General features: G+C 61.5%; 35 protein-coding genes and 2 pseudogenes. 20 read left to right on the top strand and 17 right to left on the bottom strand.

Annotated elements, in window-relative coordinates; genetic code table 11:
* The 3 genes and pseudogenes from QZ609_RS06275 to QZ609_RS06265 form a co-directional block, all read right to left on the bottom strand.
* A pseudogene (locus QZ609_RS06275) lies at nt 1-468 on the bottom strand (conjugal transfer protein TrbJ); the annotation flags it as partial.
* A gap of 56 nt (nt 469-524) precedes the next feature.
* On the bottom strand, nt 525-2972 hold the full coding sequence (locus tag QZ609_RS06270; protein WP_295492304.1) for a conjugal transfer protein: 2448 nt from the start codon (nt 2970-2972) through the stop codon (nt 525-527).
* Nucleotides 2966-3253, bottom strand: a complete 288-nt coding sequence (locus QZ609_RS06265) for a hypothetical protein (RefSeq protein ID WP_004635235.1) — start codon at nt 3251-3253, stop codon at nt 2966-2968. The genes QZ609_RS06270 and QZ609_RS06265 overlap by 7 nt, the downstream gene beginning before the upstream one ends.
* A 183-nt stretch (nt 3254-3436) precedes the next feature.
* Between QZ609_RS06265 and QZ609_RS26735 the strand changes: the two genes are divergently transcribed.
* Both QZ609_RS26735 and QZ609_RS06255 read left to right on the top strand, forming a co-directional pair.
* Nucleotides 3437-5296: a Tn3 family transposase gene (locus QZ609_RS26735; RefSeq protein ID WP_004635234.1), complete on the top strand. Its 1860-nt coding sequence runs from the start codon at nt 3437-3439 to the stop codon at nt 5294-5296.
* A 73-nt stretch (nt 5297-5369) separates the two neighbouring features.
* Nucleotides 5370-5924 (top strand): annotated as a pseudogene (locus tag QZ609_RS06255) (Tn3 family transposase); the annotation flags it as partial.
* Nucleotides 5925-6023: 99 nt separating this feature from the next.
* On the opposite strand, the gene QZ609_RS06250 reads toward QZ609_RS06255, so the two are convergent.
* The 8 genes from QZ609_RS06250 to QZ609_RS06215 form a co-directional block, all read right to left on the bottom strand.
* The gene (locus QZ609_RS06250; protein WP_295492302.1) at nt 6024-7079 is read right to left on the bottom strand and encodes a site-specific integrase; all 1056 of its coding nucleotides are present in this window, start codon (nt 7077-7079) and stop codon (nt 6024-6026) included.
* A 28-nt stretch (nt 7080-7107) separates the two neighbouring features.
* Nucleotides 7108-7446: a copper-binding protein gene (locus QZ609_RS06245; protein WP_004635229.1), complete on the bottom strand. Its 339-nt coding sequence runs from the start codon at nt 7444-7446 to the stop codon at nt 7108-7110.
* Nucleotides 7443-10610: an efflux RND transporter permease subunit gene (locus QZ609_RS06240; protein ID WP_004635226.1), complete on the bottom strand. Its 3168-nt coding sequence runs from the start codon at nt 10608-10610 to the stop codon at nt 7443-7445. Before QZ609_RS06240 ends, QZ609_RS06245 begins: the two co-directional genes overlap by 4 nt.
* Nucleotides 10607-12157 carry an efflux RND transporter periplasmic adaptor subunit gene (locus QZ609_RS06235; RefSeq protein WP_004635224.1) on the bottom strand — a complete coding sequence of 517 codons (1551 nt, stop codon included), beginning with the start codon at nt 12155-12157 and terminating at the stop codon, nt 10607-10609. The genes QZ609_RS06240 and QZ609_RS06235 overlap by 4 nt, the downstream gene beginning before the upstream one ends.
* Nucleotides 12154-13458 (bottom strand): TolC family protein, encoded by a 1305-nt coding sequence (locus QZ609_RS06230; RefSeq protein ID WP_004635223.1) that lies wholly within the window; start codon nt 13456-13458, stop codon nt 12154-12156. Before QZ609_RS06230 ends, QZ609_RS06235 begins: the two co-directional genes overlap by 4 nt.
* Nucleotides 13459-13529: 71 nt before the next feature.
* Nucleotides 13530-13949 carry a hypothetical protein gene (locus QZ609_RS06225; protein WP_009277756.1) on the bottom strand — a complete coding sequence of 140 codons (420 nt, stop codon included), beginning with the start codon at nt 13947-13949 and terminating at the stop codon, nt 13530-13532.
* Nucleotides 13950-14099: 150 nt separating this feature from the next.
* Entirely contained in the window at nt 14100-14300 is a 201-nt protein-coding gene (locus QZ609_RS06220) for a hypothetical protein (RefSeq protein ID WP_004635218.1), read from the bottom strand.
* 606 nt (nt 14301-14906) lie between these two features.
* Nucleotides 14907-15407 (bottom strand): hypothetical protein, encoded by a 501-nt coding sequence (locus QZ609_RS06215; protein WP_004635214.1) that lies wholly within the window; start codon nt 15405-15407, stop codon nt 14907-14909.
* A gap of 185 nt (nt 15408-15592) precedes the next feature.
* Between QZ609_RS06215 and QZ609_RS06210 the strand changes: the two genes are divergently transcribed.
* From QZ609_RS06210 to QZ609_RS06190, 5 genes are read left to right on the top strand one after another with little or no spacing between them, the layout of a single operon-like run.
* Nucleotides 15593-18046 carry a heavy metal translocating P-type ATPase gene (locus QZ609_RS06210; protein ID WP_004635213.1) on the top strand — a complete coding sequence of 818 codons (2454 nt, stop codon included), beginning with the start codon at nt 15593-15595 and terminating at the stop codon, nt 18044-18046.
* Nucleotides 18043-18261, top strand: coding sequence for a hypothetical protein (locus QZ609_RS06205; RefSeq protein WP_004635211.1), 219 nt, complete (start codon nt 18043-18045; stop codon nt 18259-18261). Before QZ609_RS06210 ends, QZ609_RS06205 begins: the two co-directional genes overlap by 4 nt.
* A 14-nt stretch (nt 18262-18275) precedes the next feature.
* Entirely contained in the window at nt 18276-18575 is a 300-nt protein-coding gene (locus QZ609_RS06200) for a YHS domain-containing protein (RefSeq protein ID WP_004635209.1), read from the top strand.
* A 44-nt stretch (nt 18576-18619) separates the two neighbouring features.
* Entirely contained in the window at nt 18620-18871 is a 252-nt protein-coding gene (locus QZ609_RS06195) for a DUF2933 domain-containing protein (RefSeq protein WP_004635207.1), read from the top strand.
* Between the two features lie 2 nt (nt 18872-18873).
* Nucleotides 18874-19536 carry an isoprenylcysteine carboxylmethyltransferase family protein gene (locus QZ609_RS06190; protein WP_004635205.1) on the top strand — a complete coding sequence of 221 codons (663 nt, stop codon included), beginning with the start codon at nt 18874-18876 and terminating at the stop codon, nt 19534-19536.
* A 415-nt stretch (nt 19537-19951) separates the two neighbouring features.
* Here the strand turns inward: QZ609_RS06190 and QZ609_RS06185 are convergent, their stop codons facing one another.
* Both QZ609_RS06185 and QZ609_RS06180 read right to left on the bottom strand, forming a co-directional pair.
* On the bottom strand, nt 19952-21835 hold the full coding sequence (locus QZ609_RS06185; protein WP_004635203.1) for a DUF3141 domain-containing protein: 1884 nt from the start codon (nt 21833-21835) through the stop codon (nt 19952-19954).
* Nucleotides 21836-22021: 186 nt separating this feature from the next.
* The gene (locus tag QZ609_RS06180) at nt 22022-22267 is read right to left on the bottom strand and encodes a hypothetical protein (RefSeq protein ID WP_004635201.1); all 246 of its coding nucleotides are present in this window, start codon (nt 22265-22267) and stop codon (nt 22022-22024) included.
* Nucleotides 22268-22757: 490 nt separating this feature from the next.
* Here QZ609_RS06180 and QZ609_RS06175 point away from each other — a divergent pair, with 490 nt between their 5' ends.
* The 6 genes from QZ609_RS06175 (at nt 22758) to QZ609_RS06150 (ending at nt 29917) form a co-directional block, all read left to right on the top strand.
* Complete coding sequence (locus tag QZ609_RS06175; RefSeq protein ID WP_004635200.1) at nt 22758-22982, top strand: hypothetical protein; 225 nt, start codon at nt 22758-22760, stop codon at nt 22980-22982.
* A gap of 9 nt (nt 22983-22991) precedes the next feature.
* A complete protein-coding gene (locus QZ609_RS06170; protein WP_021197388.1) occupies nt 22992-23795 on the top strand; it encodes an outer membrane lipoprotein-sorting protein in 804 nt (267 codons plus the stop codon).
* A complete protein-coding gene (locus tag QZ609_RS06165) occupies nt 23792-24496 on the top strand; it encodes an ABC transporter ATP-binding protein (protein WP_004635197.1) in 705 nt (234 codons plus the stop codon). Before QZ609_RS06170 ends, QZ609_RS06165 begins: the two co-directional genes overlap by 4 nt.
* 26 nt (nt 24497-24522) lie before the next feature.
* On the top strand, nt 24523-26985 hold the full coding sequence (locus QZ609_RS06160; RefSeq protein ID WP_295492290.1) for an ABC transporter permease: 2463 nt from the start codon (nt 24523-24525) through the stop codon (nt 26983-26985).
* Complete coding sequence (locus QZ609_RS06155) at nt 26978-28123, top strand: hypothetical protein (RefSeq protein WP_004635189.1); 1146 nt, start codon at nt 26978-26980, stop codon at nt 28121-28123. The genes QZ609_RS06160 and QZ609_RS06155 overlap by 8 nt, the downstream gene beginning before the upstream one ends.
* Before the next feature lie 96 nt (nt 28124-28219).
* Nucleotides 28220-29917 carry an AarF/ABC1/UbiB kinase family protein gene (locus QZ609_RS06150; protein WP_004635187.1) on the top strand — a complete coding sequence of 566 codons (1698 nt, stop codon included), beginning with the start codon at nt 28220-28222 and terminating at the stop codon, nt 29915-29917.
* 50 nt (nt 29918-29967) lie between these two features.
* On the opposite strand, the gene QZ609_RS06145 is transcribed toward QZ609_RS06150, so the two are convergent.
* Nucleotides 29968-31152 (bottom strand): methionine adenosyltransferase, encoded by a 1185-nt coding sequence (locus QZ609_RS06145; RefSeq protein WP_004635185.1) that lies wholly within the window; start codon nt 31150-31152, stop codon nt 29968-29970.
* A 254-nt stretch (nt 31153-31406) separates the two neighbouring features.
* Here QZ609_RS06145 and QZ609_RS06140 point away from each other — a divergent pair, with 254 nt between their 5' ends.
* The 4 genes from QZ609_RS06140 to QZ609_RS06125 are packed head-to-tail and all read left to right on the top strand — an operon-like array spanning nt 31407 to nt 33921.
* Complete coding sequence (locus tag QZ609_RS06140; RefSeq protein WP_004635183.1) at nt 31407-32030, top strand: LemA family protein; 624 nt, start codon at nt 31407-31409, stop codon at nt 32028-32030.
* Nucleotides 32027-32908: a YgcG family protein gene (locus QZ609_RS06135; RefSeq protein ID WP_004635180.1), complete on the top strand. Its 882-nt coding sequence runs from the start codon at nt 32027-32029 to the stop codon at nt 32906-32908. The genes QZ609_RS06140 and QZ609_RS06135 overlap by 4 nt, the downstream gene beginning before the upstream one ends.
* Nucleotides 32908-33408 (top strand): TPM domain-containing protein, encoded by a 501-nt coding sequence (locus QZ609_RS06130; RefSeq protein ID WP_004635178.1) that lies wholly within the window; start codon nt 32908-32910, stop codon nt 33406-33408. The genes QZ609_RS06135 and QZ609_RS06130 overlap by 1 nt, the downstream gene beginning before the upstream one ends.
* Nucleotides 33409-33459: 51 nt before the next feature.
* Complete coding sequence (locus tag QZ609_RS06125; RefSeq protein ID WP_004635176.1) at nt 33460-33921, top strand: hypothetical protein; 462 nt, start codon at nt 33460-33462, stop codon at nt 33919-33921.
* Nucleotides 33922-34077: 156 nt separating this feature from the next.
* Here the strand turns inward: QZ609_RS06125 and QZ609_RS06120 are convergent, their stop codons facing one another.
* Nucleotides 34078-34326 carry a hypothetical protein gene (locus tag QZ609_RS06120; protein ID WP_004635173.1) on the bottom strand — a complete coding sequence of 83 codons (249 nt, stop codon included), beginning with the start codon at nt 34324-34326 and terminating at the stop codon, nt 34078-34080.
* Between the two features lie 348 nt (nt 34327-34674).
* On the opposite strand from QZ609_RS06120, the gene ppk2 reads away from it, so the two are divergent.
* Nucleotides 34675-35535, top strand: a complete 861-nt coding sequence (gene ppk2 / locus QZ609_RS06115; protein ID WP_004635170.1) for a polyphosphate kinase 2 — start codon at nt 34675-34677, stop codon at nt 35533-35535.
* 76 nt (nt 35536-35611) lie between these two features.
* Nucleotides 35612-36217 carry a VTT domain-containing protein gene (locus QZ609_RS06110; RefSeq protein WP_009241693.1) on the top strand — a complete coding sequence of 202 codons (606 nt, stop codon included), beginning with the start codon at nt 35612-35614 and terminating at the stop codon, nt 36215-36217.
* A 112-nt stretch (nt 36218-36329) separates the two neighbouring features.
* On the opposite strand, the gene ftsH is transcribed toward QZ609_RS06110, so the two are convergent.
* Entirely contained in the window at nt 36330-38270 is a 1941-nt protein-coding gene (ftsH, locus tag QZ609_RS06105; protein WP_009241692.1) for an ATP-dependent zinc metalloprotease FtsH, read from the bottom strand.
* Nucleotides 38271-38648: 378 nt separating this feature from the next.
* Between ftsH and QZ609_RS06100 the strand changes: the two genes are divergently transcribed.
* Nucleotides 38649-40244 (top strand): oleate hydratase, encoded by a 1596-nt coding sequence (locus tag QZ609_RS06100; RefSeq protein WP_004635167.1) that lies wholly within the window; start codon nt 38649-38651, stop codon nt 40242-40244.
* 793 nt (nt 40245-41037) lie between these two features.
* On the opposite strand, the gene QZ609_RS06095 is transcribed toward QZ609_RS06100, so the two are convergent.
* Nucleotides 41038-41840, bottom strand: an 803-nt coding sequence (locus QZ609_RS06095; RefSeq protein ID WP_295492273.1) for a Tn3 family transposase, incomplete at its 5' end; no start/stop codon positions are given.

Below are 41840 nucleotides of genomic sequence, written 5' to 3'. Positions count from 1 at the left end.
CAAGGCTTGCGCCGTCTTATTCCCAGAGGTCAGGAGCGTGCGTTGGTCCTCGAACCATTGCGCGGGCGACTTGCCGGACACCACCACCAGGCCGTTCACCTTGTCCAAAAAGCTCGCGTCGCTGGAGACGGCCCCGTAAAGCTGCTGGAGCACTTGGCCGTAGTCCGAGTAGCGCTTAACGTCCGCCAGGATCGAGTCGATCTGAGCTTGGTTCTTGATGTCATCCAGTCCGACTGCTTGCTGGAGCTGGTTCAACATCATCTTGTACTGGTAGATGATGTTGGTGTTCTCATATACCTCGGTCTTTAGCGCTTGCGCCGCGCTGATCGTGTTCTTGAGGAAGTTCGCGGCGTCGAACACTGGCCAGCCGGAGGCATGGGCGGGGCTCGACAGCACGACGGCGGATGCGGCCACGACGAATGTGCCGCGCATCTTTCGCAAAGTTGCAGAGAATGTGGTCTTGAGCATGGGTGGCTCCTTCGATTGAGAGATGGCGCAACGCAGCGCCGTGGTACGACTTCGGCTTAGGCGGCCAGAAGTTCACGCACGTAGCGGTCCTCCCAGCCATCGCCCTGCATGTAGTGCTTGTCGAAAACCGCTTGCGCCTTGCCGTCGGAGCGCAGCCGGGCAACCATCTCAGGCTTGAAGTCCGTCTGGAGCATGCGCGACGTGGTCCGGGTGACCCACAGGTAGTCGCGGTTCGGCACGGCGTCGTTGATCATCTGCACCTGGTCGACGGTCAGGCCGAACGTGTCGCAGTAGAGGTTCTTGCTGGTATTGGCGAGGCTGTTTGGCAGGTAGATGAAATTCGCGATGGTTTCCTTCAGCACCTCGAAGTCAGCGATCCGGGAGATCTGACGCAGCGACTGTGTCGCCATCCATACGGCGCCGTTGAGCTTGCGGATGGTGGTCAGCCACGTTTCCAAGCGCCTGTAGAAGCGCTCGTATTTGAAGAAGAAGCCCGCCTCCTCGATTTCAATCAGCGTGAAGCGCTGACCGTCCATGCTCTTGCTGATCCGGAAGAAGGCATAGTCCAGGAACAGAACGGCTGCGCGCTCATAGTTAATCAGCAGCTCGCCCATCTCGATGGTCAAGTCGTCACTGATTTGGAAGGCGTCGTCGACGTTGTCGAAGAAATCACCGTACTGGCCGCCCTTCATCCAGAGTTGCAACCGCTCGCGTAGATCAGCGTGGATCAGCGTGGCGAAGAAGGACAGGGTCCATTGCTCGCGGCTATAGCCGGCCAGAATCTGAACCGCATCGAAGATGTCCTGCTTCTGTGTGGGGGTGAGCCTGAATCCGTCTTCGTCCTCGATGGCCAGGATCAGCCATTCCGTCACGTAGGCGTGGTTCTCCGCCTCCCCAAGGAGGGACAGCGGGTTGCAGCGTGTGGCGGTGGCGAACTTGCCGGTAACATCAATGAATTGGCCGCCACCGAGTTGCGTGGTGATGCGTGTCGACCGATCCTTATCAAAACGGATGCGCCGCGGGTTGTGCCGCCCCGCCTGTGACATGAGAAAATTCAGGAACACCGACTTACCCGCGCCAATCGGGCCGATCACGAAGAGGTGACCGTTGCCACCAGGCTCGTGCATGTCGACACGCTGGGCGGTCAGGTGGCGCGTCGGCAAGCAGGTGAGCGGTGGCATCTCCTTGCCAGCTTTGTCCGAGAGCCAGTCGTTGCGGGTCGGCCCGGGATTGATCGTGCAAATCGGGGCGACGTCCGATACGGCGGGTGTTTCGACGAATTGCAGGCGCCGCTGGTTGTCCCAACGGCCGGGCAGCGTGCAGTTCCATGCCGGCATGAGGTTCGTGCCTTCACGAATCGTGCCGAACCCCGCGTTGCTGATGGCGCCGACGACCAGACTGACCGCGTCCGAGCATTCCTCTTCGGTGTTGCCGTAGACGATGATGGAGATGTTGGCGAACCCATGCTGCTGACCATCCGCGGTCAGACGGCGAAGCGCCTGGCCCGCCTCGTCGGCGAGCTGTTCCCGGCCCTCGTCGTTCTCCTGCTCTTCCTTGGCAGCGAACTGCTTCAGAATTTTCCACAGGTTGAAGCTCGCCATCTTGTAGAAGCTGCGGATCTTCTCGATGTAGACGTTGGCCTTGGAGTTGTCCAAGAAGCGATAGAGTACGCAGACGTCCAGCTCAACATCGAGCTTCGTCAGAACATCCAGCGCTGCTTCCTGGAAGCCGAGCCACTCCTTAATGGCAACCACGGCCGCGTAGCGCATCCCATGCGCCGACTCAAAAAGTAGTTGCTCGGCACCCGGTGTCACGATCGACTCGGTGAGGTGGGTGTCCAGCAACGTCATCGGGAAGCGAATCCTGCGCGGCGGCACGGAAGGGTTCGCCGCTTGATGCAGAAGTGCCATGGACTCCTGCAGCATTTGCCGTTTGAGACCAATCTTGGTGTTGCCGCCGACAAATGCATCGAGCATGCCTTCGAAGCGCTTGGCATCGGCCTGCGTCTTGGCAAGATCGAAAGCGAACGCGTTGCGAGCAAGGAACGTGTCTTTCAGCGACTCGAACAACGCGGCGACCAGCCCCTTACCGCCAACCGTGACGTGGTAGCTGATCTTTTCGAAGATCTTGTCCAAGCCAGACGCAGGCGTGTAGCTGAGCGCGAGCGAATGCGTGTTCTGGTAGAACTTGCCCGATGACATGTTGGCCCGGTTGAGCTCGTCGATCTTGGCGTCCTGGGCACTGGCGAACTCGCCGGCGATGTAGTCGTGTGCGCGACGGTGCTTGATGCGCCACCACGCAGTGATACGGCCATCCAGACTCCGGCAGGCCTGATCGAGCTGATCCCGAGCGGACGTGATTTCGCTCTTGTTGGGATGGTCAGCATCAACGCCACCAAGCCCATAGGTGGCAAGCAAACTTCCATCCTTGCCGAGCACAAGCGTGGGCGTGATAAAGGTGAGCCAGGGAGCGATTTCCTGGATGGGTCGTTTCTTCTTCAGCATGGCAGATCACTGTCGAACCCGTAGGGCCGGCGAAAGCGTGCGCCGAGCTTGCCGTGCCAGGGGCCTGGCTCGTACAAGTCGCCATAGCGGTCATAGACCATGAGGATTTGGTTCCACCACGGGTCTTTGTTGGTCAGCCAGCGCAGCGCCATGTGGACCACCATGCCGAGCGCAAGGAATCCGCAGATGAACTGCCAACCGGCTCGGTAAGTGATGTAGACCAGCACTGCGGTGAGCGTGCCGTTGGCAATGGCGAAGCCACGCACAACACCACCGATCATGCGAGGCAGTGATAGGGAGCGGCTACCTGGACATTTGACGCGGTCCCCATCGAGAAACAGCGGGCCTACGGCCAACGTATCCAGGCCCGCCGTCCCGCCAAAATCCGCGAACTCAAAGCGTCGACGCGCACGCTCGAACTGGTGTTCTTCCTGCGTGTCACCTTGCTGGAGTTGACTGACGCCATGGTGTACCAAAGCGGGCGCCGTATCTCAGACCTGGTCCGGCAGGCGTACAACAAGACCACGACGAAGCAAGCCCGCTCGGCGATCGAATACCGGCAGCAACTGGTGGAGATCAAGGCCCTGGTGGACGATACCCGCCGCTCGGCCGAGGACCGACTGGCCGACATCGGCAAGCTGCTTAAGGGTCTGTCCAGTCGGCCGCCGGCAAGTCACGCCGCAAGCGTGCGCGAAACCCTTACCGAAGACCACCACCGACTCCGCAACCTCCTGACACCCTTGCGGGCGTTGGAATTCGCCAGTCACGGTAACGATCCTGCCATGCGCCAACTCGATCTCGTTGGCGGTTTGCACGATCGGGGCATGACGGAGTTGCCGCCAGACTGCAATGTGCCAGTGAGCGCCAGTTGGCGCGACCTGGTCGACGGTGAGGACCGCCAGCGCGCGCTGCGTGCCTTGGAGGCCTCTGCTGTAATGAGTTTGCGCAAGGGGCTGCGCCGCGGCACGGTGTGGATCAACCATAGCCTGTCGTTTCGAGAACGAGACCAGTTGCTGATTCCGCCGGCACAGTGGGAGGTCGACCGCGACCGGCATCTGTCTTCGCTCGGCCTGCCAAGCCAAGCGAGGCTCTATCTTGATCGCCTGACCGAGCATTTGAAGGCGGGTCTCGCTGCGCTGGACGAGGCCCGTGAGGCTGGCCACTTTACGATCGACGCGGACGGCATCCTGCATTTGTCGCCATTGGAAGCGCAGACCACGGATACCACGCCTCAACGCACCCGAGATCTGCTGTTCAAGGACATCGGCAGCGCACAGTTTGCCGACATGATTCTGGAGATGGATGCGCGCACCAATTTCAGTGAAGTGCTGTTGGCGCGCAAGGCGCGGGATGCCCACGAACTCGTCTCCCTTTATGCAGCCCTGATCGCGCACGGCACCGAACTGGATGCCAAGGGCGTCGCGGCGATGATCCCGCAGTTGGACCTCGCGCACGTCTCCACCGCGATGCGCTCCCTGGAAATGCCCGGCCGGCTGCGCCGCGCCAACGAACGTGTGGTGGAGTTCCAGCGCACGCACCCGATCACCGATCTATGGGGCACCGGCCAACTCGCCTCCAGCGACTCCATGAGCCTGGACACGTCCCCACATCTGTTCTACGCGCGCGCTGATCCCCGCCGACGCACGCACGCCGCTGGCGTCTATACGCACGTGCTGGATCAGCATGGGATCGTCTACAACCAGCCGATGGTGCTCAACGAGCGCCAAACTGGCGCGGCGATCGAAGGCGTCATGCGTCACAACGAAACCCGCGCTGACGGTGGGCTGCTGCGGCTCGCCGTCGACACCCATGGCTACACGAACGTGGGGATGGCGGTGGCCAAGCTACTTGGCTTTGACCTCTGTCCCTGGCTGCGCAACCTGTCGGAGCGCAAGCTGTACCGTGTGCTGTTCACACGCACCAGCGAGATCGTGCAGAAGCTGCAGGCCGCGCGCCAGAGCCTGCAGTTGCCATCGGCCCTGGCCAAGCTCGACCGATTCGACCTGATCATCCTGGATGACCTGTCGTACGCCCGCAAGGACCAAGCCGAGACCAGCGTGCTGTTCGAGCTGATCGCCGAACGGTATGAGCGGCGCAGCCTGATGATCACCGCCAACCAACCGTTCTCCGGCTGGAACGACGTGTTCCCAGACCCCTCGATGACGGTGGCCGCCATCGACCGCCTGGTGCATCACTCAACCATCTTTGAAATGAACGTCGAGAGCTACCGGCGCCGCACCGCCAGCGACAAACAGGCCGGGCGCCGCCGACAACCATCTAGCGACAACCATGACGAGGGAGGAGCGACAACCATGCCCGACTAACCACCGACAATTACCCCGGCCGACCGGCAATGATGATCGACGGTAAACCGGCAGTACTACTTGACGCTATCTACTCAAGGCGATCCGCGACGGCTGGGATGGCTTGCTACGCCTGGTGGCGTCCATTCACGCGGGGCGCGTGAGCGCGATCGTTGCGCTGCAACGCTTCGGCAGTGCTGCCCAGGGTGACCCGATCCACCGGGCAGCGGATCACCTGGGCAAGCTGCTGCGCACGCTGTTCCTATGCGACTTTTTCAGCAACATCGAGTTTCGTCGCGAGTTGCGCACGCTCCTCAATCGGGGTGAATCCGTGCACCATCTCCAGCGGGCGATTTATATGAGTAAGGTCCAACACGAGCGCGGTCGCCGCCAGGACGAGATGATCGCGATTTCCGGGGCGCTCTCGCTGCTGACCAATCTGGTGATTGCCTGGAATACCGAGCGGATGCAAACGACGGTGGATACGTGGCAGCGCAAGGGGCAACGGATCGACGATGACTGGCTGCGCCGCATGGGGCCGGCACACTTCGCCCATGTGAATTTCCGGGGCGTTTTGAGCTTCAAGATCCACCAATTTCAGGATGCCCTGTTGGAGGCGGCACCTCGCCGGCGTGCGAGCCAAGCATGAAGTCCTGCTTGGCACGGGTCGGCCGCAATCGCGTTTATTAGAGGTTCATGCAAGGTTACTGCGTCAAAGCAATGGCAGAGGTCCGCCAGACCGGACCTGTCAGACTGCAATGCCCGGCCGGGGTGCGACCGACAGCGCTGTTTCGATCCGATGCTGGGCAAATGGGTCGGCCGCGTCGATATAGCGCATGGCCGAGCGTACGTCCTTCCAGCCGACGTATTCCATCAGCATCTTGAGATCCCACTGGTTCGAGTTCGCCCAGGTTGCAAAGCCCCGTCGTAGTGAGTGGCTGCTGTAGCGGTCCGATTGCGGCAGTCCTGCGCGATGGAGCAGCGCGCGCAACAAAGGCACGATGCTGCTGGCCTGCAGTCCATCGGCTGCGATTCGGCTCCAGCGGTCAATCCTGCGGAACGCGGGGCCCTCGGTCAGGCCGGACGCCGCCAACCAGGCCTCGTAGGCGGCGACTGGGCACAAGCGCGACAACGCGGGCGCCTTGTGGGTCGTACCGACATGGTTGCGGTCCGTCTTGGTGCGCGGCAGGAAAATCGTCATGCCCCGGCCGGGCTCCACCGTGATGTGCTCGATCTGCAGCCGACTCAGTTCGTCCGACCGGAAGCCCCGCCAGAAGCCGATCAGCACCAGCGCCTTGTTGCGGGTATGCACCTGGAGTTGATGGGCGTTGCCCTCAGACGAGGCGGTCGCGATCTGCGCATCCAGCGAGGCAACCAGTTGCTCCAACTGGGCGAGCTGCAATGGCTTGGCGCGCCGCTCCTGCGCGGGGTGCAGTGCCTGGATGCCCTTGAGCACCTTGCGGACGTGCGGTGCTCGCGTGGGGTCGGGAAAGCCCTGCGAAACGTGCCACTGCGCGATCGCAGCCAACCGTTGGCGCAGCGTGTTGATGGAAAGCGTCTGTGCGTGCTCAGCCAGATAGCGTGCAACGCTGTCGGCGCTGGCCGGCAGGAAGCCACCCCACTCTTGCTCGAAATGACGGATGGCGGACTGATAGCTGCGCCGTGTGTGATCGCGGGTCGCTGCCTGCAGATACCTGCTCGGCCTGACCGGTATAGCAGGGTTGTTGCGCTCAGCATTGATGTCACGACAAGGCGCCCTCGTGAAGGGACTTTCTGGCTGATTCCGCAGCATGCAGCGGCGCACGACCGATGGGCCGTGCGCCGCCGAGGGTTTACTTGCTCCGCAAATCGACGACGGTCGGCTGACCGTCGACCATATCAAAGACGGCCCACACCGCTTGGCCCTCCTTGAAGTGCTGCAGTGATGCCTTGTCCTTGACGGCAAACGTCATCGTCATGGCGCCCATGCCGAGATTGTCGATGGCGCCGTGCTTAAGCGTGACCTTGCCGGTGTCGAGGTAGATCTTGCGGACCTCTGCTGCCACGGGCTTGGGCGCCTGCTTGGTTTGACCAGCAGGCTTCATGTCCATACCTTCCATCGGCGTGGCCGCAAAGGCGGCTGGAGTCGACGCCAGCGTCAGGGCGAATACAACAGCGGAAACGTAGTTCATCGTGAGACCTTGTCATGAGAGGGTGGTTGGGGAATGGATTGCCCGCTGCCACGCCTGCGCAGCAGCAGGTAGACAGCAGGAACGACAAACAGGGACAGCAACGGCGCGGTGATCATGCCGCCGACCATCGGCGCGGCAATGCGCTGCATGACTTCGGAGCCTGTGCCGTCCGACCACATGATCGGGAGCAGGCCAGCCAGGATGACGGCCACCGTCATGGCCTTGGGGCGTACACGCAGCACGGCGCCTTCCTGAATCGCTTCCAGTAGCGCTTGGGTAGAAGTTTGACCGTTTTCCTGCCGCTCGGTCCAAGCGTGTTTGAGATAGAGCAGCATGATCACGCCGAATTCGGCCGCCACCCCGGCGAGCGCAATGAAGCCGACGACTCCGGCCACCGACAGGTTATAGCCGAGCAGATACAGCAGCCAGAACCCGCCGATCAGTGCGAGCGGCAGCGTGCCCATGATGAGCAGCGCCTCGTCGATACGGCCGAACACGAGGTACAGCAGCACGAAGATGATCAGCAAGGTGAATGGTACGACCACCTGCAGCTTGGCACTCGCACGCTCCAGGTACTCGAACTGCCCTGACCAGCTCAGCGCGTAGCCCGCCGGCATCGGCACCGCCTTGGTCACTGCTGCCTGCATGTCCTTCACCGCCGAGCGCAGGTCGCGCCCCCGGATATCGACATAGATCCAACCCGAGAGCCGGGCATTCTCGCTGCGCAGCATCGGCGGGCCCTGCACGACGCGGATGTCCGCGACGTCGGACAACACAATCTGCTGGCCCCGGTCAGTGACAATCGGCAAACGCCGCAACTGCTCCACGGAATCCCGATAATCGCGCGGATAGCGGAGGTTGATCGGGAAGCGGGCCAGGCCGTCAACCACCTCACCGACATTATCGCCACCGATGGCGGATGACACGATGCTTTGCACGTCGTCGATGTTCAGGCCGTATCGGCCGGCGGCCTGTCGGTTGATGTCCACGTCGATGTATCGTCCGCCGGACAACCGCTCCGCTAGCGCAGAGGTGACACCCGGCACGGTTTTGACGGTCTCCTCGATCCGAGTGGTCAGTCGATCGATCTCCTTCAAGTCCGTGCCCGCCACCTTGATGCCGACCGGGCTCTTGATGCCGGTGGCGAGCATGTCGATGCGGTTGCGGATCGGTGGCACCCAGATGTTGGACAGCCCCGGCACCTTGACCACGCGGTCGAGTTCTTCCACCAGTTTGTCGGTCGTCATACCGGGGCGCCACTGGTCGTGCGGCTTGAACTGGATGGTGGTCTCGAACATCTCGATCGGCGCCGGGTCCGTTGCGCTGTCCGCGCGCCCAGCCTTGCCGTACACGCTGGCCACTTCGGGAACCGTCTTGATGAGGCGGTCGGTCTGCTGCAGGAGCTGAGCCGCCTTGCCGGCCGACAACCCAGGCAATGCTGACGGCATATACAGCAGATCGCCCTCATCCAGCGGCGGCATGAATTCGCCGCCTGTGCGCAGGATCGGCCAGGCCGTTGCCCCCAGCAGCACAATGGCGATAGCGACCGTCGCCTTGGGATACGCCAGCACCTTGGACAGCATTGGCTGGTAGAGGCGGATCAGCCAGCGGCTGAGCGGGTTCGATTGCTCGCTCGGGATACGCCCGCGGATCAGGTAGCCCATCAGCACAGGCACCAGCGTGACCGACAACCCAGCCGCTGCCGCCATCGAATACGTCTTGGTGAACGCCAGCGGCGAGAACAGGCGGCCCTCCTGCGCCTCCAGCGTGAACACGGGGATGAACGACAGCGTGATGATCAGCAGCGAGAAGAACAGCGCCGGCCCCACTTCTGCCGCCGATTCCCCGATCACGTTCCAGCGCTCGTGGCCTGTGAGTTCGCGGCCGGGGTTGTCCTCGAGCCAATGCTCCAGATGTTTGTGCGCGTTCTCGATCATCACCACGGCCGCGTCGACCATGGCGCCGACGGCGATGGCGATGCCACCCAGCGACATGATGTTGGCGTTGACGCCCTGGTATCGCATCACCAGGAAGGCCGCCAGGACGCCCAGCGGCAGCGAGACGATTGCCACCAGTGCCGAGCGCAGATGGAACAGGAACACCAGGCACACGACAGCGACGACGATGAATTCCTCGATCAGCTTGTGCGTCAGGTTGTCCACCGCGCGCTTGATCAAACCGGACCGGTCGTAGACAGGAACGATCTCCACGCCTTCGGGCAGACTGGTGCGCAGCGTGGCGAGCTTGGCCTTGACGGCTTCGATCGTCTCCAGGGCATTCTTGCCTGAACGCAGGATGACGACGCCACCTGCCACCTCGCCCTGACCGTTCAGTTCCGCGATGCCACGGCGCATCTCGGGCCCGAGTTGGACGGTGGCGACATCGCCCAAATGCACGGCGATGCCCGCATCGTTCGTCATCAGGGGAATCTGCCGGAAGTCGTCGAGCGTCTTCAGGTAGCCGCTGGCGCGGACCATGTACTCGGCTTCGCCCAGTTCCAGCACGGAGCCACCGGTCTCCTGGTTGGCACCCTTGAGCGCTGCCAGCACCTTGGCCTGTGTCAGGTTGAACGCACGCAGCCGGTCCGGCTGCAACACCACCTGGAACTGCTTGACCATGCCGCCGACGGAAGCGACCTCCGCGACGTTCGGCAGGGCCTTCAACTCGAAGCGCAGGAACCAGTCCTGCAACGCCCGCAGTTGGGCCAAGTCGTGCCGGCCGGTCTTATCGACCAGCGCGTATTCGTAGATCCAGCCCACGCCGGTGGCATCCGGGCCCAGCGCCGGTTTGGCCGCCGCAGGCAGGCGGGACTGCACCTGGTTCAAGTACTCCAGCACGCGCGAGCGTGCCCAATACAGGTCAGTCCCGTCCTCGAACAGCACATAGACGAACGAATCGCCGAAGAACGAGTAGCCGCGCACCGTCTTGGCGCCCGGCACCGACAGCATGGTGGTGGTCAGCGGATACGTGACCTGGTTTTCCACGATCTGCGGCGCTTGGCCAGGGAACGGCGTGCGGATGATGACCTGTACGTCCGACAGGTCGGGCAGCGCATCGAGCGGCGTGCTGCGCGCGGCCCACAGACCCCAGGCCGTCAGCATGACGGTCGCTAGCAGCACCAGGAAGCGGTTGCGGATGGACGCGAGAATCAGCCGTGCGATCATGGCTTGCCCCCCTGATCCGCGCCGGCCGGCTCGACCGAGGACAGGACTGCCATGCCATCGTCATGCAGTTGGAACCGGAAGCGCACACGGTCCCCAGGCTTGAAGCGCTTTGGCAGGCCGGAGGGCGGTGCGGCAAAATCCATTGTCATCGCGCTCCAGTGCGCGGACGGAATCGCGCCATGTGAGATCGTCAGGCCTTCGCTGGTGACAGCCTCAATGCGGCCGACGCCTTCATGCTCGATGGCGGCCGCTGCGGGCGCGGAGGCCGCAGGTGGCGATGCCATGCGTTGGGCGGTGCCGCGCAGGCTAGCTTCCGAATCAATCAGGAACTGCCCGGAAACCACCACCTTCTGTCCCGCGCTCAAACCGTCGGTCACTTCGGTCTGCCCATTGGCTTCGGCTCCGGTCTTGACTTCGATGGGGTTGAAGCCGCCATTGCCGGCGTCCACCATGACGATCGTGCGCGTACCGGTGCGAATCAACGCCTCCGTGGGGACCAGCAGCTTGTCCGGGCCGGCTTGCGCGCCAAACCGCACGTTGGCGAACATGCCGGGCAAGAGGCGGCGGTCCCGGTTCTGGAGTTCGACGCGCACCTTGACGGTTCGCGTATTGGCATTGACGTCGGGCAGGATGGCATCCACCTTGCCGGTCAGCGCGTGTCCAGCGATTGCCGTCGCCGTGGCCGTCACCGCCTGGCCCGGGCGGATGGCCGATGCTTGGCTCTCGGGAATCTCCGCCAAGACCCACACGGTGGACAAGTCGGCAATCTTGAAGAGCGTCATGCCGGGTGCGACAGCCATGCCGTCCCGGACCCCGACCTCGGTGATGACGCCATCGATGTCGCTGGAAATCGCCAGCCGTGGCTGTGGCTTGCCGGTGGATTCGACCAGCCGGATCTGCGCCTCCGTCATGCCGGCCTGGCGCATGCGCAGCAACGCTGCGCTGCGCAGGTCCCCCTGCAGGGCGTTGGCCGTACGCGAAACGGCCAGGTACTCCTCTTGTGCGGCGACCCATTCCGGCGCGTAGACGACGATCAGCGGTTGCCCGCGCTTGACCGGGTCTAACGTGGTTTTCGCGTACGCCCGTTCGACAAAGCCGGCGGCGCGCGCTTGAATGATCTCGATGCCGCGCTCGTTGATGGCGATATTGCCGGGCACTTCCAGCATGGCGTCCAGCCGGCCGGTCTTGACCTCAGCCGTGCGCACAGCAAGATTCTGTGCCACACGGCCATCAACCGTGACGGCGGCGCTCCCGCCGGCGCCATTCTCGTAGACGGGGGCAAGCGGCATGTCCATGAAAGGTGATTTGCCTGGTTTGTCGAAACGCTGGCCAGGTGCCATGGGGTCTTGCCAATAGAGAATCCGCTTGCCCGTCTTGGGATCGATGTCGCCCGCTTTGAGCGGGGCATCGGCGGCTTGGGCAGATGCTGCCGCCTGCGTGGGCGCGCTCCGCTGTCCCTGCCTCACGCCAAGGTAGTAGGTGGCGCCCATGCCAAGGCTCGCCAACACCAGACTGGCTGCAATGCGCGCAAAGATGGTTCGGTTCATGGTTGAACTCCAACGTTGGAGGTCGGCTGGTTTGCCGTGGGGAGCGGTTTGAGGAAGGCGAGCTCGGCCCAGAGTTGGGCCGTCGACGCTTCGAGCTTGAGACGTTCCAGCGCAAGGTCGAGTGCCTTGCGGCTTGCCTCGGCGACCGCGGCGAGCGAACCGCTTCCAGTCCGGTAGGACGTTAGCGCTGCCTCGGTTTGCGCGCGCGCTAGCGGGACGGTCGTGGTTTGATAGCGATCCAGGCGGCGTTGGTTCAGTCGCAACGTCTCGCGCTTGCCCAGAATCTGGCCCACCATGTTGCGCCGCAAGACTTCTGCTTGAGCGCGCGCGGCATTGGCTTGCGCCAGCTTGGCCGAGACCTCGCGGTCCTGGCGGTTCTTCTGATCCCAGGGAATCGGCAGGGAGACGTTCAACGACACCATGTTGGCGTAAGCCGGTCCGCGCTGGCTATACATCAGCTCCACCGTCACGTCGGGTGTCTTGGCCGCACGAGAGACACGTCCTTCAGCGTCCGCCATGGCGGCTTGCGCGCTGGCAGCGGCCACATCGGGCAGGGTATCGATGGCCGCGTCGTCCAGCGCGTCGAGCCACTGCGGGACGTCGAACCTGGGGGGCGCGGCGGGCGGGCGGCTGGATGCGTCGCCTACCCAGCGCCGCAGCATGGCCTTGGCAGACGCTTCCGTCGCCCGGGCCTCGTCGGTCCGGTCTTGCAACTGCTGCCGTTCAAGGCGTGCAGCTACGATGTCGGCGCGTGAGCCGCGATTGCCGCGATAGGCCGCCTCGGCTGCCTCGACCTGCAAGGCGACAGAGGCTGTTTGTTCCGCCAGCAGTTGAACGGTACGTGCGGCATACCAGCGGTCAAGCCAGGCTTGCGCTGTGCTGCGCTGGACGGCTGCCAGCGCGGCGACACGCTGTGTTTCGGCCGCGGAGGCCTCGGCGTTGAAACGTTCCGCACGGGCACGGCGCTTCTCGGTCCGCGTGAGCTCTTGCATCACGCTGACCGAGCGCATGGTCATGAAATCGGTGCCGATGGAGAACCGGTCGCTGCCATCGGCGGGAACATTGTTCACGCCGAATTTGAGGACAGGGTCGGGCAGTTGGGCTGCCGCCACGGCCATGTCGAGCGCCGACTGTACACCGGCGCGGGAGGTTTCCGCGTCGGCGGAGCGGGACGATGCCAAGCCGATCGCTTCCTGCAAGGAGAGCGCATCGGTCTGGCTATACGCCAGATGACTGCTTAAAAGCAGCAGGACGGCGAGCGCGAGCAAGCGCCCACCGCGTGGGGGAAAACGCAAAAGCATAAAGCCTCCGGAAAGCAACGACCACCTTGCCGGTTAGGCGGCAAGGCGTGAGAGATACGTCGCTTCGGAGGCTACGTGCGGAAACAGCAGTTCAGGATGGGAATCGGGGGTGGTGGTGCACGGGGCGCCACATCGGCGAGCAAGACCGATTGGCCGTCCGCCATGATGACTGGCTCGGCCGTGATCATCCGGATCAGGACGGGCAGGAAGATGGGAATCTGCGGCGATACGTGATTGGCCGACTTGGTGCCGCTCTGGCAGTGCTCAAGACAGAGGCCGTCATGCTGGTGCACATCCTGCTGCGCCTGCATGGCCATCTCGGGGCACGACTGCACCATGGCACCGGCGTCGGTCGCATCGGCCATGGTGGGCATGACCTCCGCTGAGCCGCGGCTTGCCGCACAGGCGTATGCTGCCGCTGCCAGTTGAACTGTCAGGAAAGCGATGACTAGGAATCCGGCGAACCACGGCCGGCGAAGCGATGCGCGCACGTTCTGCAGATGATGTGATTGGATCGAATGGTAACAGCGGCTACGCGCGATGTGCACGCGGACGCGGCTTATGATCGAACGGGTTGATCTGCCGCAAACGTGCCATCGCGCGATGGGCGTCCTGCCGATAATGCAGAACGCCCCACCGTGTTATTTCGGCGCTTGAATCATGTCTTGGCAGGGCTGCGGCATCGCAGGCATGCCAGCGCTTTTCTGCGCTTGCGCTGCGCGGATCTGCGCAAGTTTCGCGTTGCGAGCTTTCTCGATGACCTGCCAGTCTGGCCCGGCAATGGCCGTCAACGATGTCAAAACAGCCGCCAAGCCGACAGCGGAAAGAATGACCTTCTTCATGGTGATGCTCCAGTGATTTCACGCGGGGCCGGCATGAATGCCGGCTTAGCAATTTGCGTGGCGTATTCGCTTACGCCGCTATACGGATGCCGCACTGCAAAAAGGCGCGATCCGTAAAGCTAAATGGAGCGGGCTCGGGGTGGCCGTTCGAGCGGCACAGGAACTGCGGAAATATAGACAGGCTCCTGGGCGGGAACCAGGATGTGCATCCCCTTGGCGCCGAGCGGCATCGCTGGGCTGGAAAGCGCCCCGATCACAGCGCAGAAAGACACGCAAGGAGCGGTGTCCGTGCAGTCGGAACCACTCTGGGCATGGCCGTCACCGGTGATATGGCAGGGGTGTCCTTTCTCGGCTTGTACGACATCATGCGCTGTCGACAGCCCTGGCAGACCCACAGCGCCGTGCATCTGCATTGATGCCATGGGGAGCCCGCGCGCAGGCAACGCCACGGCAAGCAGCACGATCATCAGCATGCGCCAAAGGGGATTCATCGCGCGCGGATTTTTGTCAGATGTTGCGTAGGTTCAAGCTAACGGTCAGCAGGTATGCGTCACGCACGCCTGTTGACCAATTCTGGGCAGTATTCACCTTCCCACAATGGCAACGTCAAGGTTTCTTTGATGGTTCCTGCTGTTTGAGCATCTGGTCCATCATCATCTGCATCATGTCCATGCGGTTTTCCATCATGTTCATGCGCTGCTCCATGGGCATGCCCGAGCCGCCCATCATCGGCGCCGCACCGCCGGCCCCCATCCCTTGACCGCCCATCATGTCCATCATCATCGGGCCGCCCATACCGTGCATTGTCTGCATCGTGTCCTGCATGGCCTGCATGTGCTCGGCCATCAGACGTTGCCGTTCCTTCGGGTCCTTGGTCTGATGGATCTTGTCCATCTGGGCCTGCATCTTCTTCATCTGCTGACGGGCTTGCTCGAAGCGCTTTTCCGTATCCGCAGAGTTTGCCGTGGCAGGGGCAGTCTTCGCTGGGGTTGCCGCACTAGGCTGGCTCGCTGCGGCGGGGTGGTGCTCGTCAACGGCCCAGACCGATGCACTGGCGATCAGCAGCGCGCCTGCTACAAGAAAGCCAACATGCTTGTTGTTCGTCATGGTGCTGCCTCCTGAAATGATGGGATTTCATTTTGATATGCGATCGGTGGTCGCCAGTTGACGTATCACAACGAATTGCTCTCGCTTGACCCGTATCAACCTCCCGTTCCGGGCGTGGAACACACTGCAATCGTAGTTGTGCCCAGACCTAATCAAGTTAAACAATCAGCACATCCGAGGTTGGCATGCCAAGCGATTCCATCGGACACCATCGTGGCGATCAAGTGGTCGGTCGGCAGAGCGCGCTGCGCATCGCTCAACCGGTCGTCGATGCCGGTCGCGTGCGCGATCCGGTTTGCGGTATGGAGATTTCCCCTGCGCAGGCAGCAGCCAGCACGGAAGTCGGGCATCAGCGCTATTGGTTCTGTTCTCGGCACTGTGAGAAGACTTTTCTCGCTGATCCGGCGCGATATCTCTCGCATGACGCGCATGACGCGCATGACCACGACGGCGCGGCCCATGATCACGCGCCAACCGGAGTTGCTGCGGTGTCCGCAAGCACGAAGCAACTGGCCAAGGACCCCATCTGCGGAATGATGGTTGACAAGGCCACTGCCTTGTCCGCAGAGCGAGGAGGGCGAAAGTACTACTTCTGCAGCGAGAGCTGTCTGCACACGTTTGAGTCGCCGGAGTCCGAACTGAAGGCGATGAAGACGCGCGTCACCATTGCCTTGACCGGTGTGCTGGCGTTGGCGGTGTTACGCGCCGGGGCGTTTCTGGCCTTGGCTGCAGGTGCGACCCTGCTGACTTGGGCGCCCATTCCGGCGCTGCCTTGGTTCACATGGGGAATATGGCTGTTCCTGCTGGTGACCCCCGTACAGTTCATTGGAGGTTGGAGCTTCTACAAAGGCGCGTGGAACGCGGTCCGCACGCGCAACATCAACATGGATTTCCTGATCGCGCTGGGTACGTCGGTAGCGTACTTCTACAGCGTGGTCGTGTTGTTCTTCCCATCCTGGTTGCCGGTGAAGGTGGCCGAACGCGATGTCTACTTCGAGGTGTCCGCGGTCATCATCGCTTTTGTGCTGCTGGGCAAGTACATGGAGGAGATCATCAAAAAGAAGTCCTCCGCCGCAGTCCGTCGCCTGCTTGACCTCAAGCCCGCTGTGGCGCACGTGATTCGCGATGGCAAGGAAGTCGAGATTCCCGCCGAAAGCATCATGGTCTCGGAGCTGGTAGTGGTCCGCCCCGGCGAGAAGATTCCAACCGATGGCAAGGTGACGGACGGGCAAACCAGCGTGGACGAATCGATGCTGACCGGGGAGTCGATGCCAGTTGACAAGAAGCCTGGGGCAACGGTGATCGGCGGTACGCTGAACCGGTCAGGCGCCTTTACGTTCCAGGCGACCCGCATCGGTGCGGATACGGCGCTGGCGCAGATCATCAAGATGGTAGAAGACGCGCAGGCAAGCTCGGCACAGATTCAGCGGCTGGCCGACCAGGTGACCGGCTATTTTGTGCCGGCGGTCGTGGGCGTTGCACTGCTGGCTGTCATCGGATGGACGCTCGCGGGGCATTTCCCGCAGGGGCTGCTCGCCTTTATTGCCGTGCTTATCATCTCCTGCCCGTGCGCTCTGGGTGTAGCGACGCCTGCCGCCTTGATGGTCGGCGTGGGAAAAGGCGCGGACGCCGGCATCCTGATCCGCGGCGGCGAAGTGCTCGAACGCGCTGAGAAATTGACCACCGTTGTCTTTGACAAGACGGGCACGATTACGCGCGGCGAACCGACCGTGACCGATATCCTGCCGCTTGGGACACACCAGGAAGCCGAGCTGCTCAGTATTGCTGCAGCGGTCGAGTCCGGCTCGGAGCATCCGCTGGGCGAAGCGATCGTCCGTGCCGCACAGCATCGTGAGCTGGCGACGCGTAAGGCGAACAACATCCAGGCGCTGTCGGGGATGGGTATTCAGGGGGCCATCGACGGCCAGCAGGCCTGGCTAGGAAACCGGCGCATGCTCGCGCAGCAGGCCATCTCAGTCGATACGATTGAAGCGACGCTGGCCGGGCTGGAGGCTGATGGCAAGACAGCGATGCTGGCGGGGATCGGGCATGAACTGCTTGGCATCATCGCCGTGGCCGATACGGTCAAGCCAGAGGCGTCAGAGGCCATTGCCATGCTCAAGTCGCGCGGCATCAAGGTGGTTCTGCTCAGTGGGGATAACCAGCGCACCGCGCAAGCTATCGGGCGGCAGGTCGGCATCGAGCGCGTAATCGCAGAGGTCATGCCGGAAGACAAGGTCAAGACCATCCAGGGCTTGCAGAAGGACGGCGAGGTGGTTGCCATGGTCGGCGATGGGGTCAACGACGCGCCCGCGCTCGCTGCGGCGGATATCGGCGTCGCTATCGGCTCGGGCTCGGATGTGGCCAAGGAGACCGGCAGCATCATCCTGATCCGCAATGACGTACGCGACGTGGCGGCTTCCATCGAGTTGTCCCGCGCCACGATGCGCAAGATCAAGCAGAACCTGTTTTGGGCCTTCTTCTACAACACCATCGGCATTCCGGTGGCGGCTTTCGGCCTGCTCAATCCCATCCTGGCGGCGGCGGCGATGTCGCTGTCCTCGCTTAGCGTGGTGGCGAATTCGGCCATGCTCAAGCGCGTGCGGCTGACAAGTAAGGCGCAGGAGGTGCCGGCATGAAACCCGCTGTCTGGTTCTGTGCCGCCGTGGCGACGGCGCTGGCCGCCGCCATCCTCTATTGGTACGGAATCTCACTGTTCTCGGTGCTGGTTGCGCTGATTCTCCTGGCCTGTCCGGTCTGGGTGATCTGGATGAGTTTGCGTCTTTCACGGCAAACCAGACGAGAGGTTGAGGCGGCAGTGGAGCGGGAACTGAAATCGCGTAGGAAGTCGTAAGACGGAGGTGGAAAATGACCTGGCTTTCGCAAAACCTGATCTGGATCGTGCTGGGCGGATTGGTGGTGGTGTTCCTTTGGCGCAGCCAAGCGATGCGCTCCAGAGGCGGCGAGGGTGCCGGCATGATGCACGGCGCTCCAGATGCAAACAGTGACCCAGTGACCGGAAACCGGGTTGACCCGACCCACGCCATCACGGCCAATTTTGAAGGGAAGACGTTCTACTTCGAGTCTGAGCAATCTCGCGCGGTCTTTCAGCAGAATCCTTCACGTTTCGTCCACCAACACCATCGCCATCACGGCGGGTGCTGCTAGCCAGCCTTTTTTCAAGCCGATTGCCTGTGGACGAGGAGGCTCGCATGAATGATCAAATGAACCCTGAAGATGGGCCGCACGCGGCGCACAGGACAGTCTTCAGGTCCAGGTGGGTTTTGATAGGCTTCCTGCTTGTGATCGCCTATTTCCTGTTCACGGAACATCGGGCACACGTGATCCCGTTCCTGCCCTTCCTGTTGCTCGCTACTTGCCCGTTGATGCACCTGTTCATGCACCACGGCCACCAAGACGAAGGGGGCGAGCCGTCAACGCACGTACATCCAAAGGGAGAGTAACGATGCAGCACGACACACAATCCGGCTACGGGCTCTGGTCGTTGGTCATCATCAACTCGGCCATCTTCATCATCTTCGCTTTCAGCTTCACCAAGCCAAAGACCTCGCGTGACTGGCGGTCCTTCGGGGCCTTCTCGGCGTTTCTCGTGGCGCTGTTTACGGAGATGTACGGGTTCCCACTGACGATCTACTTGTTGCTGCCCTGGTTGAGCAAGCATTTTCCCGGTATCGATTTCCTCTCTCACGACGCGGGGCATTTGCTGGAGGTGATGTTCGGCTGGCGCGCTAATCCGCATTTCGGGCCGTTCCACATCCTAAGCAACCTGCTGATCTTCGGTGGTTTCATCATGCTCGCTTCCGCCTGGCGGGTGCTGTATCTGGCGCAGCAGCAGCACCGTCTGGCCACCGGTGGACTCTATACCCGCATGCGCCATCCGCAATATGTGGCGTTTGTCCTGATCATGCTCGGCTTCCTGCTGCAGTGGCCGACGTTGCTCACGCTGATCATGTTTCCAGTGCTGGTCTGGATGTATGTTCATCTCGCGCTGACTGAGGAGCGAGATGCGCTGGCCGAGTTCGGCCGGGCATACGAAGCGTATTGTGAGCGCACACCACGTTTCATCCCCCGTTGGAGCAGTGGTGCGTCGAAGGCGTCGTCTCATTGATCACGACATCCTCGGCAGGAGGCAACCCTTCGCAGCCGCTGTAACAGAGTCCGCCACTCTGATCCTCTTCTCCACGTAATGCACGTTGGCTTGGCTGGCGGCGCCCGAACCTTTCGTGGATTTCATGGGCACGCTTTTCCATGGCGTAGATTTCAAGCATCTGCCGGCCAACTGCTCACGTGATGGTCCCTTCTGTATCCCGCCATCATGTTTGTAGTACGGTTCTTTGCGGCGGGCGCCTTCTTTTAGTCGCCGCACAACGGCCAGTTAGGTCAAAGAGAAAGCGCTGCCCGCTGAGGCTCGCGTTGCTAGTGCGCTTGGCCGGCAAATTCGAGCGCCCGTTGATTGGGCCATTGCCCATGTCTGGATCATCACAACCGCCCATTGGATATGCAGCTAAGAGTCGCCGGAAACCTCACCGCACGTCAGTGTCGCAAGCGCTGCAAGCTTGGCGAACCGTTGCTTCTCCAACGTCGCAGTCACGATGGTCTGATGCCGGAATATAAGACTGCGCAAACGAGTAGGGCCAAGATGGCCCGTAAAGCCACTGGAATGCCGTCTCGGCCACCAAGTCGCGCACTGACCGACCTGTCTCAAGTGTGTGTGTCAGCGTGGCGCTAAGCGCTTCTTCCGAAGCGCGCCAGATATTGTCTTCCCCGGCTTTTCGCCTGGAGGCCCTCACGCCCGCAGCCATGGCGGCTACGAGCAACAGCCATGGTTGGAACCGCTCGGACCATGCATAGCGCGTCCAGCGCATCGGATGGCTCCATTTCAGCCATTCAGCGCTCCACGGCGTTGCCAGCGCGCGCACGGTTGGGCTCCAGAACTGGTCATACAGCCGTTCGTTGATTTCCGAGACGGCGCGCACATGCTCGAACAGGGCACGCGGGTATGGGAATTGAATGTCTTCGACGCGACGCGGCTCAAACGTGACCCCGCGTTGGGAGTTGTTCTGTGGCGGCGCATCGGAGTGTTCCGACAGCTTCATCTCGTACAAGCCGGGCGGCAGCGCCTCAATCGCATCGAGGCTTTGCAGGATCGCGCGATGCTCGTGACGCGCCACGCTTGCGGAGACGAAAATGCCGAGGTGTCCGACATGCGGGTTGGTGAGATACACGATTCGCTGGCCGGCGGCGACCAGAGCTTCCGTACTTTCGTACACGACGGGAATCCAGCCGAGCGCCTGGTGCGGTGGCGTGATGTTGTCGCCGTACGAGGCAAAGATGACGATCGGTTTGCAAATGCGCCGTAAGTCGACCGTGCACTTACCGTCGACATGCACTTCGCCGGTTTCCAACTTGTTGCCGACAAAAAGATCCTGGATGGTTGCGACCAGTTCTTCCCGGCTGAGAAAGTAAAAGCCATTCCACCAGCGCTCGAATTCCAAAAACCGGTCACCTTCACCATCCGGATCGGCGAAGACAGTGTAGAGCTTGGTCCAGAGCGCGGACTCAGGCTTGAGTGCCTCGAAGTTCTGTACCAGCCATGCACCGTCAAAACGGCCGTTGCCCAGATCGGCAAGAAAGTTTGCTGACCACACGCCGCCGGTGAACGCCCCGAGCAGGCGCATCGGGTTGACGCCTGCTTCGCCGGACCAGTACGAGAGCGGGGAGCCGTTGAGCACCGCAGGGCAGGCGACGCGCTCGCAGCAGTGGGCAGACAGGAGCATCACTTCCCAGCCGGCCTGGCAGTTGCCGTAGAGCACCGGCGCCTGCCCGTCATGCCGTCGCGCGACCTCCTCGACGAAGGTACGAAGCGCGTTCAGGACGTCGCCAAGGGTCTGTCCGCGGCAGGGGGCCGGGAAGAAGCTGACAAAGTAGACAGGATGGCCTTCGGCGAGGGCCATGCCGACTTCCGAATCGCGCTTGAAGCCCCCAATGCCCGGTCCGTGACCGGCACGCGGGTCGATGACGATGACGGGGGTTGCATCCGCCCGAACCTGTCGCTCCAGGTGGTCGGTGCCACAGCGCGTGATACGGAGCAGGGCATAGTTGGCCGGGCGCTCGAAGGTTCGCGCATCCAGTAGCAATTCGTAGTCGAAATGCAGCGGTGGCGGCAGGCCGGCCTCCTCATGGGCCAACATATTGTTGGCGCGTTGCCGCAGGATATCGATGAACAGAATCCACCGCTGCGTGACATCCACCCAGTAGTCCCACCCTTGCTCAAGAGGGGGCTCGGCAGGTGCCGGCTGTGGCTCGGCCTGGTGGTCCGGTTCGCTAACCAACCGCAGCGCCGGGGCTGCTACACCCGGCGCCGATCGGGCCGGACGTCGTTTGCGCTGTACCGTACGGTCTGTCATCACACCACCTCATCACTTCCTGTGAAAGTCGTGATGTCCGTCACCAGACAGTGCGGACACGGGCTGCAAATCATGCGGTGCAACTGCATGGGCCTTGTAGGCCAGCTTAGCCGCATCGGGCCGAACTTCGTTGTCGCAGGTCAGGTGAATTGAAGCGCGGGCTCTTTTCTGAGCCCGCGCGCAGACTTACTTGGTATCGGGATGGAAATGCTTGGACTTGTCCCTGCCCTTGGTGTCCTCGGCGGGGGCGGCCGCCGGCGCGCTGGCGGCGGAAGCGCCAGCTTTCTCGGCGACGTGCGAATGCGGTTTCATTTTGTGCGCGCCGGAGGCTTCGGATGCCATGGGCATGTCGTTGTCCGTGGCAAATACGCCGGCCGACATGGATGCGGCGGTTGCAAGCAGCAGTGCGGAAAGGATGGTTTTGCGGTTCACGTTGTGTCTCCTAGCGATAAAAGTTGGCGGTTCAGTTTTGCAGTCCATTCTGGGTGATGAGGGGCCACTATTGCACTGACTCCTGCTGGATAGCGACCGTGGCTTGATCCATGTCAAGCCGGATCGGCGCTCCATGTCTCATTTCACCCAGCCAATAGCAGGATGTTTGGTCTCGTACGCCATGCCCCAATGCTCTTGGGCAGGGGCGGTGGGTGCGGGGATGGTTTCCATGAGCGGGGTATCGGCAGTCTGCCAACTGCTTCCCGATGGGAAGCTGACCGGAAGGTGACTTTTCTGTCATGCATTCCAGTTGCTTGATCTTCAGGTGCATGTTTCTGGCACATGGGGGCTGAAATGGCGACGGGTAAGCTATTACCTGCTACGCAATTGGATCGAATATGCCTTGATCCAGGTAAAGCGATGCCGCCCATAAAGGTGTAACGTGAATTGTGCTTGGGGTTACACCTTGGGTTTCACGAGGAGGTGCACGATGATGGTTCACGGGTTCGACATGGCCGGCTATGGTCTCGCTCACTGGATCACGTTTGCCGTCATGGCGGTGGTATTGCTGTATCCCATCGGCCGAATCCTGATGCGGATCGGGTTGTCGCCTTTTTGGGCCATTCTGGTGCTGGTGCCATTCTTCAACCTGATCGGGCTTTGGGTGCTGGCATTTGTCGAATGGCCACGGCAAGGGTCTGGCCGTCCTGGCTAGTCGGATGCCATGAAATCGTTCAGCTGCCCGGATGGCACCATGGTTCGCAAGGCCATTCCCTCTCTGGTGTCCGCGTGCCTTGTGGCGTTTGCTGCCGCATGCATGGTGGGTGGGGCTTGGGCTGAGGAACCAGACGGCCGCACGCTCGTCGATCGCGTCGATACCCTGCTGTGGGGCAAGACGCTGCAAGGCGAGTTCCAGATGACGATCACCACACCGCGCTGGCAGCGCGCGCTTGACCTGCGCGCCTGGATGGAGCGGCCGCGGCGCTCGTTCATCCGCGTTCTGGCGCCGGCCAAGGAGGCCGGTATTGGGTCGCTGCGTATCGGCTCGGAGATGTGGAACTACCTGCCCAACATCGAGCGCACCATCAAGATTCCGCCGTCGATGATGCTGCAGCCCTGGATGGGCTCCGACTTCACCAACGACGACTTGGTCAAGCAAAGCAGCGCCGTGGATGACTACACGCATCGGGTTCTCCGCACGGAGGTGCTGAACGGCGCCGCGTCTTACGTGATTGAATCGATTCCCAAGCCGGATGCCGCCGTCGTGTGGGGAAAGATTCTCTACTGGATTCGGCAAGCGGATACGATTCCGCTCAAGCAGTATTACTACAACGAGCGCAACGAACTGGTGCGGGTCCTGACGTTCTCCGACGTTGGCCCGATGGGTGGCCGCACCATTCCGACCAAATGGGAAATGCGCCCCGTGAATGATCCAGGCCACGCAACCGTGATCGTCGTCAAGGCCGCGCGCTACGACCAGCCGATTGACGACGAACGCTTTACGCAGCGCAATCTGCAAAAGCCATGAATGCTGCAGCCGATACAGTCGTCAAGCTCGTAGGTGTCTCCAGGCTGTATCGGCAAGGTGCCAGCGTCGTGCATGCGCTGCAGCATATCAATCTGGAAATCCGCAAAGGCGACTTTGCGGTGCTGGTAGGGCCGTCCGGCTCGGGCAAGACAACGCTCCTGAACGTGATCGGTGGCTTGGACTCACCCACCGAAGGCCATGTCTGGGTCGACGGCAGCGAGATCGGGACACTGGGTAAAGCCGCGCTTTCGGACATCCGCTTGCGCAAGATCGGCTTCGTCTTCCAGGAGTTCAATCTGATTCCCGTTCTTTCCGCGCTAGAAAACGTGGAATTCGTGATGCTGTTGCAGGGGGTGCCAGAGATGCAGCGCCGGGACCGCGCCATGACGCTGCTCAAGGAACTGGGATTGGAAGGGATGGAGCACAGGCGTCCGCAGCAACTCTCCGGTGGGCAGCAGCAGCGCGTGGCGGTGGCGCGCGCCATCGCGGCCGAGCCGATCATCGTGCTGCCCGATGAGCCGACCGCCAATCTGGATTCCAAAGCCGGCGCCGCGCTCATGGACATGATGAAGGCCATGAATGAACGGCGCGGCGTGACGTTCGTGTTCTCCACCCACGACCCGATGGTGGTCGAACGCGCGCGGCGGGTCATTCGCCTGCGTGACGGCCGGATCGAAGCCGATGAGCGCCGACCGCCATGATGCTGCTGCCACTCGCCGTGCGCAATGTGCTGCGCAACCGCAGGCGTTCCGCCATCACCATCTCGTCGATCGCCATCGGCCTAGCGGCGATGATCTTCAACTGGGGATTCACCGCTGGCATGAACCGCGAGATGGTCGAGAACACCACGCGGTATTTCGCCGGCGATGCGCAGGTGCATCTCAAGGGCTACCACGACGATCCGATCCTTGATCTCGCCATGCCAGACTCGGCCCCCATCCTGCATGCCGTGCGCAACGAGGCTGGGGTGGCAGCCGCCAGCATCCGCCTGGAAACCAAAGCGCTGGCCAGCCGGGGCGACAAGTCGCGCGGCCTCATGCTCGTCGGCGTCGAGCCGGCAGACGAGGCGCAGGTGACGATGCTCTCGGACGCCATCGTGGCCGGGCAGCCGCTGACGACCGGCGCGCCCGGCGTGCTGATCGGGGAGATGCTTGCTGAAGCGCTCGCGGTGCGGCCCGGGCAGAACATCGTGTTCGTGGGGCAGGGCTACGACGGCTCGATATCGAGCGGAAAGTATCCGGTGCGCGGCATCTTCCGCAGCAAGATCGACGATCTCGACGGCTACGTCGCCGTGATGCCGCTGCCTGTTGTGCGGGAGTTTCTCTCCGCGCCCGGTGGCGCCACCGCCATCGCCCTGCGGCTGCGCGAGCGCTCGCGCCTGGAGCCGGTCAGCGCGGGGCTCGCCGAGCGCCTGGGAGATCGTTACGAAGTCGTGGGGTGGCCACGGCTGCTACCGATGGTAGCGGTCAGTTCGCGCTTTCACGAGGTCACGACCTACGTGGTGCTGTTGGTGTTCTTCGTGGTGGTCGTCTTCGCGGTGGCGAATCCTGTGCTGATGTCCGTGATGGAGCGCACGCGCGAATTCGGCATCATGCTTGCCGTCGGCATGAGCCGCACGCGCGTGCTTCGGCTGGTCCTGTATGAATCGATCCTTCTGGGCATCGTTGGCCTGATCGTCGGCAACGCCGTCGGCTGGACAGTGACGGCGTATTTCGCGCGCGCGGGTATCCATCTGCACGGTTTTGAAGCCGGGCTGCGCACGATGCCCGGGCTGTCCGACGTCGTCTATCCGGTGGTGAGCGCCGAGCGTGGCGTCGTGCTGTCAGTGGCGGTCTTCGTCATTGCCGGGCTGGCGGCACTGTATCCCGCTGCCAAGGCCGTGCAGTTGCGGCCCATCGAGGCGATTCGCGGGCTACCCGCTGCCATGCGGGTGTCGTCACGAAACACGGGCGATTCCCGCTTGCCGGTGTTCGTGCTGCTCGCACTGCGCAACCTGCTGCGCAATCCACGCCGCACGGCCCTCATGGCCGCAGGCGCTGCCTTCGGCATCGTGGGCTTTGTCTTCATCCTGGGGTTTTTCGACGGATTCTTCGACCAGACGATCGAGAACTCCACGCGTTATCTGACGGGGCACATCCAGGTCGAACGCAAGGGCTTTCGCAAGGATTATGCCCCCGAGCTTGCCATCGACGATGCCGTCTCGCTGCTGCAAGCCGTCCGGGGCACGCCTGGCGTGATTGCGGCTGCGCCGCGCACCCAGGTCCAGGCGTTGGCCAGCACGGCCTCGAAATCCGAAGGCATCATGCTCATCGGCATCGATCCGGTGGCGGAGGCTAAGGTCACGTTCATTTCCCGCACGGTTGTCCAGGGACGGGCGCTCATACCTGGCGCCGATCGCGAAGTCATGATTGGCCGCAGGCTCGCCGACAAGCTCGGTGTCCGCCTGGGCGAGAAGATCGTCGTCATGGCCCAGGCCGCCAACGGCGAGCTCGGCACGGCAGCCTACGGGGTGGGGGGCATTTTCTCGACGGAAAGTGCCAGTTTCGATGGCGCATTTGCTTTTGTCACGCTGCCAGCGGCGCAGTCGTTGCTTGCGCTCGGTTCACGCGTTTCCACCATCAATGTCCGGCTGGAGGATCGCGCGCACGTGTCCGCTGCCGTTGCCCTGCTACGCGCGCGTATCGGTGGCACCGACGTGACGCTGATACCGTGGCAGGAACTCTTGCCGCAGCTCGAAGACATGGTCCGGCTCCTGCGCGTGGTGAGCAGTATCATCCTGGCGGTGCTGCTTCTGGTGATTACCACGTCGGTCATCAATACCGTGTTCATGGCCGTCACCGAGCGCACGCGCGAGTTTGGCGTGATGCTGGCGCTTGGCACGTCGCCCGCCGCCTTGAGGCGCATGGTCGTATATGAGTCCATCGCCTTGCTGTTGATCGCGTCTGCCGTCGGGTATGGCGCCGGCATTGCGCTGGTGCTGTATCTTGGGCATGCCGGTATGGACCTGTCGAGCTTCTTCGCCGGATATTCCGCCATCCCCGGGTTGACCGGCATCGTTTATCCGCGCATTTTCGGTGCGACGGTGGTCCCGCCGGGTATTGCGCTGTTGATTGCCGGCGTGCTGGTTTCGCTCTATCCCGCGGCCAAGGCGGCGCGGCTCGATCCAGTGCAAGCGATACGCCATGTTTAAGCAAGCCGTGCCGTTCGGACTTCTGGCGGCTCTGGCCTTCGGAGCCTCGGCGCAGGAGACGTCGCAGTCCGGGTTGAAATTTTCCGGTTACTACAAGAGCTTGCTGGAGGAATCGGAAACCATCGTGCCCGGCGGGCAACGCTATCTGCTCGATCTCAATCGCCTGCGGCTGCAGTTGCAGGGCAAGCTCTCCGAGCACGTCGCCGTGGATCTGCAGTACGACAACGAATTGCTGTTCGGCAGCTACCTGCACACCGCACAGTTCGCAAGCCAGAGCAGTCTCGCGCCGGATCAGTACCTGGATCTCGACGGCAATTACCTGCGTGGCGGCTCGTACTACGGCCAGCACCGGCTGTATCGCGGCAACGTCACCCTGTCATCGGGCGACACCGATGTGCGCATCGGGCGGCAGCGCATCGCATGGGGAACGGGCCGTTTCTGGAGCCCGCTCGACCTGCTGAACCCCCTGAACCCGACTGCCATCGAGCGCGAGGAGCGCGTGGGTGTCGACGCGGTGCTGGCCGAGCACAAGCTGGGGCCCATCTCCCGCATCAGCGCTGTGTACGCGCCGGGGCACGGTGGCGCGGACTCCAGCGCGGCATTCAATTGGCACGCCAACACGCATGGCGTGGACTATTCCATTGTCGGCGGGCGCTTCGGCAATGAGCAGGTCGCCGGCTTCGATCTCGCGGGGCAGATCGGCACGGCGGGCATTCGTGGTGAGTTCACGCAAGTGCGTGCCAAGACTGGCTCGACCTATCAACGTGCCGTTCTCGCGCTCGATTATGCGTTTGCGAACACGCTCACGCTTAGCGCCGAGCTCTACTACAACGGCGCCGGCACGACCAATGCCGCCGCGTACGATTTCACGTCGCTGTTGACCGGCAAGATTCGCAGCGTTGCCAAGCACTATGCTGGTGGCTACATGAGCTACGAAATCACGCCGCTGCTCAAGTGGGAGGGCTATGTGGTGGTCAATTTGGACGACCATAGCCGTTTCGTTTCGCCCCTGCTGACCTATTCGATCAAGACGAATCTCGACTGGCAGATCGGCGCCCAGTTCTTTATGGGCAGCAGTGGCAGTGAGTTTGGACATTTCCATCACATCTACTACACGCAGATACAGTGGTTCTTCTAAAACGATAGTGCTTGCCGGCTGTCGACGTCCGGAAAGCTGGGCTCGGATGCGTGCATGGCGCGGCAATGGGGAAGGTGGGCAACGAGGAGAAGGAACATGGGCGTCATAACGCATGCGAATCCCGAACCAGCGGTGCGCGAGCGGGTGCCCGCTGAACTGCCACGGCTCTTGTACATCCTGCGCGCATTGGCCGGGGCAGGGTGGGCGCATTATGTGGAGCGGCTACGGATTGGCCGTGACGCACTCGAAGCTTCAGTTGAGGCGGTGCAAGCGACCGATCAGGATGCAAAGCGGCTGAGAGCTACGCTCGAAGGGCTGGGGCCCGCGTTCGTCAAGTTTGGCCAGCTTCTGAGCCTGCGGCGCGATATGTTGCCGGAGGTCTATATCGAGGAGCTGCAACGGCTCCAGGATGATGTCGCTGTTTTCCCTGGCGAGCAGGCGCGTGAGATTGTCGAGCGTGAACTGGGCAAATCCGTTCACGCGTTGTTCACCAGTTTCGATGAGACGCCCCTGGCTGCCGCGTCGATCGGCCAGGTCCATACGGCGCAGTTGATTGACGGCACCAGCGTGGTGGTCAAGGTGCAGCGCCCCGGCATCGAGCCCATCATTCATGCCGATGTCAGGATCATGCGCTTCTTGGCCCGTCAACTGGAGCGGTATGTGCCGGAGAGTCGCCGATTTGGCCCGGGCGATCTGGTGGAAGAGTTTGCCCGGCTCATCAACGAAGAATTGGACTATCAAGTCGAGGCGCGCAACGGCGATCTCCTGAGGGAGAATTTGCAGGATGATAAGCACGTCTTCGTGCCCCGCATCTTTTGGGAGCAGACCAGCCGACGTGTCTTGACCATGGAGCGCAGTTTCGGCAAGAAGCTTACGCATATTCCGTCGTCCGAACAGGAGAGCCGACGGCGCGTGGCGCAGGCGCTGATGGCATCGTTCTTGAAGCAGGTCTTCGAGGACGGCTTCTTTCACGGCGACCCGCATCCGGGCAACGTATTTTTGCTGGAGGACGGCCGGCTTTGCTTTCATGACTTTGGCATCATGGGACGGCTGTCCGCCTATGATCAGGAAGCCTTGGCCCAGTTGATTCTCGCCGTCAGTTCCGGCGAGGTGTCATGGATGGTGGATGCCTATTTCGAGATGGGGGTGGCGACCGAGGGGGTGGATCGTGAGGCATTTACCCGCGATGCTTCGCAGGCACTTGACGCATACTACGAAGCCGCCGGGAAAGGCTATTCGTTCGGCGAAATTGTCCGCCAGTTTGCGCTGCTCAGCCAGCGCCATCGGATCAAACTGCCGCGCCAGTTTCTGCTGGTCTCGAAAGCGTTCATGCTGGTCGAATCGCAAGCGTTGACGCTCGCCCCGGACTTCAACGCACTCGCGTCCTTGCGGGAATATGCGCCGCATTTGCTCGGCCGCAAACTATTGCAGGGGGCGAATGTACAGACCGAGTTCAGCAGGGGATTCCGCACCTTGCGCGCGCTGCATCACGCCGCCGCCTTGCTGCCCGACATTCTGAACCGCACGGTGGAGGCGCTCAGCAGCGGTAAGGCGACGCTGCATATCAAACACGACCAGTTGCAAGGATTGGAAGCGCATATCGACCGTGCAAGCAACCGGCTGAGCTTGAGCTTGATTATTGCGAGCGTCGTGATTGGCTCCTCAATCGTCATGGCGTTCCACAGCGGTCCGCACTATGCGGGCATTCCAGTGCTGGGGCTTCTGGGTTTCGTCGTCGCCAGCGTGATGGGCCTCGCTTGGGCGGTTGCGATCCTGCGATCAGGAAAGTTCTAGAGGCGCCGCTACAAGCAATGGGGCCTCGAAAGCAACGATGCAGCGCTCCGCTAAAAGACGGCGATGGCACCCGTGGCCAACTCCCGTATCAGCGCTGGAAGCGCCGCCAAATGCTGCGCGGTCAGCTCGCGAACTTGCCGCTGCCGCGCAGCGGAGAACCCACCCGCCGCTGCAAGGTCGATCGCCACCAACTGAGGCTGGTCGACCGGGTGGCCGATTGCCGAGAGCAGCCTGACCGTCACTTCATCCACGCCTTCGATGTCGGCATGAATGCTCGCCGCCAATCGATGTGCCAGCACGTTGTAGAGCTTGCCGACATGCGCGGCCGGATTCTTTCCCGCTGCCGCTTCCAATGACATCGGGCGGTACGGCGTGATCAAGCCGTTGACGCGATTGCCGCGGCCGACCTCGCCATCGTCGCCGTGCTCCGCACTTAACCCGGTCACGGTCAGGTAAATTCCGCTCTCGTCAAGCGTAGCTGGGTCATCCAGGGTGTTGATCCCGATATGGCACGCCGTCGGCAGACACCCAGCCAGGTACGCTGCCAATCGGCCCTTGAGTGTGAAATAGTCTTCAATACTTCCCACGTCTCGGTCGACGAGTGCGAGCGCCACGGTAAGGCCGAAGTGCGCGCCCAGCCGGTGCCCCATGATCTTAAAATCCGCCCCAGCCGCATCAAAGGCGCTGCGAAATTCGTTGGAGCGCAGGACGCGCGCAGCGCAAAGGACCGTGTCTTCGAGTCGGGAGCGGGGTGCGTACCCGACGCCGAAGGAGGTGTCGTTGGCCAGCGGAAGCGCCGCCTGCTGGATAACACGCTGAAGATTCGGCGCCGAAGGCCTCAAAACAAGCTCGATGCCGATGTCATTGCCTGCCTTTCCCAAGGTTGCCACCAGGTATTCGCGGATGGATTGCTCGACGAGTGACGTGGCCGAAGCCGACGGCAACTCGGTCACGGGGCCGCAGACGATCAGCCGCGCGGGACGCAGAACTTTGCCGCCGCCGAACCGTGGCTGGCTGATGCCTCCGATTAACAGCGCCTTATCCAGGTTGAAGTGCTGAATCGCTCCGTATGCTTGCAGATAGGCTCGGGATAGGGCGCAGGCTGCCGCCTCGACGGCGCCATCGCACAGGCTGTCCGGATGGCCGAAGCCCTTGTGCTCGGCAATTTCGGTTTGTGTGGCTTCCAGCGTCGACGTGGTCGAGATGGAGAGTGCAATTTCGCCGACAGTCCGCATGATAAGACGCTCCTGCCCAAATCCGATTGGGTCATTCTATTCACTGGCAGTCCAGTTTGGTATTAAGACCGTCCCCTCGGGGGTCGCGATTGTGGGCCTTGAGCGACATCAACAAATTCGCCGCCCGAGTGACTAGCATGGAAACAGGACACCCGGAGCGGCATGGGCTCTTGTGTGGCAGGAACGGCATGGTTGGCCCATGCGCGGTGTTCCCATGCCTCCGGGGCTAAGAATCTCGAAAATGGAGGTGTCTGATGCGAGCAGCATGGTCAGTCGTTGTTGCGGTAATTTTGGCAATCAGCCTCTCGGGGTGCGGCTATAACACCATTCAAGCGCAGGATGAACAGGTCAAGGCAGGCTGGTCTGAAGTCGTGAACCAATACCAGCGGCGCGCCGACCTGGTACCGAACCTGGTCAACACGGTCAAGGGTTACGCAAGTCATGAGAAAGAGGTGTTGACGGAGGTGACTGAGGCTCGCGCGCGTGTCGGCGCCATCCAAGCCTCGCCTGCGTTGCTCAATGATCCGCAGGCGTTTGCCCGATTCCAGTCGGCGCAGCAGCAGTTGACCGGATCGCTGTCCCGACTCCTTGCCGTGTCGGAGAACTACCCGCAGTTGAAGGCAGATGCTGGGTTTCGCGATCTGCAAGCACAGCTTGAGGGGACCGAGAACCGGATCACCATTGCACGAAATCGGTACATCCAATCGGTACAGAGCTACAACGTGACCGTGCGCTCATTTCCATCGAATCTGACCGCGAAGGCCTTCGGCTATCAGGAGAAGCCCAATTTCACCGTTGCCAACGAGACGGCCATTGCCAAGCCGCCCCAGGTGGAATTCGGTTCGCCGTCCGCCAGTGCGCCGGGGAGCTCCAAGTGAACCTCCTCAAAATCGCGCGTGGCTTGCTTGTGGCAGCGGCTGCGCTCGTCTCTTTTGGGGCGGTTGCCGAAGTTGCCGTGCCACCCTTGACGGCGCGGGTGACTGACCAGACCGGCACACTCACGCCTGGGCAACTAGCAGAGCTAGAACAGACGCTGCAAGCCTTCGAAAACAAAAAGGGCGTGCAGATCGCTGTACTGATCGTGCCCAGCACACTGCCCGAAGCCATCGAACAGTATTCGCTGCGCGTGGTCGAGCAATGGAAGTTGGGGCGAAAGCGCGTCGACGACGGCGCACTGCTGATCATCGCTAAAGACGACCGCACACTTCGCATTGAAGTCGGGTACGGGTTGGAAGGTGTCCTAACCGATGCGACAAGCAAGCGCATCATTAGCGAAGTCATCTCGCCGCGGTTCAAGACTGGCGATTTTTATGGCGGCGTGAAAGACGGTGTTCAGAGTATGCAAGCCGTGATTGAGGGTGAAGCACTGCCGCCCCCCTCACGGTCGACGCGCGACGGAGGCGTATCCGTTCGGTCCTATATGCCTGTCATTCTGGTGTTGACGTTGGTGTTTGGCGGCGCGCTGCGAGACTTCCTTGGCCGTTTTCCGGGGGCGGTTGCAGCGGGCGGCGCCGTCGCCCTAGTCGCTTGGTTGCTTTCGGGCGCCATTTTTGTCGCGTTTACGGCGGGAGTGATCGCGCTCATCTATACGCTATTGGGTCCGGGCATGGTTGGGCACGGAGGCTCTTGGTCTACAGGCTCACGCTCGGGCCGCGGGGGATTCGGCGGTGGCAGCGGCGGTTTCGGCGGTGGCAGCGGCGGTTTCGGTGGAGGCGGCGGTGGTTTCGGTGGTGGTGGTGCCTCGGGAAAATGGTGATGGAAAACATCAAGCGAATTCTTTCCCATCTACTGACGACGCACTGGCGCGTCAGGCGAGCGTTCCCGCGCAAGGCGATGCGGGCCATCGGGCAAGCGATCGCTCAAAGCGAGTCGTCCCATGTCGGGCATCTGTGCTTTGCCGTGGAAGGCGCGTTGAGCTTCTCTGCGCTATGGAAGGGGGTGACGGCGCGGGAACGGGCTCTTGAAGTCTTTTCGCAACTGCGTGTGTGGGACACAGAGCAGAACAACGGCGTCCTGATTTATCTATTGCTGGCGGACCGCAGTGTCGAGATCGTTGCCGACCGTGGCATTCACGCGCGGGTTGGTGCTCAAGGATGGCAGGCGATCTGCAGCCAGATGGAAGCCGCGTGTCGGCGCGCCGAATATGAGCGCGGTGTGATCGACGGGATACGATCCATCACGCTGCGCCTGACGCAGCATTTCCCGGCGCGCGACCGGCGCGAGCAGAGGTTGCCCGGCAAGCCGGTCATCCTGTGAAGACGCAGAAATCTCTGTTTGATATTTGCGAAGTCGCGGTAGGAGGTGAATATGTTGTCTCTGCGCTCATTTGTTCCCTACGCTGCGGTGATTTGTGTCTTGGCGCTGCCGTCGGTGGAAACGCTCGCGCAAGCGCGGCTCGAACGTGAGGGCGTCGTCCTCTACTGGGGGTTGATTCCCGCCGCCATCGCCTCGGAAAGGCTCGACTTGGAGGAGTCGCATGGCGCACCTTCACCGGGAGGCGGCCGCCCTCACCACTTGCTAGTGGCGTTGTTTCGTGCCGACGGCTCCCGTATCACAGATGCCGTGGTGCGTGCGCAACTCAAGGAAGTCGGGATCGTTGATTCGCCGCCGAAGTATCTGACGCCCATGGTTATCAACGGCCAGGTGTTCACCTCGGTGCTGAGTGGGCGCGTGTATTTCCGCGTACTGGTGAAACTTGTTGACCGAACGAATGACATCGAATATCGGATTTCGGTCTCGCCTCCGCACATCGGCGGAAGTGAACCTTGATACCGGATGGAGCATGGCCGATACTGTGCCGACCAATGCATCTCGGCGGATTCGCCAAGCCTGTAAGACGATGATTGGACGTCGAAAAGGTCAGCAGCGACCAAGACCTGTCAACTCAGGTTGAGGGCCATGATCGCGTAGACATTTCGTAATGCCTCAACTCGACGAGCCACCGGTGGCCGGATAGCGCGTGTCGCCCGTCCATGCGCCGTCCGAGTAGATCTCAAACTTTCCAGCCTTGGCGCCATCAGTGTACGGATCGCGCGCGTCAGCAGCCCGCGCCCCGTCGGTGTAGACGTCGCGCTGAGCGAGGGCCCCGTTGCTGGAGGTTGCTGCGCTGGAAATGTTCGCGCCGAGAGAAATCAGCGCGGCTGCGATCAAGACGGTCTTCTTGGTGTGGTTCATTGCATTCTCCTGAAGTGGTTGGACTCAAAGGACTTGCTATGGGAGCCACTATAAGAATCCGCCCCTGACCGAGCGATGACGACCACATTACGAGAGCGTCATTCGGGCAAAGGATCGCGCAATAGTCGCGCTGATCCATGTCCTCCTGAATTCGACCATACATCGGAGGGCGCTTGACTCACATCAACCGCGCAAAATTGGCAGGTGCTTAAGCTTGTTCACCCGTTCGTAGGTTCAAAATGTGGTTGTCTGCCCATTTGAGCGTTTCGTAACAACGAAACCGCCATACGGCTGATGACGCTCTGGAGCGTTACTCCCGTTTCCATAGCCAACGCCGGAGGTGCGCATATGGCAAAAGGCAAGTCGAAGAAAAAGACCACTTCATCGGACGCCGAACACGTAACTGGCTTATCGTCCAGCCAGGCGCGAGTCGATGCTGCCAAAGGAGTCCAGGGTCGCGAGGACTACGAGGCGCAACTGCACCTGCTGCAAATTGAATTGGTCAAGCTTCAACGGCATTTCATCGGGTGTGGTGACCGCATCCTTGTCCTGCTGGAGGGGCGGGATGCGGCAGGCAAAGACGGCAGCATCAAACGCATTATCGAATTTCTCAGCCCCCGCGAGACGAGGGTGGTAGCGCTGGGTAAGCCGTCAGATCGCGAGCGCACCGGCTGGTATTTCCAGCGCTACGTGCCCCATCTTCCTCTCGCCGAAGAGTTTGTCCTCTTCAACCGCAGCTGGTACAACCGGGCAGGCGTTGAGAGCGTGATGGGCTTCTGCACTGCTGAGCAGTATGACGAGTTCATGTACTCCGTGCCCCACTTCGAGGAAATGCTCGTCAATTCCGGTATCAAGCTGCTTAAGTACTACCTCGACATCAGCAAAGCCGAGCAAGCTCGCCGACTTGCCGAGCGGCGCCGCGATCCGCTCAAGCAGTGGAAGACGAGCCCGGTCGACGCCGTGGCGTTGAAGCATTGGGATGCCTATACGACGGCACGCAACGCCATGCTGATGCATACGCACACGGCTGCCGCGCCATGGCACATCGTGCTCGCCGACGACAAGCGCACGGCCAGGCTCAACTTGATTCGTCACATCCTGTCGCGGCTGCACTACGCGGGCAAGAAGAACAAGCTGGTCGCTCCCGATCCTGAGGTCGTGTTCGAATTTTCGAAGGAGTGCCTCGATGCGAAACGTCTCGCATCCTGATGCTATCCAGCAGACGCAATCGATAAGGAGGAGACGCTTGAAGGTCGTCTGCGTGAGCGATGAAGGCAACTGAGCAATGCTACGCCTGAGCCTGCAGTCCGGTCTGCTCCGTGCCCTAACCCGGCGGGCCGACTCGCGCGCGTTCCCACTGGTGGTTGCCGGGGCAGCACTGGCGGCGGAACTGTCGATGTCGGTTCCATTTGCCAGCCTGCTGATGGCCGCAGTCCTGTTGGCGCCGCGCCGCTGGGTGTCCATCGCGACTTTGGCCAGCCTGGGGGCCGCTGTTGGCGCTCTCGTGCTGTACCTCGTCTTTCATCACCTGGGGTGGAACCGGTTGTTCGCTGCCTACCCGGACGTGGTGCGATCCACCGCGTGGCGTGATGCGACCCACTGGCTCGAACACTACGGCGTCGTATCGCTTTCGGTCATTGCCGCATTACCGGTGCCTCTCACCCCCGCTCTCATGTTTGCGGCGATCTCGCGACTTCCGGTCGCAGAGGTCATCGCCGCACTGTGGCTCGGCAAGTTGGCGAAATACCATGTTTACGCCTGGCTCGCCTCGCGATTTCCGGATCGGCTTGTGCGCCACGGCCGGCGCCATGTCGATACGTTGCGGGCAGTGCTCGGCAACGGCACGAAGGCTGACGGTGGCACAACCCCCACGCGGGGAGGGCGTCGGTAGCTCAATACACCATCGGGGCGCCTGTCTCACGTGGTGAACGCATTGATTGCCGGCAGCCGGCCGCGCTTTGGCGTGGTTGCGTTCTTGGCATGCCATGGCATCAATCTTCGCTCTATGTGCCTTGCGTTTTTTGGTCCGGTTTCCCCGTTGCAGTTGACTCCTCGATATTCGCGACGGGCTTGGGCGGAGGCATTGGCGTCACCTTCGCTGACAAAAACATGTCCAGGTCTTGGCGGTCAACCACTTCCTTCTCGAGAAGTAATTGGGCCAGAGCATCGAGCTTGGTCCGCTGTCCTTCCAGCGTCGCTTGTACGCGATGACTTGCTTCTGCCAATAGCTTACGGACTTCAGCATCAATCATCTGTGCGGTGCTCTCGCTGTATTCATTGCGTTCGCGCTGCATTAGCCCCGTCCCAGCAAAGAGCGGGTTCGGCATATTCTCGTACGTGGCCAGGCCCAGCTGGTCGCTCATGCCAAACTGGGTAATCATCTGCCGAGCCATGTCGGTTGCGCGCTGCAGGTCGTTCTGTGCGCCCGTGGATACGTCGCCGAAAATGAGCTGTTCCGCAATACGGCCACCGAGCAAGACATCGAGCCGGTCAAGCAGTTCGCTGCGCTTGAGCAGGTAGCGGTCCTCGGTTGGGGTCTGTTGCGTGTAACCCAACGCCGCAACGCCCCGCGGAATGATGGAAACTTTGGAGACACGGTCAGCCAGCGGCCGATGCTCCGCGACGATGGCATGTCCTGCCTCGTGGAATGCGATAGTTTCCTTCTCCTTCGGATTCATCACGCGGTTCTTTTTTTCCAGGCCGCCGACGATCCGGTCAAGCGCCTCGTCGAAATCTGCCATCTCGACCATTTGCTTGCTCTTGCGCGCGGCAAGGAGCGCGGCTTCGTTAACCAAGTTGGCAAGATCGGCACCTGCGAACCCCGGGGTCCGTCCGGCGAGTTTAGTCAGGTCGACCTCAGGAGCGAGGACAACGCCCTTGACGTGAACTTTGAGAATCTGCTCCCGTCCCTTGAGGTCAGGCCGGTCCAGTGCGACGTGGCGGTCAAAGCGACCGGGGCGAAGCAGGGCGGGGTCCAGTATCTCGGGTCGGTTTGTGGCGGCCATGATGATGACGCCTTTGTTGCTATCAAAACCGTCCATCTCGACCAGAAGCTGGTTCAGTGTTTGTTCGCGCTCCTCGTTGCCGCCGACCGCATTCAGTGCTCGCGTCTTTCCGAGTGCGTCAAGCTCATCAATGAAGATGATGCAGGGGGCTTTGGTTTCGGCTTGCTTAAAGAGATCGCGGACCCGTGCTGCACCCACACCAACGAACATCTCGACGAAGTCGGAGCCGCTCATGCTGAAGAATGGCACGCCGGCTTCGCCTGCCACGGCCTTTGCCAATAAGGTCTTGCCAGTGCCCGGGGCCCCAACCAGCAGCACGCCCTTGGGAATTTTTCCGCCCAGGCGCTGGTACCGCTGAGGATCTTTCAGGAAGCTAACAATCTCCGACAGCTCCTCCTTGGCTTCGTCGATTCCAGCCACGTCGGCAAAAGTCACGCCGGTCTCCTTTTGCATGTAGACCTTTGCCTTGCTCTTGCCAATTTCCATCATGCTGCCGGCGGCGCCGCCCACGCGCTTGATGAGAAAGCTCCAGATACCGAAAAAGATGACGGCCGGCACAACCCACGAGAGGATCGTGCTCAGCCATTTGTTGTCGGGCTGCCCGACGAAGCGCACCTTTGCCGCTTCGAGCTCCTGCACCAGCTCAGGATCGGCCACTCGAAGCGTGGAGAAGGCGTGGTCGCCCTTTGCCTCTCGGCGGATTTCCTCGATCTGCTGCTTGGCAAGGAGATTGTCGATACCTTCTGTCGAGAAGGTTCCGCTGATAGCCTGCTCACCAATAGCCACGTCCTTGAGCTTGCCAGCCTTCAGTAGGACCTTGAAATCGCTGTATGGGATCGTCTCGACATGCCCCGACACGAAGAGCGTCTGGATTGCAAGCATGGCCAGTATGGTCACGAGCACGTACCAGAGGGAGAACTGTTGCTGTCGCGGTTCCATGGGATTCTTCTCCAAGTCGACCTTATTGAAAGTGAGTCTGGTCTCCAATGCTGGGAAGGTTGGTGGGCGGCCTGGGTAGGCGCCGGACAACCGCGCATTGGTATGCGTTCCCAGTATTGACGCTTGGAAATCGCCGAGGTTGACCTTCATCAACCCGCGACATTGGGGCCGCGCGCGCGGGCGCAAGCGCCGTGGCTTCTCCATGGTTGTGCCCAGCCGATAGGGGATGTGTCGCGGAAAGCAAACATGACAAATCCATTACGGCGGCATGAGACTCAACAGCAACTTGCGCTGGCGCAAAGTATCGATCGCATACCCACCTAAAGTATTCCCAAGTCGCGTTGCTCATTGAGCATCCACACAGAATCAGAGGATTCCATGGCTGAGGTAACGAAGAACGAGCACCGTAGCGCATACCTGGTTGGCAGCGGCATTGCGTCATTGTCGGCTGCCGTGCTGCTGATTCGCGACGCAGGCTTCAAGGGGGAGAACATCCACATCTTGGAGGAACAGCAGGTGGCCGGTGGTGCGCTCGATGGCTCCGGTGATCCGCACAAAGGCTATGTAACTCGGGGCGGTCGCATGTTCACCGAAGAGACTTATGTCTGTCTGTGGAACGTGCTCGACAGCATTCCGTCGCTGGATGATCCGAAAATCAGTGTCAAGCAGCAGGCCTGGGCCTTCAACGCCGAATGGCGCTCGGATTCACACGCCCGGCTGATCGACGGGCAACGCCGTATCCTCGACGCTGCCGATCTGGGTTTCAACCTCCATGACCGGTTGGAGATCATGCGATTGCTGGCCACGCCAGAAGGGCTGCTGCATACGCTTCGCATTGAGGACTGTTTCTCGCCGCACTTCTTCGAGACCAACTTCTGGGCCATGTGGCGTACGACCTTCGCCTTCCAGAACTGGCACAGCGCGATCGAACTCAAACGCTATATGTTGCGCTTCTTGCAGGAGTTCCCGCGTATCCACACGTTGGCCGGCGTACGGCGCACGCCGCTGAACCAGTATGACGCGATCGTGCGGCCGATGGAGCAATGGCTGAAACAGCAGGGTGTGGTGTTCGAATATGGCACAAAGGTGGAGGATGTCGACTTTGTTGAAACCGGTGACGGCCGGCGAATTGGACTGCTGCGCGTGGTGCGCGGCGGACAGCCGATGGCCTATGACGTGCGGCAAGAGGATCTGGTGCTCATCACCATCGGCTCGATGACCGCCGACGCGTCTTATGGGGACGACCACCATGCACCGGAACTGGTGCGCGACAAACGCGATGGCGCCTGGACTCTGTGGGAGACCATGGCCCGTAAGGAACCTGGGCTCGGGCGGCCGAATGCGTTCTGTGGCAACGTCGACGAAAGCAAGTGGGAGTCGTTCACCTTGACGATGCGCAGCCCGGCGCTTGTGCACCGGATTGAGACCTTTACCGGCAATGCGCCAGGCACCGGCGGTCTGATGACGTTCAAGGATTCGAGTTGGCTGATGTCGATCGTCGTGCCTCACGCGCCGCACTTCGCCGGACAGCCGAAAGACATGTACACCCTGTGGGGCTACGGGCTCTTCGTGGACAACAAGGGCGATTACATCGACAAGACGATGGCCCAGGCAACCGGCCAGGAAATCCTCACCGAGCTGCTGCACCATTTGCATTGCGAGGACATTCTTGACGAGGTCTGTCGTACCACCACTGTGATCCCGGTGATGATGCCGTACATCACCAGCGAATTTGAGCGCCGCGAGCCTTCGGATCGGCCGCCAGTGATCCCGCACGGAGCGAAGAACTTCGCGCTGCTTGGGCAGTATGTTGAGATCCCTCAGGACGTAGTGTTCACCGTCGAATATTCGGTTCGCGGCGCGATGCACGCGGTTTATGGGCTGCTGGGCTTGAAGAACGAGATCCCGGCCATTTACCACGGGATTGCTGACCCAGGCGCTGCGTTTGCGGGCCTGAAGACGTTGTTGAGTTGAACCGTCGGACGGTTTACGGTTGATTTGTATCAACCGGAGGTTGGACATCCGCGCCTAGGCTGACTCTGTGTGACCGTTCCTCTCTTTGGGCAGAAATCATGTTCTTCCACTCCCGACATCTACGCCGCTGGGCAGCTCAAATGCTACTGGTGTGGCTGTTGGGTCTGGCCGTCGGCATCGCAAACGCGTGCGCTGTCGCGGATGCAGGTAAGGCCGCAGCGCCGGCATCTGGCCACGTGTCAGCCCACAGTCATGGACACCATGCGGATGCCGACGATGATGGCTGTGACGATAGCGGCAAGATTGCCTGCCACAGCTTCTGCGAAAAGTCCTCAACCAGCATTCCCCGTGTGCTGTCGGATCATGACAAGCCTCTCATTCCGGTGGCCGTGCCATTACCGATGAGCATGGCATCCACGCCGGAGGTGGACCGCTGCAGTGTGCACCGTCAGTCCAATCCCCGGCCAGCGGACAAGTTCGCGTCTATACCAATCGTCTTCCTCCGGTTGACGCTATAGCGCTCTGTCGCTGTTTGGCAGTGCGCGGCTTTGTCTTACGTATCGCCTTGACGCGCATCCAGTGCGGACACCGCCAAAGGTGCGTTGCAACACGCCGTTCCATCGTCAATGCACTGAACAAAAGCGGCCTTGGTCGGCATTCGCCCCGAGCGTCTCGATTGCGTTCTTTCTCTACTGCCGGAAAGTGTCTGGCGCTGTGTTGAACGCAGTCGCAGTGAGATTTTCAACGTCACCTCCTAAAAGGGGTCGTCTCAGAAAACGGAAAATAAAGCACGCTAAGCCGGATGCAGTGGCCGTAGCGGCCTGAACTTGCCCGCGCCGATCTTGGCGTTGCTGCGCCAGAGGTAATCGCCAGTCAGGTTGATGTGCTCCCAACCCAGCGGCGACAGATACTGCAATAGAGAGTCATCAACGGGCTTGCCGTGGCCACGCAGGGCATTCGCGGCCCGTTCCAGATAAACCGTATTCCAGAGCACGATGGCCGCCGTCACCAGGTTGAGGCCGCTGGCTCTGTAGCGCTGCTGCTCGAAGCTGCGGTCGCGGATTTCGCCCAGGCGGTTGAAGAACACGGCGCGGGCTAACGCGTTGCGGGCTTCCCCCTTGTTCAGCCCAGCATGGACGCGGCGGCGTAGCTCGACGCTTTGCAGCCAGTCCAGAATGAACAGCGTGCGTTCGATGCGGCCCAACTCGCGCAGGGCGACGGCCAAGCCGTTCTGGCGCGGGTAGCTGCCGAGTTTCCTGAGCATCAGCGAGGCCGTCACCGTGCCTTGCTTGATCGACGTGGCCAGCCGGAGGATTTCATCCCAATGGGCGCGGACGTGCTTGATATTGAGCGTGCCGCCGATCATCGGCTTGAGCGCGTCATAGGCGGTTTCACCCTTGGGAATATAGAGCTTGGTGTCGCCCAGGTCGCGGATGCGCGGCGCGAAGCGGAAGCCTAGTAGGTGCATCAGCGCGAAGACGTGATCGGTGAAGCCCGCCGTGTCGGTGTAGTGCTCCTCGATGCGCAGATCGGACTCGTGGTACAGCAGGCCGTCGAGCACGTAGGTCGAGTCGCGCACGCCGACGTTCACGACCT

This window comes from uncultured Ralstonia sp., assembly GCA_913056305.1.
In the GTDB taxonomy this organism is placed as follows: domain Bacteria; phylum Pseudomonadota; class Gammaproteobacteria; order Burkholderiales; family Burkholderiaceae; genus Ralstonia.
Note: the sequence above shows the minus strand (reverse complement) of the source record. Positions and strands in the feature narration are given on the sequence as shown.

Excerpts from the sequence above, each read along its gene's own strand:
- QZ609_RS06270 (WP_295492304.1), bottom strand. The coding sequence starts at position 2,972 with ATGCTGAAGAAGAAACGACCCATCCAGGAAATCGCTCCCTGGCTCACC.
- QZ609_RS06265 (WP_004635235.1), bottom strand. The coding sequence starts at position 3,253 with ATGATCGGTGGTGTTGTGCGTGGCTTCGCCATTGCCAACGGCACGCTC.
- QZ609_RS26735 (WP_004635234.1), top strand. The coding sequence starts at position 3,437 with ATGGTGTACCAAAGCGGGCGCCGTATCTCAGACCTGGTCCGGCAGGCG.
- QZ609_RS06245 (WP_004635229.1), bottom strand. The coding sequence starts at position 7,446 with ATGAACTACGTTTCCGCTGTTGTATTCGCCCTGACGCTGGCGTCGACT.
- QZ609_RS06240 (WP_004635226.1), bottom strand. The coding sequence starts at position 10,610 with ATGATCGCACGGCTGATTCTCGCGTCCATCCGCAACCGCTTCCTGGTG.
- QZ609_RS06235 (WP_004635224.1), bottom strand. The coding sequence starts at position 12,157 with ATGAACCGAACCATCTTTGCGCGCATTGCAGCCAGTCTGGTGTTGGCG.
- QZ609_RS06230 (WP_004635223.1), bottom strand. The coding sequence starts at position 13,458 with ATGCTTTTGCGTTTTCCCCCACGCGGTGGGCGCTTGCTCGCGCTCGCC.
- QZ609_RS06220 (WP_004635218.1), bottom strand. The coding sequence starts at position 14,300 with ATGAAGAAGGTCATTCTTTCCGCTGTCGGCTTGGCGGCTGTTTTGACA.
- QZ609_RS06215 (WP_004635214.1), bottom strand. The coding sequence starts at position 15,407 with ATGACGAACAACAAGCATGTTGGCTTTCTTGTAGCAGGCGCGCTGCTG.
- QZ609_RS06210 (WP_004635213.1), top strand. The coding sequence starts at position 15,593 with ATGCCAAGCGATTCCATCGGACACCATCGTGGCGATCAAGTGGTCGGT.
- QZ609_RS06205 (WP_004635211.1), top strand. The coding sequence starts at position 18,043 with ATGAAACCCGCTGTCTGGTTCTGTGCCGCCGTGGCGACGGCGCTGGCC.
- QZ609_RS06200 (WP_004635209.1), top strand. The coding sequence starts at position 18,276 with ATGACCTGGCTTTCGCAAAACCTGATCTGGATCGTGCTGGGCGGATTG.
- QZ609_RS06195 (WP_004635207.1), top strand. The coding sequence starts at position 18,620 with ATGAATGATCAAATGAACCCTGAAGATGGGCCGCACGCGGCGCACAGG.
- QZ609_RS06190 (WP_004635205.1), top strand. The coding sequence starts at position 18,874 with ATGCAGCACGACACACAATCCGGCTACGGGCTCTGGTCGTTGGTCATC.
- QZ609_RS06185 (WP_004635203.1), bottom strand. The coding sequence starts at position 21,835 with ATGACAGACCGTACGGTACAGCGCAAACGACGTCCGGCCCGATCGGCG.
- QZ609_RS06175 (WP_004635200.1), top strand. The coding sequence starts at position 22,758 with ATGATGGTTCACGGGTTCGACATGGCCGGCTATGGTCTCGCTCACTGG.
- QZ609_RS06170 (WP_021197388.1), top strand. The coding sequence starts at position 22,992 with ATGAAATCGTTCAGCTGCCCGGATGGCACCATGGTTCGCAAGGCCATT.
- QZ609_RS06165 (WP_004635197.1), top strand. The coding sequence starts at position 23,792 with ATGAATGCTGCAGCCGATACAGTCGTCAAGCTCGTAGGTGTCTCCAGG.
- QZ609_RS06155 (WP_004635189.1), top strand. The coding sequence starts at position 26,978 with ATGTTTAAGCAAGCCGTGCCGTTCGGACTTCTGGCGGCTCTGGCCTTC.
- QZ609_RS06150 (WP_004635187.1), top strand. The coding sequence starts at position 28,220 with ATGGGCGTCATAACGCATGCGAATCCCGAACCAGCGGTGCGCGAGCGG.
- QZ609_RS06145 (WP_004635185.1), bottom strand. The coding sequence starts at position 31,152 with ATGCGGACTGTCGGCGAAATTGCACTCTCCATCTCGACCACGTCGACG.
- QZ609_RS06140 (WP_004635183.1), top strand. The coding sequence starts at position 31,407 with ATGCGAGCAGCATGGTCAGTCGTTGTTGCGGTAATTTTGGCAATCAGC.
- QZ609_RS06130 (WP_004635178.1), top strand. The coding sequence starts at position 32,908 with ATGGAAAACATCAAGCGAATTCTTTCCCATCTACTGACGACGCACTGG.
- QZ609_RS06125 (WP_004635176.1), top strand. The coding sequence starts at position 33,460 with ATGTTGTCTCTGCGCTCATTTGTTCCCTACGCTGCGGTGATTTGTGTC.
- QZ609_RS06120 (WP_004635173.1), bottom strand. The coding sequence starts at position 34,326 with ATGAACCACACCAAGAAGACCGTCTTGATCGCAGCCGCGCTGATTTCT.
- ppk2 (WP_004635170.1), top strand. The coding sequence starts at position 34,675 with ATGGCAAAAGGCAAGTCGAAGAAAAAGACCACTTCATCGGACGCCGAA.
- QZ609_RS06110 (WP_009241693.1), top strand. The coding sequence starts at position 35,612 with ATGCTACGCCTGAGCCTGCAGTCCGGTCTGCTCCGTGCCCTAACCCGG.
- ftsH (WP_009241692.1), bottom strand. The coding sequence starts at position 38,270 with ATGGAACCGCGACAGCAACAGTTCTCCCTCTGGTACGTGCTCGTGACC.
- QZ609_RS06100 (WP_004635167.1), top strand. The coding sequence starts at position 38,649 with ATGGCTGAGGTAACGAAGAACGAGCACCGTAGCGCATACCTGGTTGGC.